The organism is Streptomyces sp. NPDC005878 (assembly GCF_040629815.1).
Lineage (GTDB): Bacteria > Actinomycetota > Actinomycetes > Streptomycetales > Streptomycetaceae > Streptomyces.
On record NZ_JBEXWK010000001.1, the window covers coordinates 672,931 to 725,429 of the forward strand.

47 protein-coding genes and 1 pseudogene (1 of these 48 running past the window's edge) are annotated in these 52,499 nt (G+C 74.2%); 25 read left to right on the plus strand and 23 right to left on the minus strand.

Features of this window, described 5'->3' with window-relative positions:
- Positions 1-369: the 3' portion of an Lrp/AsnC family transcriptional regulator gene (locus ABZ404_RS03245; protein WP_358837092.1), read on the plus strand. The gene continues 78 nt to the left of window position 1, outside the view; the window shows 369 of its 447 coding nt (coding positions 79-447); its start codon lies off the left edge, out of view; its stop codon occupies positions 367-369.
- 22 nt (positions 370-391) lie between these two features.
- Here ABZ404_RS03245 and ABZ404_RS03250 read toward each other — a convergent pair whose 3' ends face one another.
- From ABZ404_RS03250 to ABZ404_RS03260, 3 genes are all read right to left on the minus strand, one after another.
- Positions 392-3,406: an SMC family ATPase gene (locus ABZ404_RS03250; protein WP_358990065.1), complete on the minus strand. Its 3,015-nt coding sequence runs from the start codon at positions 3,404-3,406 to the stop codon at positions 392-394.
- The gene (locus ABZ404_RS03255; protein WP_358836560.1) at positions 3,403-4,584 is read right to left on the minus strand and encodes an exonuclease SbcCD subunit D; all 1,182 of its coding nucleotides are present in this window, start codon (positions 4,582-4,584) and stop codon (positions 3,403-3,405) included. Before ABZ404_RS03255 ends, ABZ404_RS03250 begins: the two co-directional genes overlap by 4 nt.
- 70 nt (positions 4,585-4,654) lie before the next feature.
- Positions 4,655-5,281, minus strand: coding sequence for a YigZ family protein (locus ABZ404_RS03260; protein ID WP_358836559.1), 627 nt, complete (start codon positions 5,279-5,281; stop codon positions 4,655-4,657).
- Positions 5,282-5,591: 310 nt separating this feature from the next.
- Between ABZ404_RS03260 and ABZ404_RS03265 the strand changes: the two genes are divergently transcribed.
- The 11 genes from ABZ404_RS03265 (at position 5,592) to ABZ404_RS03315 (ending at position 16,248) form a co-directional block, all read left to right on the plus strand.
- Positions 5,592-6,242 carry a hypothetical protein gene (locus ABZ404_RS03265; RefSeq protein ID WP_358836558.1) on the plus strand — a complete coding sequence of 217 codons (651 nt, stop codon included), beginning with the start codon at positions 5,592-5,594 and terminating at the stop codon, positions 6,240-6,242.
- Positions 6,229-7,947: a GH3 auxin-responsive promoter family protein gene (locus tag ABZ404_RS03270; protein ID WP_358836557.1), complete on the plus strand. Its 1,719-nt coding sequence runs from the start codon at positions 6,229-6,231 to the stop codon at positions 7,945-7,947. The genes ABZ404_RS03265 and ABZ404_RS03270 overlap by 14 nt, the downstream gene beginning before the upstream one ends.
- Positions 7,948-8,017: 70 nt before the next feature.
- Positions 8,018-8,875 (plus strand): SAM-dependent methyltransferase, encoded by an 858-nt coding sequence (locus ABZ404_RS03275; protein WP_358836556.1) that lies wholly within the window; start codon positions 8,018-8,020, stop codon positions 8,873-8,875.
- Positions 8,875-10,299: a hypothetical protein gene (locus tag ABZ404_RS03280; protein WP_358836555.1), complete on the plus strand. Its 1,425-nt coding sequence runs from the start codon at positions 8,875-8,877 to the stop codon at positions 10,297-10,299. Before ABZ404_RS03275 ends, ABZ404_RS03280 begins: the two co-directional genes overlap by 1 nt.
- 46 nt (positions 10,300-10,345) lie before the next feature.
- A complete protein-coding gene (locus ABZ404_RS03285) occupies positions 10,346-11,506 on the plus strand; it encodes a hypothetical protein (RefSeq protein ID WP_358990068.1) in 1,161 nt (386 codons plus the stop codon).
- A complete protein-coding gene (locus ABZ404_RS03290; RefSeq protein ID WP_358990071.1) occupies positions 11,497-12,345 on the plus strand; it encodes a DUF6182 family protein in 849 nt (282 codons plus the stop codon). Before ABZ404_RS03285 ends, ABZ404_RS03290 begins: the two co-directional genes overlap by 10 nt.
- Positions 12,338-13,003 (plus strand): LysR substrate-binding domain-containing protein, encoded by a 666-nt coding sequence (locus tag ABZ404_RS03295; RefSeq protein ID WP_358836940.1) that lies wholly within the window; start codon positions 12,338-12,340, stop codon positions 13,001-13,003. The genes ABZ404_RS03290 and ABZ404_RS03295 overlap by 8 nt, the downstream gene beginning before the upstream one ends.
- The gene (locus ABZ404_RS03300) at positions 13,000-13,800 is read left to right on the plus strand and encodes an alpha/beta hydrolase (protein WP_358836939.1); all 801 of its coding nucleotides are present in this window, start codon (positions 13,000-13,002) and stop codon (positions 13,798-13,800) included. The genes ABZ404_RS03295 and ABZ404_RS03300 overlap by 4 nt, the downstream gene beginning before the upstream one ends.
- Positions 13,800-14,756: a methyltransferase domain-containing protein gene (locus ABZ404_RS03305; protein WP_358836938.1), complete on the plus strand. Its 957-nt coding sequence runs from the start codon at positions 13,800-13,802 to the stop codon at positions 14,754-14,756. The genes ABZ404_RS03300 and ABZ404_RS03305 overlap by 1 nt, the downstream gene beginning before the upstream one ends.
- A gap of 28 nt (positions 14,757-14,784) precedes the next feature.
- A complete protein-coding gene (locus ABZ404_RS03310; protein WP_358836937.1) occupies positions 14,785-15,192 on the plus strand; it encodes a CoA-binding protein in 408 nt (135 codons plus the stop codon).
- 192 nt (positions 15,193-15,384) lie between these two features.
- Positions 15,385-16,248: an alpha/beta fold hydrolase gene (locus ABZ404_RS03315; protein ID WP_358836936.1), complete on the plus strand. Its 864-nt coding sequence runs from the start codon at positions 15,385-15,387 to the stop codon at positions 16,246-16,248.
- 381 nt (positions 16,249-16,629) lie between these two features.
- On the opposite strand, the gene fxsT is transcribed toward ABZ404_RS03315, so the two are convergent.
- The 6 genes from fxsT to ABZ404_RS03345 all read right to left on the minus strand — a co-directional run bounded on the left by fxsT (position 16,630) and on the right by ABZ404_RS03345 (position 27,032).
- Positions 16,630-20,592, minus strand: coding sequence for an FxSxx-COOH system tetratricopeptide repeat protein (gene fxsT, locus ABZ404_RS03320; protein ID WP_358990074.1), 3,963 nt, complete (start codon positions 20,590-20,592; stop codon positions 16,630-16,632).
- A complete protein-coding gene (locus ABZ404_RS03325) occupies positions 20,576-21,940 on the minus strand; it encodes a TIR-like protein FxsC (protein WP_358837607.1) in 1,365 nt (454 codons plus the stop codon). Before ABZ404_RS03325 ends, fxsT begins: the two co-directional genes overlap by 17 nt.
- A gap of 94 nt (positions 21,941-22,034) precedes the next feature.
- Positions 22,035-24,500, minus strand: a complete 2,466-nt coding sequence (locus ABZ404_RS03330) for an FxsB family cyclophane-forming radical SAM/SPASM peptide maturase (RefSeq protein WP_358990076.1) — start codon at positions 24,498-24,500, stop codon at positions 22,035-22,037.
- 422 nt (positions 24,501-24,922) lie between these two features.
- A complete protein-coding gene (locus ABZ404_RS03335) occupies positions 24,923-25,495 on the minus strand; it encodes an XRE family transcriptional regulator (RefSeq protein WP_358837722.1) in 573 nt (190 codons plus the stop codon).
- A 181-nt stretch (positions 25,496-25,676) separates the two neighbouring features.
- Positions 25,677-26,420 (minus strand): acyltransferase, encoded by a 744-nt coding sequence (locus tag ABZ404_RS03340; protein ID WP_358990079.1) that lies wholly within the window; start codon positions 26,418-26,420, stop codon positions 25,677-25,679.
- A gap of 81 nt (positions 26,421-26,501) precedes the next feature.
- Positions 26,502-27,032 (minus strand): gamma carbonic anhydrase family protein, encoded by a 531-nt coding sequence (locus ABZ404_RS03345; protein ID WP_358836546.1) that lies wholly within the window; start codon positions 27,030-27,032, stop codon positions 26,502-26,504.
- 95 nt (positions 27,033-27,127) lie between these two features.
- On the opposite strand from ABZ404_RS03345, the gene ABZ404_RS03350 reads away from it, so the two are divergent.
- The gene (locus ABZ404_RS03350; protein ID WP_358836547.1) at positions 27,128-27,571 is read left to right on the plus strand and encodes an SRPBCC family protein; all 444 of its coding nucleotides are present in this window, start codon (positions 27,128-27,130) and stop codon (positions 27,569-27,571) included.
- 50 nt (positions 27,572-27,621) lie between these two features.
- Here the strand turns inward: ABZ404_RS03350 and ABZ404_RS03355 are convergent, their stop codons facing one another.
- Both ABZ404_RS03355 and ABZ404_RS03360 read right to left on the minus strand, forming a co-directional pair.
- Positions 27,622-28,278, minus strand: a complete 657-nt coding sequence (locus tag ABZ404_RS03355) for a DedA family protein (RefSeq protein WP_358836548.1) — start codon at positions 28,276-28,278, stop codon at positions 27,622-27,624.
- Between the two features lie 158 nt (positions 28,279-28,436).
- Complete coding sequence (locus ABZ404_RS03360; RefSeq protein WP_358836553.1) at positions 28,437-28,874, minus strand: DUF4442 domain-containing protein; 438 nt, start codon at positions 28,872-28,874, stop codon at positions 28,437-28,439.
- Positions 28,875-28,984: 110 nt separating this feature from the next.
- On the opposite strand from ABZ404_RS03360, the gene ABZ404_RS03365 reads away from it, so the two are divergent.
- Entirely contained in the window at positions 28,985-30,043 is a 1,059-nt protein-coding gene (locus tag ABZ404_RS03365; protein ID WP_358836549.1) for a hypothetical protein, read from the plus strand.
- A 92-nt stretch (positions 30,044-30,135) separates the two neighbouring features.
- Positions 30,136-31,455 (plus strand): MFS transporter, encoded by a 1,320-nt coding sequence (locus tag ABZ404_RS03370; RefSeq protein WP_358836550.1) that lies wholly within the window; start codon positions 30,136-30,138, stop codon positions 31,453-31,455.
- Here ABZ404_RS03370 and ABZ404_RS03375 read toward each other — a convergent pair.
- The 3 genes and pseudogenes from ABZ404_RS03375 to tuf form a co-directional block, all read right to left on the minus strand.
- Positions 31,417-32,262, minus strand: a complete 846-nt coding sequence (locus ABZ404_RS03375; protein WP_358836551.1) for a fused MFS/spermidine synthase — start codon at positions 32,260-32,262, stop codon at positions 31,417-31,419. The genes ABZ404_RS03370 and ABZ404_RS03375 overlap by 39 nt on opposite strands.
- A 34-nt stretch (positions 32,263-32,296) precedes the next feature.
- Positions 32,297-33,139 (minus strand): patatin-like phospholipase family protein, encoded by an 843-nt coding sequence (locus ABZ404_RS03380; protein WP_358836552.1) that lies wholly within the window; start codon positions 33,137-33,139, stop codon positions 32,297-32,299.
- Between the two features lie 75 nt (positions 33,140-33,214).
- Positions 33,215-34,383 (minus strand): annotated as a pseudogene (gene tuf, locus ABZ404_RS03385) (elongation factor Tu).
- 538 nt (positions 34,384-34,921) lie between these two features.
- On the opposite strand from tuf, the gene ABZ404_RS03390 reads away from it, so the two are divergent.
- Positions 34,922-35,689 (plus strand): TVP38/TMEM64 family protein, encoded by a 768-nt coding sequence (locus ABZ404_RS03390; protein ID WP_358990082.1) that lies wholly within the window; start codon positions 34,922-34,924, stop codon positions 35,687-35,689.
- Positions 35,690-35,810: 121 nt separating this feature from the next.
- Entirely contained in the window at positions 35,811-36,689 is an 879-nt protein-coding gene (locus ABZ404_RS03395; protein WP_358837775.1) for an undecaprenyl-diphosphate phosphatase, read from the plus strand.
- A 15-nt stretch (positions 36,690-36,704) separates the two neighbouring features.
- On the opposite strand, the gene ABZ404_RS03400 is transcribed toward ABZ404_RS03395, so the two are convergent.
- Positions 36,705-37,493 (minus strand): crotonase/enoyl-CoA hydratase family protein, encoded by a 789-nt coding sequence (locus ABZ404_RS03400; protein ID WP_358990085.1) that lies wholly within the window; start codon positions 37,491-37,493, stop codon positions 36,705-36,707.
- Between the two features lie 109 nt (positions 37,494-37,602).
- On the opposite strand from ABZ404_RS03400, the gene ABZ404_RS03405 reads away from it, so the two are divergent.
- On the plus strand, positions 37,603-38,088 hold the full coding sequence (locus tag ABZ404_RS03405; protein ID WP_358834985.1) for a nuclear transport factor 2 family protein: 486 nt from the start codon (positions 37,603-37,605) through the stop codon (positions 38,086-38,088).
- A 150-nt stretch (positions 38,089-38,238) separates the two neighbouring features.
- The gene (gene lnt, locus ABZ404_RS03410; RefSeq protein WP_358834984.1) at positions 38,239-39,843 is read left to right on the plus strand and encodes an apolipoprotein N-acyltransferase; all 1,605 of its coding nucleotides are present in this window, start codon (positions 38,239-38,241) and stop codon (positions 39,841-39,843) included.
- On the opposite strand, the gene ABZ404_RS03415 is transcribed toward lnt, so the two are convergent.
- A complete protein-coding gene (locus tag ABZ404_RS03415; RefSeq protein ID WP_358834983.1) occupies positions 39,767-40,672 on the minus strand; it encodes a Gfo/Idh/MocA family oxidoreductase in 906 nt (301 codons plus the stop codon). The genes lnt and ABZ404_RS03415 overlap by 77 nt on opposite strands.
- 143 nt (positions 40,673-40,815) lie before the next feature.
- Between ABZ404_RS03415 and ABZ404_RS03420 the strand changes: the two genes are divergently transcribed.
- The 3 genes from ABZ404_RS03420 to ABZ404_RS03430 all read left to right on the plus strand — a co-directional run bounded on the left by ABZ404_RS03420 (position 40,816) and on the right by ABZ404_RS03430 (position 42,473).
- On the plus strand, positions 40,816-41,337 hold the full coding sequence (locus tag ABZ404_RS03420; RefSeq protein ID WP_358834982.1) for a DinB family protein: 522 nt from the start codon (positions 40,816-40,818) through the stop codon (positions 41,335-41,337).
- A gap of 108 nt (positions 41,338-41,445) precedes the next feature.
- A complete protein-coding gene (locus ABZ404_RS03425; protein WP_358834981.1) occupies positions 41,446-41,898 on the plus strand; it encodes a hypothetical protein in 453 nt (150 codons plus the stop codon).
- A gap of 101 nt (positions 41,899-41,999) precedes the next feature.
- Entirely contained in the window at positions 42,000-42,473 is a 474-nt protein-coding gene (locus ABZ404_RS03430; RefSeq protein ID WP_358834980.1) for a hypothetical protein, read from the plus strand.
- 54 nt (positions 42,474-42,527) lie between these two features.
- Here the strand turns inward: ABZ404_RS03430 and ABZ404_RS03435 are convergent, their stop codons facing one another.
- The 6 genes from ABZ404_RS03435 to ABZ404_RS03460 all read right to left on the minus strand — a co-directional run bounded on the left by ABZ404_RS03435 (position 42,528) and on the right by ABZ404_RS03460 (position 48,143).
- Entirely contained in the window at positions 42,528-43,211 is a 684-nt protein-coding gene (locus ABZ404_RS03435; protein WP_358834979.1) for a uracil-DNA glycosylase, read from the minus strand.
- Positions 43,212-43,319: 108 nt separating this feature from the next.
- Positions 43,320-44,864: an ABC transporter substrate-binding protein gene (locus ABZ404_RS03440; protein ID WP_358834987.1), complete on the minus strand. Its 1,545-nt coding sequence runs from the start codon at positions 44,862-44,864 to the stop codon at positions 43,320-43,322.
- A gap of 268 nt (positions 44,865-45,132) precedes the next feature.
- Complete coding sequence (locus ABZ404_RS03445) at positions 45,133-45,900, minus strand: SDR family oxidoreductase (RefSeq protein WP_358834978.1); 768 nt, start codon at positions 45,898-45,900, stop codon at positions 45,133-45,135.
- Between the two features lie 17 nt (positions 45,901-45,917).
- Positions 45,918-46,679, minus strand: coding sequence for a 3-oxoacyl-ACP reductase FabG (fabG, locus tag ABZ404_RS03450; protein ID WP_358834977.1), 762 nt, complete (start codon positions 46,677-46,679; stop codon positions 45,918-45,920).
- A 214-nt stretch (positions 46,680-46,893) separates the two neighbouring features.
- On the minus strand, positions 46,894-47,277 hold the full coding sequence (locus tag ABZ404_RS03455) for a DUF3037 domain-containing protein (RefSeq protein WP_358834976.1): 384 nt from the start codon (positions 47,275-47,277) through the stop codon (positions 46,894-46,896).
- Positions 47,274-48,143, minus strand: coding sequence for a HipA family kinase (locus tag ABZ404_RS03460; RefSeq protein ID WP_358834975.1), 870 nt, complete (start codon positions 48,141-48,143; stop codon positions 47,274-47,276). Before ABZ404_RS03460 ends, ABZ404_RS03455 begins: the two co-directional genes overlap by 4 nt.
- Before the next feature lie 69 nt (positions 48,144-48,212).
- On the opposite strand from ABZ404_RS03460, the gene ABZ404_RS03465 reads away from it, so the two are divergent.
- Positions 48,213-50,327 carry a prolyl oligopeptidase family serine peptidase gene (locus tag ABZ404_RS03465; protein ID WP_358834986.1) on the plus strand — a complete coding sequence of 705 codons (2,115 nt, stop codon included), beginning with the start codon at positions 48,213-48,215 and terminating at the stop codon, positions 50,325-50,327.
- 67 nt (positions 50,328-50,394) lie between these two features.
- Entirely contained in the window at positions 50,395-50,868 is a 474-nt protein-coding gene (locus ABZ404_RS03470; protein WP_358834974.1) for a Rieske (2Fe-2S) protein, read from the plus strand.
- A gap of 34 nt (positions 50,869-50,902) precedes the next feature.
- Here ABZ404_RS03470 and ABZ404_RS03475 read toward each other — a convergent pair whose 3' ends face one another.
- Positions 50,903-51,574: an isochorismatase family protein gene (locus tag ABZ404_RS03475; RefSeq protein ID WP_358834973.1), complete on the minus strand. Its 672-nt coding sequence runs from the start codon at positions 51,572-51,574 to the stop codon at positions 50,903-50,905.
- A 106-nt stretch (positions 51,575-51,680) separates the two neighbouring features.
- Here ABZ404_RS03475 and ABZ404_RS03480 point away from each other — a divergent pair, with 106 nt between their 5' ends.
- Complete coding sequence (locus ABZ404_RS03480) at positions 51,681-52,163, plus strand: pyridoxamine 5'-phosphate oxidase family protein (RefSeq protein ID WP_358834972.1); 483 nt, start codon at positions 51,681-51,683, stop codon at positions 52,161-52,163.
- Positions 52,164-52,499 lie beyond the last annotated feature (336 nt).

Consider the following 52,499-nt stretch of genomic DNA (forward strand, 5'->3'; position numbering starts at 1 on the left):
GAGCTGGCCCGCGCCGTCGCCATGTCCCCGAGCGCCGTGACGGAACGCGTGCGGCGTCTGGAGGAGGCAGGGGTGATCTCGGGCTACACGGCGGTCGTCGACCAGGAGCGGCTCGGCCGCGGCATCCTCGCCTTCGTACGGCTGCGGTACCCGAATGGCAACTACAAGCCGTTCCACGACCTGCTGGAGGCGACGTCGGAGATCATGGAAGCGCACCACGTCACGGGCGACGACTGCTTCGTGATCAAGGTGGGCGCGCGGTCGATGAGCCACCTGGAGGAGATCTCCGGGAAGATCGGCGCCCTGGGGTCGGTGACGACCAGTGTCGTCTACTCCTCGCCCCTGCCCCGCCGTGCGATAGGCCGCTGAGCGTCGCGCGCGCCGGGGTCCCTCAGTCCCCGGATCCCGCCGTCCGGTGCCGCACCCGCGACCCGTCGCGCTCCTTGACGACCTCCAGCTGGGTGGGGATGCGGCGGCGCAGATCGCCGACATGGCTGACGATGCCGACGCTGCGGTCCCGTTCGCGCAGCGAGTCCAGGACGTCCAGGACCTCGTCCAGGGCCTGGTCGTCGAGGCTGCCGAAGCCCTCGTCGATGAAGAGCGTGTCCAGCCGTACGCCCCCGGCCTCGTCGGTGACCACGTCGGCCAGGCCCAGGGCAAGCGCGAGCGACGCGAAGAACGTCTCGCCGCCCGAGAGCGTGGCGGTGTCGCGCTCCCGGCCGGTCCAGGCGTCGACCACATGCAGCCCCAGCCCGGAACGGCCGCGTCCGCCCCGCGCGTCGGAGTGCACCAGCGTGTAGCGGCCGCCGGACATACGTCCCAGCCGGGCCGTGGCGGCGGCCGCGACCTGCTCCAGGCGCGCGGCCAGTACGTACGACTCCAGGCGCATCTTGCGTTCGTTGTCGGCGGAGGTTCCGGCGGTGAGCCCGGCGAGGCGGGCCACCCGGTCGTACTCCTCGCGCAGCGGGCCGATCCGGCGCGTCTCGGCCGCGGCCTCGCGCCCGAGCCTGGCGAGTTCGGCGCAGCGCGCGCGGGCGGCGGCGAGCACCGAGGCGGCCTCGCGCAGCGCGCGCTCCACGCGCGCGTGGACGGCCTCGGCCTCCTCGGTGCTCGCGGCCGGACGGGCGCCGGCCGCGACTGTGCCGGGGTCGGCGAGCCGGTCCGCGACGGCCGCCTCCTCGCGCTGCCACGCGTCGAGCCGGTGCTGGAGCTCACTCTGCCCGCGGTCGTCGAGGAAGGCGTCCGCCGCCGCCCGCGGGGTGTCGAACCCGGCCCGGAAGGCCGCTTCGGAGAGCCGCCCGTCGGCGTCCTTGAGCCGCTGGGCGCTCACCTCGACCTCGCGGACGGCCTCGGCCGCCCGGGCGAGCAGCCCGGCCCGGTGGTCGAGGAGCGCCGCCTGCTCGGCGACGCTGCGGGCCTCGCCCCTGGCCACCGCCAGCTCCCTTTCCAGGGCGGCCTGTTCCCGGTCGATCTCCTCGCGCCGCGCGGTACGGGCCGAGACGCGCCGGTCCGCCTCGCGCTGCTCCTGAAGGCGCCGCGCGTGCTCGCGCTCGGCGCTCTCGAAGGCCTCGCGTGCCGCGTGCAGCCCGGCGGCGAGCGCACGGCTCTCGCCGTACTCGGCCTCCCACGCGCGCACCTGGCCGTCGAGTACCGCGAGCGGTTCGGTGCCCGCCTCCGCGCTCGCCGCCGCGTACCGCTCGCGTACGGAGGCGAGGGCGCGCTCGGCCTCGGCGCGGGCCTCCTCCGCCTGCCGGTACGCCTCGTGGGCGGCCTCTTCCGTCGTACGGTCCACATGGCCGGTGGTGGCGCGCGCGGGGTCGGGGTGCTCGGGCGAGCCGCAGACGGCGCACGCCTCCCCCTCGCGCAGGCCCGCCGCGAGTTCGGCGGCGATGCCGCGCAGCCGCTCCTCGCGCAGCGCCAGCCAGTGCTCATGGGCGGTGTTGGCCTTCTCCCGGGCGGCGCCCTGCCGCTCCTCGGCCGCGGCCACGCGCACCTGGAGCGCGTCGCGCTCGCGGGCCGCCGCCAGCCTGCGCCGGGCCGGCTCCAGCCGTCCCGCCAGCTGTTCGGTGCGGGTGGCGGCCTGGTGGGCGGCGTCGACGCGCTCCTGGTGGCGTCGGCGCTCGCCCTCCCAGGCGGCGAGCCAGCCGGCCGCGTCGAGGAGCAGTTGCTCGTCGGCCCTGGCCTGGCGGTCGAGCTCGGCGCGCTCGGCGGTGATCTCGGCGCTGCGGGCCTCGGCCCGGCGGGCGGCGTCGAGCGCGCCCAGCTCCTGGCGCATCTGCCGCTCCAGCGCGCCCAGGTGCTCCGCCCCGGCCTCCGCCAGGTCCGCGGGCAGCGACGCGCGCGAGCGCTCACGGGCCGTGGCCGCCGTCTCGTGTTCGCGCTCGGCCTCCGCGCGCAGCGCGAGGGCGGGGGCGACCAGGTCGGCCTTGCGGGCCCGCGCCAGCCGCTCCCGTACGGCCGCGCGCTGGGGCTCGGCGGCGGCCAGTTCGTCGGCGCGGCGGCGGGCGTCCGCGTACCGGCGCTGGAGCTCGGCGAGGCGGCGCTCGTCGTCGAGCGCGACGCGGGCGGCGGCCTGACGGCTCTCGGCCGCGGTGAGGGCGCACTCCGCGACGGCGAGGCGCTCGCGGGCCCCGGCGCGCGCGACGGCGGCCCACTCCAGGACCCCTTCGGCGAGCCCCGGCTCCCCGGGGCGGTGGCCGGGCAGCGGCCAGTCGCGCGCGTCCGGGCCGTCCCCGGCGGCCTGCGCCATCCGCTGGGCGAGGTTGAGCAGACGCTCGTCACCAGCCTTGACCTGCTGTTCGGCGGCGCGGCGCAGCTCGGCCAGGCGCTCCTCGACGGCGGCGAAGCGGCCGGTGTCGAAGAGCCGGCCGAGCAGCTTGCCGCGTGCTTCGGCGTCGGAGCGCAGGAACTTGGCGAAGTCCCCCTGTGGCAACAGCACGACCTGGCAGAACTGCTCGCGGCTCATACCGACGAGCTGACCGATCTCCTCCCCCACCTCCTGGTGGGAGCGGCTGAGCGCCTGCCACGCGCCCGCGCCCGGGTCGTACTCGCGCAGCCACGTCTGCGCCTTCTCGGTGGTGAAGCCGGTGCCGCGCTTCTTGGGCCGGTTCTGCTGGGGCCTGCGGGTGATCTCCAGCCGCCGTCCGCCGACGGTCAGGTCGAGCAGGACCTCGGTGACCGTGTCGGGCGCGGCATGGTCGCTGCGGAGCACGGCGCCGGGGCTCTGGCGGGCGCCGGGCACCGCTCCGTACAGCGCGTAGCAGACGGCGTCCAGGACGGAGGTCTTGCCCGCCCCGGTCACGCCGTGCAGCAGGAAGAGTCCCCCGGCCGAGAGCGCGTCGAAGTCGACTTCCTGGGTGTCGCCGAAGGGGCCGAACGCGGTGACGCGCAGCCGGTGCAGCCTCATCGGGCCCCCTCGCGCGCGTGGTCCCGGACGAGCTCCGACTCCACCCGTACGTCGTCGAAGGCGGCGCGCAGCACGGTGCGCTCCCGCTCGTCGGGACCGCTGCCGCCGCGCACATGGGCCACGAAGTCCTCCGCGATCTCCTGGTCGGTGCGGCCCTCCAGACGTCGCGCGTACGAGGCGAGCGGGTCCTCGGGGGCGCGGTCCGGGTCGAAGACCAGGCTCAGGGTGTGCGGGAAGCGGGTGGCGAGACGGGCCATCGCGTCGTCGGGGCGGACCGGGTCGGTGAGCGTCGCCTCGACCCACGCGTCCTCGTGGGGCTCCAGCGCGGGATCCTCCAGCAGCTCGTCGAGCCGGCCCCGGACCCGGGCGAGCGGGCGCGGGACCGGGCAGTCGACGCGCTCGGCGCCGACGGATCCGTCGGCGGCCAGGTCGACGAGCCACATGGTCTTGCGGTGGGTGGTCTCGGAGAACGAGTACGCCAGCGGGGAGCCCGAGTAGCGCACGCGGTCCGAGAGGGTCTGGCAGCCGTGCAGATGGCCGAGCGCCACATAGTCGACGCCGTCGAAGACCCCCGCGGGGACGGCGGCGACCCCGCCGACCGTGATGTCGCGCTCGCTCTCGCTCGGCTCGCCCCCGGCGACGAACGCGTGGGCGAGCACGACGGAGCGGGTGCCGCGCGCGCGTGCCGCGAGATCGGCGCGGACACGCTCCATGGCCGCGCCCAGCACCTGCTCGTGCCCGGCCCTCGCGGTCTTGAACTCCTCACGGACCAGCGCCGGTTCGAGGTAGGGCAGTCCGTAGAAGGCGACCTCGCCGTGGGCGTCGGACAGCAGCACGGGGGTGTCGCAGGCGGCCGGGTCGGTGCGCAGATGGATGCCCGCCCGCTCGATGAGGCCCGCGCCGACGCCGAGCCGCCGGGCCGAGTCGTGGTTCCCGGAGATCATCACCGTGGGCACGCCCTCGTCGGCGAGCCGGTGGATGGCGCGGTCGAAGAGCTCCACGGCCGCCAGCGGCGGGACCGCCCGGTCGTAGACGTCGCCCGCCACCAGGACCGCGTCCACGTCGCGCTCGCGCACCGTCGCCACCAGGTGGTCGAGGAACGCGGCCTGGGCGTCGAGCAGGGCGACCCGGTGGAACGACCGTCCCAGGTGCCAGTCCGACGTATGCAGGAGTCTCATGATCCCCGAGGGTATCGGTGGGGTCGGACATCCCGGGCGGCAACTGCCTTACCGGTACGGCTCACAGCTGTCACGCGTCCCCGTACGCCTCGCCGCCGAGCTCCAGCGTCGCGGTGCCCGCCGTGACATCCGCGAGCCAGCGGCGCAGGGACTCCACGTCGGCCTCGGGGATGGCGATCCTGATGGTGACGGCCTCGGCGTAGCGCACCTCGCGCACGGCGCGCCCGGTGGCCCGCAGGTCGTTCTCCAGCTTGCCCGCGCGCTGGTGGTCGACGGTGACGGTGGCGAGGCGGTACCTCCGGCGCACCACCGTGCCCAGCGCGTCCAGGGCCTCGCCGACCGCTCCGCCGTAGGCGCGGATCAGGCCGCCCGCGCCGAGCTTCACGCCGCCGTAGTAGCGGGTGACGACGGCGACGGCGTACCGCACCTCGCGGCGGGTCAGCATCTGGAGCATCGGGAGCCCGGCGGTGCCGCCCGGCTCGCCGTCGTCACTCGCCTTCTGTACGGAGGCGTCGGCCCCGATGACGTACGCGAAGCAGTTGTGGGTCGCCGTGGGGTGCTCCGCGCGGACGCGCGCGACGAAGTCCTGCGCCTCCCGCTCGGTCGCGGCGGGCGCGAGCGCGCAGATGAACCGCGATCGATTGACCTCGGTCTCGTGCACACCCTCGCGGGCGATCGTCCGGTACTGCTCCTGCATGCGGCCACCCTATGCGGTGCCGCGCCCGTGACCTGCGGACCGTCGCGGGCCCCGGCGGCGGGGGCGGGGAACGCCGGGGGTCGCGGGGGCAGGGGGTGACCGATGTCACCGGGGCCGGGGCGCGCCCGGGCGAGGCCGACGGGCTCACCCGGTGACACACCGGCCCGGCAACGCCCCCATGGATACCAGGTGAACCCTCGCTCGCCCCTCCCCCTTGATCCTCAACTCTCCCTATAGGCGGCTCACGCAGGCTGCGCGGAGGAGTCGTGCCACAGCAGAGAGTGCGCCGGTCCGTAAGGAGCAACCCGATATGTCAGAAAACCTCCCGTTATTCTCCGTCCTTCTGGGAGGCGATTACGCGGGCAAGTCCTCAGCGGTCTCCCGACTCGTGGAAGGCCCCGACCCCGTCCGGGTCGTCTCCGTCGACGACCGCTTCCTCGCGGAGCGGCACGCGCTGATCGGCCGGCTGCGGCGCGAAGTGGTGAAGGACGTCGCCGCCCCGGATGGTGCCTACTCGCCGGAGTTCATGGCCAGCATGCTCCAGACCGCGGTGGTGCACCTGCGCGACCAGCTCCTGACCGCCGCCGGATCGCCCGACGGACGGCCGCTCCTCGTCGACTCGTACTACTACAAGATCCTCGCGAAGTGCCGTCTGGCGGGGGTGAGCGAGAACCCCATGTACGACTGGTGGCGCTCGTTCCCCCAGCCGCGCCACGTGGTGTACCTCCGGGTCGCGCCCCAGGAGGCCTGGCGCCGCAGTCGGCGCGGCAGCCGGCTCAACTCCCTCGAACACTACGGCGAGCGGCCGAACCGGGCGGCGTTCGAGCGGTACCAGACGGACCTGGAGAAGCTGATGTGGGACGAGATCCGCGGCCTTCCGGTCACGGTCGTGGAGCAGCAGGGCTCCCCCGGTCGGACCGCCGAGGCCGTGCGGGAGGTGGTCTGCCATGACTACGTCTGAGGCCCGCCAGGCCCCTCGGGACGGCCTGACCTGGACGGATCCGGGGCGGATGGAGCGGTACCGGTCGCGGGTGTCCGCCGAACGGGACCGGTTGCGGGCGGCCTTCGCGGACCCCGCCGGACACCAGCGGCGGGTCCTGGAGGACCTGCTCGCTTTCAACGCCGGCACCGCCTACGGACGCGCGCACGGCTTCGCGCGCGTACGCACCCTGGACGACTGGCGCGCGGCCGTGCCCGTGCAGGACTACAGCGGGCTCGCCCCCTGGATCGAGCGGGCCGCCGCGGGCGAGGAGAACGTCCTGACGGCCGACCGGCCCGCCGTGTTCTTCACCAGCAGCGGCAGCACCGGCGCCCACAAGAAGATCCCGGTCACCCCCCGGTTCATGCGCACCACGTTCTTCCCGTTCTACTACGCCGCCTGGGCGCCGCTCATCGAGCACTTCCCCGATGTCCTGGCCCGCCCGGACGCCGTCCTCAACCTGAAGCACGACCCCATCGCCGCTCCCCCCACCACGGCCTCCGGCCGGCCCCATGTCGGCGCGAGCCAGGTCGACTTCGGCGCACGGTTCGGCGAGCCGCTGTCGGCCGAGCCCGGTACGGCCGCCCCCTGGGGGACCCTGCCCATCGAGGTGGACGCGGGCGCGCACCTCGACAAGATGTACCTGCGGCTGCGGCTGGCCGTCGAGAGCGACGTCCGCTGTGTCATCGGGATCAACCCGGCGATGGTCGCGGCCCTGCCCCACCAGCTGAACCTCTGGTGGGAGCGCATCGTCCGGGAGGTACGCGACGGCACGCTCGGCGGTCATCCCCACTGCCAGCCCAACCCCGGCCGCGCCCGTGAACTGGAGCGGCTCGCGGAGCGCTTCGGGCGGATCAGGCCCGCCCACGTCTGGCCGCGGATGCGCGCCCTCTTCTGCTGGACTACGGGCGTCGCCTCGCTCTACCTCCCCCGTCTGCGTGAGGAGTTCGGGCCGGGCGTCACCGTCCTGCCCGCCCCGGTGGCCGCCTCCGAGGGGCCCACCGGTGTCGCCCTGGACCGCCACCCGAGCGCGGGAAGCCTCGTCGTCACCGCCTCCGTGTACGAGTTCGCCGACGCCGACCGGGACCTCACCCCCGACGTCGCCACGCTCCGGCCCCACGAACTCGAGGTCGGCCGCGACTACCACACCGTCTTCAGCCATGTGGGCGGTCTCTACCGCTACGCGGTCGGTGACGTCGTCCGGGTCGTGGACCGCGAGGGCGGTGTGCCGCGTCTGGAATACACCGGCCGCAGCACCCTCTCCGACGCGGCCGGGGAACGTCTGCGCGACGCCCAGGTCCTGCGCGCTCTCACCACCGCGCTCGCCGCGGGCGGACTCGAACTGCGCAACGTCGCCTGCCGTGTCACCCCCGACCTCCATGGCCCCCATAACCTCCCCGCCTACCAGTTCGCCCTCGCGTCAGCCATCCCCTGGAGCACAGCCGAGACCGACACGTTCCTGACGCGCCTCGACCGCGCCCTCGCTCTGGAATCCCCCGGCTATCGCCACGCCCGCACCCACCTCCGTCTCGGCGCTCCCACCGCCCTGCCGCTGCACCCCGACGCCTTCCTCGACGACTGGCACGCCACCGTCGCCTCCGGCGTACGCCCCACCCAGGTCAAAGACCGGCTCTTCCGCCAGGACCCGGCGCAATGGCAACGACTCACCGACGGGAACGGTTCCTGACCCTCCAGTCGCGGCCCCTCCCCCACCGAGGCCGCACTCCACCCGTCCGACCGAAGGAGACGAGAACCCCGTGACCGAGTTGCTCGACGCCGTCGAACGCACCGCCCTGCTCACCGCCGCCCTGCGTGCCGCGGAGACGCGCCGGCCCGACCGCATCTACCAGGATCCCTACGCGCGGACGCTCTGCGGGGAGATCGGCCCGGAGTTGCTCGCGGAGATCCGGCGGGCGACGTTCCCCGCCGACACCTCGCGTACGCTCCCCAGCACTCCCGACTACAACGCCATCCGCACCCGGTTCTTCGACGACCACCTCCAGGAAGCGGCCCGTGAGCCCGGGATGCGGCAGATCGTGCTGGCTCCGGCCGGGATGGACTCGCGCGCGTACCGGCTGGACTGGCCCGAGGGGCTGCGCTACTTCGAGGTCGACCGGCCCGCGGTGCTCGCGTACAAACGGGACCGGCTGAAGGGCGTGACGCCGCGCACCGACCACCGTACGGTCGCCGTGGACCTCACCGCGCCCGACTGGGAGGACGACCTGCTCCGGGCGGGCTACGACCCCGCCCTGCCGTCCACCTGGCTGCTGGAGGGGCTGCTCTACTACATCCCCGAGCAGGACACCCACCGCATCCTGAGCCGGGTGGCCGCCTTCTCGGCGCCCGGCAGCCGGATCGCCGCCGACCTGGTCAACTCCGTCGCCCTGACGCTGCCCCACATGCGGGGCCTGCTCGACATCTTCGCGGGCTGGGGCTGCCCCTGGCTGTTCGGGACCGACGAGCCCGAGGCGCTCTTCGACCGCCACGGGTTCTCGGTGGAGGCGGTGCAGCCGGGCGAGCCGGGGGCGGACTTCGGACGCTGGCCGGATCCGGTGCCGCCGCGGCACGAGACGGACGTGCGCCGGGTGTTCTTCATCCACGGCCGGCGGCGCTGATGTCCAAGGCTCTGGTCGTAGGAGGCAGTGTCGCGGGGCTGGCCACCGCTCTCGCGCTCGCCGGGTCCGGGCGCCGGGTGACGGTCCTGGAGCGCTCCGCCCCGCCGCCCCGGGGCGCGATGGCCGATCTGCACAGCCGCTGGCAGCGCCCCACCGTGCCGCAGGCCCAGCATTCCCACACGCTGACCTCGCTCGGCGTACGCACTCTGCGCACCCGCGCGCCCGAGGTGCTGGAGCGGCTGATGGCCGCCGGGGCGCCGCTGTTCGACCTCACGCGCGCGATACCGCCGGGTGCGACCGACCGCGCGCGCGAGGTGGGCGACGACCTGCTCGTCGCCCTCGGCTGCCGCCGCACCACGCTCGAACTCGTCCTGTACCGGACGGTCGAGGCCCTGCCACAGGTGGAGATCCGGCACGGCACGACCGTGCGCGGGCTGAGGCTGAGCTCCGACCGGCAGTCGGTGCGCGGCGTGGTGACCACGGACGGCGCCCATCTGTCCGCCGAGGTGGTCGTGGACGCCACCGGGCGCCGCGCGGCCGCCCGCGGCTGGCTCACCGACGCGGGGGTCCCGGTCGCGGGGGACCTGACCAGCCCGGGCGGACTGCGCGGCTTCACGCGCTTCTACCGGCTCAGAAGCGGCTCCCTGCCCGGAACGCTGAACCGCGGCCATGCCGCCGGTGACATCTGGGACCACTACGCGGGCGTGCTGCACCCCGGCGACGCGGGCACCTTCGCGATCGCCCTGGGCACCCTGCCCGGCGACACGGAGCTGGACCGGCTGCGGCACGCCGACGCCTTCACCGCCGTCGCGCGCGCCACTCCCGGCCTCACCGCCTGGCTCGACGACGCGGTCAGCGCCCCCATCTCCGGGGTCCAGGTGATCGGCGGCCCGGCCAACGCCCTGCGCGCCACCGCCGTGCGGCCGCCCGTGGCGGGGCTGTTCCCGGTCGGGGACGCCGCCTGTGTCACCAACCCGCTCTACGGACGCGGGATGTCGCTGGCGCTCGCGCACGCCTTCGGCCTGGCCGACAAACTGGCGTCCCACCCCGCCCGGCAGCGGGGCGAGGCCGCCGCCGAATTCACCGACGTGCTGCTGCGGCCGTGGTACGAGCACGCGGCCAGCACCGACCGGGAGCGGATCGGGCGCTGGAGCGCCGTCGTGCACGGCCGCTCCCTGCCGCCCGTCTACGCCGGCTGCCCCAACACCTCCATCCGGTCGGCTGCCGCGCGGGACGGCACGGTGTGGCGCGGCCTGACGCGGGTCCTGATGGGGCTGAGCACTCCGGACGAGGTGTTCGGCGACGAGAAGTTCCGGCACCGGGTCGCCCAGGCGCCCCGTGGACCGCTCCCGGCGGACACCGGGCCCCTGCCCCGCGCGCAGCTCCTGAACGTCCTCACGGCGGCGGAAGGAGCCTCCTCGTGACGCCCCTGTGCGGCCGCGCCGCGCCCGCGCCGGACGGAGGGTGTCCGTGACCGCCCCCGCCGTCCTCGACGCGCCCCGCCCCGCGACGGCGGCGCGCCGCCGGGTGCTGCTCGCCCCGGTCACGATCACCCCCTCCAAACCGCTCATGCCGTCCCACCTCAAGGGACTTTTCTGGACGGACGTGATGTACCGGGCCACCGCGTGCCTGGCGGAGGTCGACTACCGCTTCAGCCACTCCACGTACCACCTGACCGAACAGACCCTGGCCTTCTGGGAGTTCCTCGACCGGACGCAGGGGGACACGGGCTACGCGGAGTTGACCGAGGACGACATCGGTTCGCTGTACGTACGCCACCGGGCGGCCGAGGACCGGGTGCCGGCCGCCGCGCTGCGCCCGTACGCCGACGCCGTCGAGCACCACGAGTGGGTGCACCCGGCCGCCACCCGCGTCCTCGAACTGTGGCGGAGCCACTACGCGCGGCTGGGCCTGTACGACCCCGGTCTCCTCGACCACCAGCCGCCCGGCCTCGACCTGGAGGAGGCACTGGAGCATCTGCGCGCGCGTGGGCTGTGCCTGGACCACCGGGCGGTGGGCGGCCCGGTCTACCTCGACCTCACACGGCACGGCCTGCCGCTGCGCCAGATCGTCACCGCCGACGGCCGGCCCAACTACCTCGCCTGCGCCCTGCGGGAACTCCTGCCGCTCGCCCCGCACTACGACGAGCTGGTGTTCCTCTACGACCGCGAGCTCGACCCGGACTACCAGCTCCTCGCGCGCGTACTCGGGCCGCTGGGTCCCGATGTGCACCGGGTCACCGTGGGGCGGGTGCCGGTCGACGGCCGGATCCGTTCGGCCCGGGCGGGCGGCTGGCAGGGCCTGGACGCCGCCGCGCTCCTCGACGCGGCCCGCGCCGACCACGGTGAGGCGGCGATCCGGCTCGGCATGCGGCTGTACTTCATCGCCACTCTGGGGCCGGGCCAGGCCCAGTCGCACCGGCCCGACCTGCTGCGCCAGTGCCTCGGGCGCGCCGAGCGCCTGCTGGCGGGCGCGCCCGACACCGCCGAACCGGCCCTGCCCGCGCGGCTGGGCGTCCACCGCCGCGACCACACCTATGTGGATCCCTACCGGCTCACCACCAGTCTGCTCGGCCGGCGCCGTCCCGCGCCCGCGCGGGATCTGCTGAGGGAGGTGTTCCTGTGCCCCTGACCGGAGAACGGGCCTGCCCGCGCACGGCTCCCGCCCCGCTGACGCAGCGGCGGCTCCACGCCGAGGCGTTGCGGCGGCTGCGCGCGGCGCGGCCCGAACTGGTGCCCGCCGAGGGCGAGTCGGACGCGGCCGCGCTGCGGGCGGTGCGCGCCCGGGTCACCGAGCTGCCGGACGCGGGCGCCGTCCAGGCGGTGGCGGTCGTGCGCCACTTCGACCCGGCTGCCTGGGTCCGTGACGCCTCGGCCTTCGCACTCGGCCTGGCACCCGGGGCCGCGGCGGCCTGGCGCCGGTCATTCACCCGAACGGTGTACCTGGCCGGGAACCCCGAGAACCTGCTCGGCCGTTACTCCTTCGACCACTTGGCCGAGGACAGGTCGGTCGGCTGGTGCGGCCCGGCACCGGCCGCGAGCAGTGCGGAGCTGCGCCGCCTGCTCAAGCTGTTCCTGTCCACAGCCGCGTTCCCGGTGGGCCCGCCGAGAACGGTCACGGTCCCGGCCCCGACCGCCACTCGGGGCGGCTCCGGGACGCCGCGGCAGCACCCGGCGCGATCGGCCGCGCCGGGTTCCGGTCCCTGGCCGAGGGCCGGAATCCACCGCGACCTCTATCTGGCCGTCTCGGGCGTCCGGGTGCCCGAGGCGCTCGTCCACCTCAACCACCTGGTGGCCGAGGCCGTCCTGGACGGCCTGATCGTGCCGGGCGACCGGTTGACCCTGCGCTCCGTCCCGAGCCTGACCGGCGCGAGCGCGGCCTTCGCCGCGCTCCGCGTCGACGCCGACCCCACCCACCCCGACCGCCTTCGCGCCTTTGCCGCACTGACCGAGGAGACTCCCGATGACTGACTCCACCGTTCTGCCCGCCGACCGCCTCCCCGGCACGCCCGCGGGCACCCCGCCGGTCCGCCTGGGCATCCACGGCTCGCCCGACCTTGCCACCGCGATCATCCGCGCGGCGGGCCGCGACGCGAGCGAGGTCGAGCTGGTCGGATACGAGGTGGGCGATCCGTTCCGTGGACTGCGGGCCGGGGAACTGGACGTCATGATCGTCAAGTACGGGCTGGAGGAGCCCGATCTGGCGGTGAGCCGGCCCGTGGCCCTCGACCCGCGTGCCGTGATCGTCGGCGCCCACCACCCGCTCGCCACGCACACGTCCGTGTCGGTGGAGGAGCTGGCCGCGTACGAGGGGTTCCGCTGCCCGGGCGCGTTCCCCGAGTACGTGTGGGACGAGGTGGTGCCGCCCCGCACCCCCAAGGGCCGCAGGATCCGGCGGGCGTACGAGATGGGCACGGTGAAGGGCCTGGTGGGGACGCTCTCCGGGACGGACGCGGTGCATCTGACGTTCCAGTCCCTGGAGACGATCGCGCCGGCCCGGATGAAGGTGATCCCGATCGTCGACCTGCCGCCCGCGCCCGTCTCCCTCGCCTGGCTGCGCGACCCCGCACCGGCCGCGCACACGGCCCGGTTCATCGCGGACGCCGAGAAGGGGAGCACCGCGCGATGACGGCGGCCGACGGCCGGGCGCCGGTGGTGCTGCTGCACGCGCTCGCCCTCGACTCCTCCATGTGGGACGCGCAGCGCGAGGCCCTGGAGCGGCGCGGCCACCGCGTCATCGCTTTCGACCAGCGGGGTTTCGGGGGAACCGCGCTCGGTGACGGTCCGCCCTCGCTGGACGCGGTCGCCGACGACCTGGCCCGCGAGCTGGACCGGCGCGGGATCGCGCGCGCGGTGCTGGCCGGGGTGTCGATGGGCGGCTACGTGGCGATGGCGTTCCTGCGCCGGCATCCCGGGCGGACGCGGGCGCTCGCGCTGCTGTCCACCCGGGCGCAGGCGGACGACGGGGCCGCGCGTGCGGCCCGGGAGGGGTTCGCCGCCCTCATGGAGGACCCGGTGCGGGGCCCGGCGGCCGTCGAGGCCACCGCTCCGCGACTGGTCGGCGCCACCACCCGGGCCGAGCGCCCCCGGGTGCTGGCCCACGTCCGCGCTGTCGCGGCGAGGTCCGCCCCCGCGTCCCTGGCCTGGGCCCAGCGGGCGATCACCGCGCGCGAGGACGCCCTGGACGTCCTGCGGGACGCCGACATCCCGGCCGTGGTGATCATCGGGGAGGAGGACGAGCTGGTGACCGAGGCGGACGCGCGCGCGATGGCGGACGCCCTGCCCCGGGGGCGCCTCGTCGTCGTCCCGCGCGCGGGTCATCTGCCGCCCCTGGAGGCACCGGAGGCGACTCAAAAGGAGCTGGACACGCTGCTCGACGAGCTGGAGGCGCTGGAAGCACGCACCGGTGCAGGGGAAGCGCGCTGATGCCGGGCGAAGACCACCGGGCCTGGGGGTTCACGGGCCACAAGGGGCGCGGTGAACGGCGCGGCCGCGAAGACCACCGGGCCTGGGGGTTCACCTCCTCCACCGGCCTGGGATTCACCCATCACACCATCGTCGACGCCCACTTCGAGGCGTGCCGCGACGCCTACCTCGCCCTGCTGGGGCAGGCGGGCATCCGGCCCGGCGCGCACGTCCTGGACGCGGGCTGTGGCGGCGGGGACTTCCTGCCGTGGCTGGCGGATCTGGTCGGGCCGCGGGGGCGGGTCTCGGCGGTGGACCTGGCCGGGGAGAACGCCGCGCTGGCCCGGGAACGGCTGGATCGCTGGGCCCCCCTCTGCCCGGTGGAGGTGCGCCGCGCCGATCTGCTGGAGCTGCCCTTCGCGGATGCCACCTTCGACGCCGTGTGGTGCGCCAACACCGTGCAGTACCTGAGCGACGGCGAACTGGCCCTCGTCCTGCGGGAGCTGCGCCGGGTGGTGCGGCCTGGCGGCACGATAGCGGTGAAGGACCTGGACGCCCATCTGATCACCGCCCGGCCGGCCGATCCGTATCTTTTCGCGGACTTCTTCCGCGCGGCCGGCCGCACTCCCGGGTACGCCGCCCAGCTCCTGCGCACCCGGGACCTCTACCGCCATCTGAAGGCCGCGGGCCTGACCGATGTGCGGCAACAGACCGTCCTGATCGAGCACTTCGCCCCGCTCTCCCCGCAGGTCAGAGCGTTCTATGCGCCGACCTGTGCCCGGCTCGCCGAACAGGCGGCGGCGCTCGGGCTGAGCGAGGAGTGGCGCCGGTTCGCGGACCCGGACGCGGCGGACCACCCGCTGGACGCGGCCGACGGATACATCAGCGAGGGCAATGTGCTGGCCGTCGCCACCGTGCCCGGCGAGCGGGAATTCCGGGAGCCCGCCGCTCGTTCTGCGGGAGAGAAGCACAGCTGACGGGCCTCTGGTCCGCGGGAGGCGAGACGTGAGCAGCGAGCAGGAGACCATCCGCAGGATCCTGACCGGGACCGGGGACACCTGGGCGGTCGTGGGTCTGTCGTCCAACGAGCGCCGCGCGGCGTACGGAGTGGCGGCGGTGCTCCAGCGGTACGGGAAGCGGATCGTGCCCGTCCATCCGAAGGCCGAGACAGTCCACGGCGAGCAGGGGTATCCGTCGCTGGACGCGATCCCGTTCGACGTCGACGTCGTGGACGTGTTCGTGAACAGCGAGCAGGCCGGAGGGATAGCCGACCAGGCCGTGGCCGCGGGGGCCAAGGCGGTCTGGTTCCAGCTCGGGGTGATCGACGAGGCGGCGTACGAGCGGACGCGGGCCGCGGGGCTCGACATGGTCATGGACCGGTGCCCGGCGATCGAGCTGCCCCGGCTGGGCTGAGCCCGCCCGGGGCCGACGGCACCCTGGGGCCGACCCCGCCCCGGGCCTGGCCGCCCGGGGGGCCGCGCCCGCGCCCTCCTGGCGCCCCGCGTCCCCGTCCCGCCTCCCGCTGTCCGCTGTACCGGTCGTCCCGGCGCGCTCATACTGGCGCCATCCCCAGCAGTCCCCGAACGGACCCATGGGAGGCGCGCCTTGCCGACGTTCATCCGCACCCCGGACGGCCGGAAGCTGGCCGTGGAGAGCCGGGGCGACCCGCTGGGCAGGCCGGTGTTCCTGCTGCACGGCACTCCCGGCAGCAGACACGGCCCGGCTCCCCGCAGCACCGTGCTGTACCGGATGGGCATCCGCCTCATCACCTTCGACCGGCCGGGGTACGGCGACTCGGACCGGCGGCCCGGGCGGCGGGTCGCACACGCGGCGGACGACGTGGCGGCGATAGCCGACGCCCTGGGCCTGGACGGGTTCGCCGTGGTGGGGCGCTCGGGCGGCGCGCCGCACGCGCTGTCGTGTGCCGCGCGCCTCGGGGGGCGTACGGCCAGGGTGGTGGCGCTCGTACCGCTCGCGCCGCGTGACGCGGAGGGCCTCGACTGGTTCGACGGGATGACCGAGGACAACATCCGGGCGTACACCATCGCGGCGGACGGCCCGCGGGCAGTGACCGCCGCCTTCGAGGGGCGGGCGGCGGAGATACGGGCGGACCCGAGGGCGACGGTCACCGCGATGCACGCGATGGTGCCGGGGCCGGACCGGGAGGTGCTGGCCGACGCCGCGGTCCGGGCGCTGCTGGTGCGCAACTTCGCGGAGGGGCTGCGCTGTTCGGCCGACGGGTGGGTCGACGACATCCTGGCGCTGAGCTCGCCCTGGCAGTTCCGGCCGGAGGACATCCGTACGCCGGTGCTGCTGTGGCACGGGGCCCAGGACGTGTTCGCACCCGCCCGGCACACCCGCTGGCTGGCCGAGCGGATCCCGGGCGCCCGACTGGAGGTGCCGCCGGACGCGGCGCACTTCGGCGCGCTCGCGGTGTTCACCTGGGCGCTGCGGTGGGCGGTGGCGTGAACGGCCATGCGGTATACGGTCGTTCGGCGGCGGGCCCCCGTGACGTCCGGTGGGACCGACCAGAACGGGCATGCCGAATGCAGTCGTTCGACGGCAGGCGCCATGGCACCGGCGGGACCGGCCGGAACGGACGTGCGGAATGCGGTCTTCCGGCAGCGGGCCCCGTGGCATCCGGCGGGGCCGACCTCAACGGGCATGCGAAGTGCGTTCGTCCGGCGACGGTCACCGCGGCATCCGACGGGTCCGACCTGAACGGACATGGGGAATGCAGTCGTTCGGCGGCGGGCCTCGTGGCATCCCCTGGGGCGCCGGTCGGGCGCGGCCGGTCGCCCCCGGCCCCCGCCCGGCGGCCGGGACCGGGCCGCTCTCCCCTCCTTCCGGTCACACCGGCTGGATCTCGATGTCCCGGTCCAGTCGTCGCCAGGAGCGGGCCGCCTCCGCGATCGGGTGGTCCACGCCCAGGCGTTCCGCGGCGGGTCCGATCACCGCCGCCCGCATTCCGGCCGCCTCGTCCCCCCGGCCCGCGGCCCGCAGGGAGACCGCCAGGTTCGACCGGCAGACCAGGACGTCCGGGTGCCAGGCGCCGAGCTTGTCGAGCAGTCCCTCCAGCGCGACGTACTCCCACCGCTCGGCGAGGTCCGCCCGGCCCAGGTCGCCGTACACGTTGGCCAGGTTGACGGCCGCGCAGAGGGTGAACGGGTGCTGGGGGCCGAGCGCCCGCTCCAGCCGTTCCCGGACCTCCTCGGCGTCCTCGACCGCCTCCTCGGCGCCTCCGGTCTCCCGCAGATGGACGACCACGTTCGCCCGGCACGCCAGGCTGTAGGGATGGGACTCCCCCAGCGTCCCCCGGTACCCGTGCAGCATCCGCCGGGCGAGGTCCAGGGCGCGCCCCGGTGCGCCGGTGGCCGCGAGGTCGGCGGCGAGGCTCACCCCGCAGGCGAGGGTGTCGGGCGAGTCCGGTCCGTACCGGTCGTGGAAGCGCTCGTACGCCTCGGTCGTGAGCCGCATGGCCTCGTGCGGGTGTCCGGCCCTGCGCAGGGAGACGGCGAGGCTCTTGGCGGCGCGCAGCACCTCGGGGGCGTGCGGGTCCAGGACGCGCCGCAGTCCCTCGACGACCTCGCGCAGGACCTCGCCCGACACCGCGTACTCGCCGGTCTCGCGCAGGTCCTGGGCCAGGTTCGCCTTGGTGACCAGGGTGTAGGGATGGTCGTCGCCCAGCAGCATGCCGCGGCGCTCCACGGTCCGCTCGTCCAGGCGCCGCGCGGCCTCGCTGTCCCCGGTGAGCCGGTAGTCGATGGCGAGGTTGTGCGCGGCGGTCAGGGTGCGGCGGTGGGTCTCCCCGAAGAGGCCCCGCATGCCCCGGTAGACCCACAGGTCCCGCTCCAGGGCCTCGGTGAACCGGCCGACGGCGCGCAGGTCGGCGGCGAGGCTGCCGGTGACGACCAGCACGGTGGGGTGGTCGTCGGCGGGGTGGAAGAGGCGCTGCTGGCGGGCGAGGATGTCCTCGTCCAGGGCCAGGGCTTCCTGGTAGCGGCCCTGCGCGCGGAGCGCGTTGGCCAGCTCGAAGCGGATGTTGAGGGTCTGGAGCGCGTCCTCGCCGAGCCGGCGGGTCCAGACGCGGTCCAGTTCCGCGCCGAAGGAGCGGGCGCTCTCCAGCTCGCCTCGGCGCAGCAGATAGCGGATCCGGTCGATCATCAGCTCACGGGCCCTGGGGTCGTCGCTGTCGGCGACGCCGGACGCGTTCAGATGCGGCCAGATCAGCTCGAAGGCGGGCCAGCTCTTGGGGTCGTTGACGGGGTCGTCCCGGTCGACGCCCTCGGTCGGCCGCGCCTGGGCCAGGATGCGGTGGACGACCCGCTTGGCCTCGGTCTGCTCCTCGGCGCTCAGCTCGTCGCGCACGGCCGCCTGGACGAGGCGGTGCACCTGGATGCTGCTGTCCGCCGGGTCCACCTTGGCCAGGGCGAACCGGTTCAGGGTCTGGATGACCCGGCCGAGCATGTACCGTTCGCGCAGATCGGCGTCGTACGGGAGCAGCGCGTCGAACATCGCGTCGCTGCCGATGAGCCGCATCGAGACGGGTTCGGCGGAGAAGAACGAGCAGATCTCCAGCAGCCGCACGGCGGCCCGGGACTCCTCGCGCAGCCTGCTGATGGAGATGGCCCAGGTGGCGCCGAACCGCAGCCCGTACGCCTGGGGCGTGCCGAGCGAGAGGACCGAGGTGCTCTGCTCCGCGAGCTGGCGCAAATAGGCGTCGACCGGTGTGGCCGTCTCGGCGAGCCAGGCCGCCGCCACCTCCACGGCCAGCGGCAGGTCGCCCACCGCGTCGGCGACCCGGTCGGCGTCCTCGGCCGGCAGGCCCGCCACCCGCCAGGTCAGGTGCTCCACGCTCTCGAACCGGTCGAAGACCTCGACCTGGGTGCTCTCCACCTTCGGGGTGGCCGGTTTGTTGCGGCAGGTGGCGAGCAGATGCCCGTAGACCGAGGCGGGGAGCGGTCCGATGGCGTCGGGCAGCCGGCGCAGCGCGGCGTCCGGGTCCTCGACGTTGTCGAAGATCAGCAGCCAGCGCGGATAGCGCTCGCCGCGCCACAGCTCCTTCAGGGCCGCCATGGCCGCCTCGGCCACCACGTCCCCCGCCCGCAGGTCCATCTCGGCGGCGAGCTGCGCCAGGGAGGCCACCACCAGGTCGGGGCGTTCCGCCTCGATCCACCACACCAGGTCGTAGTCGGCGCGGAAGCGGTGCGCGTACTCCAGCGCCACCTGGGTCTTGCCGACGCCGCCGAGCCCGTAGAGGACCTGGGGCAGGCGCTGGGCGGAGCGGCTGTCGCCGCGCAGTTGGTCGCGCACCCGGTCGAGCAGGTCGGTGCGGCCGGTGAACCAGGTGTTGCGCGGCCGTACGTTCCACACGCGGGGCGCGTTCCCGGGGAAGCGGGGCCGGTCGGGGGCGCACGGGAGCGCGGCGGCGGCCTCCGCCCGGCCGAGGGCGCCGAGCAGCGCGGCCGCCGCCTCGGCCTCGTCGACGCGGACCAGGTCCACCGCGCGAAGACCGCCCGGCGGCGGCGTGAGCCGTACGTCGCCGACGCGCACGGGCAGCACCTGGCGGCGGCCGCCCGCCCGGTCCGGGGCGGGCCCGCTGTCCCACAGGCCGCGTCCGGCCCGGGACTTGAGGTAGGGCGGGGAGGCGATGTGCAGCACGCGGTGGGCCTCCTCGCCGGGTTCCTCCCGGGAGCGCCCGGCGTGCGGGGAGCGCACGTCGACGGGGAAGGTGCGGAAGCCGGCCGTGCCGAGGACGGCGGTCAGCCACTCCACCCACATCCGGTCCTCGGACACGTGGTTGAGCACGATGTTCGCGGGCGAGGCGGGCCGGCGCCGGGTGAAGGCGGCGACATGGGCGTTGCGCAGGGCCTCGTCGATCGGCGGGAGTCCGGTGACCTGTCCGTCGGTGAGCACCGAGGTGAGCCGTTCGCAGGCGGCCAGCAGCGAACTGCCGAGACCCGGCGGGTCGCCGAAGGTCGCCAGGACCTCCTCGTAGGCGTAGAAGGGCCGGTACGGGATCTCCACCGTGCCCCAGTAGACGTCGGCGGCCTCGCCCCGCAGTCCGCTGGGGAAGCCCTCGAAGCACTCCCGGGCGAGCGCCCGCCCGGCGTCGGCCTTCTCCTTCTCGCCCTCGTCGATCCTGGTCGGCACGGGCAGGATGCGGATGCCCCGCTCGTGGTAGCGCTCCTCGATGTAGCGGGCGACGGCCGAGGCGCCGTCGATGCTCTGGTCGCTCAGGGTGAAGCAGACGACGAGCACCTGGGGCATCTGGACCGTGCAGATGTCGGCGATGTCGCTGAGCCCGGTGCGGCTGTCGATCAGGGTGTAGTCGTAGTGGTGGCGCATGTCGTCGCCCATGGCGTCGAAGAATTGGCCGCCGCCGGAGTGCTCGTAGAAGTGGTCCCAGTCCATCCGGCCGACGACCGAGGAGTAGTCGCGGTTGCGGCGGCCGGCCGAGAGGAAGTCCAGGCTGCCGCCGCTGGGGAAGGACCAGTCGAGGGTGACGGCGTGCGGACGCACGCGCGCGTAGGCGCGGTGCCAGTCCGGGGCGCGCTCACCGGTGCGCCGGGCCTCCTCCTGGTACTCGGTGATCAGGTTGATCAGGCCCGGGGTGGCCTCCAGGTCGCGCAGGTTGAGGAAGGGGTGGAAGAACCGGTGCAGGCCCGGCGCCTCCAGGTCCCAGTCCACGGCGAGCACCCGGTAGCCGTTGGCCGCCAGGATCCAGGCGCAGTTGGCGAGCGCCATCGTGCGTCCGGTGCCGCCCTTGTACGAGTAGAACGTGATGACGGTCCCGTCACGGTTCTCGGCCATTTGGAGGGCCCTCCACCCGCTCGGCCTGGCTGTTCCCGGTGGCGCGCTGTTCCGGCTGGTCCCCGGTGCGGCCGCGGGCCGTCCGGCCGAGCCCGACCCCGCCCGGCAGGACGTGGGGCAGCGGGCTGCCGGGCCCGGCCGGCGGGCCCGTGCGGGCGGCGCTCTCGTAGTGCCTGACCGCCGACCGGACCGCCCTGGGGAGCTCCTGGCTGAATGCTTCCAGAGTAGGCAGACCGCCGCCCTGCGTCAGGTGGCCGGGGCTCTGCCGCAGTCTCGTGCCGAGGACTTCGTCGGCCACGTGGCGCAACTCGGCCTCACGCGGGCGTGATTCGGGGTCCGCGCGGTTCCACGGGACCATCACGCTGAGCCAGGGCCGCGGCTCGGCGCAGAGCAGCCGCACCAGTTCGCGGTGGCGCGGGGACTGGAGCGCCCAGCGGTCGAGCAGCAGCAGCCCGGGGGCCTCGGGCGGTCCCGGGCGCAGCAGGCGGTCGGCGCGGTCCTCGAACTCGGCCAGGTGGACGGAGTAGTTGAGGTTGACCACGAGGTCGGCGGTGTGGCGGGCCAGCGGCCGGGCGGAGAGCGGATGGTAGGGGTTCCAGTCGCTGGGCCGGGGGCCGTAGCAGTCGGGGCCGCGTCCGTGCGGCAGGCCGTCGCGGGAGCAGGCGAGGACGGTCACTTCCAGGTCGCGGCCGGGCCCGGGTGCGGGGCCGAAGGCGGAGGTGAGGGTCGCGTAGTCCTGGTACGGGTCGCCGTCGGCCACCAGGGTGCGCTCGGCGACGCTCACGATCCGCTTGGCGAGCCGGTAGACGGCGTGTTCGTAGTGGTCGCGGAGGTAGGTGAGCTTGATCATCCCGTAGAAGCCCTCGTCGGCGTACTCCTCGCCGAAGTCCGCGTGGTCGAACCGCAGTCTGCGCGCGGCCTCGGGGAGTTGGTGCGGCAGCACGGGCAGCCACAGCGCGGGCACGATCGCGGGAGGCGCGCGGTGCTCGCTGCGCGACTGGTGGAGGGTCTCGCGCCCGGCGAAGGCGAACCACTCCCGGCCGCACTGCTCGCTGAGGAAGTAGCGCGGCGAGTAGAGCGGGACGAAGACACGGCAGTGCGCCAGCGCCTCGGTGATCGGCCCCTGCCAGTCCTCGCCCGGGCGCACGTGCTGGTCCATGAACCCGGCGGGCACCCCGGCCGGGAGCGCGGTCAGTTGCATCACGTGCGCGGACAGGTCGCGGAAGAAGCGCCGTACCCAGAGGTCGGGGTCCTTGTCCCGGGGATCGTTCTTCGGCGTGTGCGCGTAACTCAGGAAGAAGTACGGCCTCGGCTCGTGCCCCCCGCCCCGCGCGGCTGCGTGCAGCACCGCTCCCTCCCGGTCCGAGTGGGTGGGTCCTCAGTGTAGAAAGCGAGCGATCCGCGGCGGAACCGCCTGTACGCGCCGTTTCGGGGGCGGCCTGTCACCCGCGCGGCGCGTTGCGCGCCCGCCAGGCGTCCCGGTGGCGCCGGGCGGAGTCGGCGGCGGCGGCGAGCGCCTCGGGTGCCACCCGCTCCTCCCGCCAGGCCGCGGCTCTCTCCCCCATCCCGGCGACGAAGCGCTTGCCGGGGCCGGTGAGCGCGCCGCAGCGGGCCAGGGTGTCGATGGCCTCCGTCGTCTGCCGTCGCCGGCGCGCGAACTCGCTCTCCGCCCGCGCGCGCCCCGCCGCGCTCTCGGCGGCCGTGCGCCGCGCCCGCCAGAAGTCGGTGACCGCCAGATGCGCGTACGCCCCTTGCAGCAGGGCGCCGAGCGGCCGGGGGTCGTCGCGCCAGGGCGCGTAGTAGCGGTCGGTGTCCTGCGGGTCGTACAGGTCGCAGCTGTCCAGCACCGCGCCCAGCTTCACGTGCTGGAACTCATGGACGATCAGGAGGGCGAGGAGGGCGGGGGCGGCGGGGCGGGCCGCGCCCACGGCCCCGAAGGCGTCCCGGCAGGTGGCGCTGGTGTCGCTGCCCGCCCGGGGGCTCAGCGGGGTGATGGAGCGCAGCCCGGCGGATATCCCCGGCGCGTACGCCGGCAGATGACGCTGGATGAGCGCCCAGGTGCCCGCGAGCGCGTCGGCCCAGGCGCGCGCCCCCGAGGCGGGCAACCGCTCCTCCGGGGGCCAGGGGTAGCGGTCGCGCAGCGGGTCGGTGTCCTCCAGGGCGACGGTCCAGCCGCCCGCCTCGAAGAGCCGTACGGGCTGCCAGTGCGGGGTGCGGCCGTCCAGGCCCTCGCTCCAGCCCATCCGGATCCGCCGGCCCCCGGCCCGTACGGTGAACCCGTAGGCCTGGGCGGTCAGTTCGGCCTCCTCGGCACCCCCCGGGAGCAGGGCCCTGCCGATGCCGGGCAACCGCAGGGTGCCGTCGCGCAGCGGTACGACGACGGTGTCGGCGCGCCGGGCCCGCAGCGCCGCCGACGCCGCCAGCTCCGCGAGACCGCCCGCGAGCGCGGCGGGTTCCCGGCCGCCGAGCACGCCGAGCGCCCACGGCCGGAAGTAGGGGTGGGCGAGGGCGGCCTCCAGCGCGTGCGGCGCCGCCGTGTCCAGATCGAGCAGCAGCTCCCAGGCGGCGCCCGCCCGGCGGTCCCCCGGGTCCACCCGGCCACCGAGGGCGGCCAGCAGACCCCGGTTGAGGTCGAGCTGGGCGACGGCGAGCCGGGAGACGACTCCGGCGCCTCCGAAGCCGGCGGCCAGCTCGTCGAAGTCGGCCGCCTCCAGCGTCTGTTCGGGTTCGGGCCGGGTGGCCTGGCCGGTGGGGGCGGGCTCGTCGGCCCGGGCGTGCGCCGGGGGCTCGGGGAGCGACTCGTGCCTGCGGATGTTCATGATCAACGCCATCAGGTCGGGGCAGAACACGGACGGGTTGTCGAAGCCGGTTCCGGTCCGGTAGCGGTGGGCGTAGAGGCCGCCGCCGCAGGACGCCACCACGGGACACGCGGTGCACCGCGCGCACAGCGCCTCGATCCCCTTCTGGCGGGCCAGCATCCCGGGGTGGGTGAGCACGTCGTCGAGGCTGTGCTCGAAGACGTTCATGCCGGTGGCGGGGGCGCCGTCGTAGGACGTCTTGAGGCTGTCGGCCTGTTCGAAGGTGCCGTCGGTCTCGACGACGACCAGGTCGGCCGGGGTGAGCCCGAGGGACTCGGTGAGGCTGTCGCCGCCGCGCAGGGTGCGCCGGACGGACTCGAAGAGGCGTACGGGGACCGGCCGCCCCTGCTCGTCCCACCGCCGGTAGACGGCGTCGAGCCAGTCCGCGTACGGCGTGGGCGTGTGCGCGGGGCGCGGCGGCGGGTGGTCCCAGGTCGCGTGCGGCAGCAGGAAGTCGACGCGGGGAGGGCGCAGGGCGGCCAGCGCGTCGTAGACCGCGACCGGGTCGTTCTCCAGGTCGATGGTGCACAGCAGTCCGGCGAACAGCTCCCGGTAGCGGGGGCGGCTCAGCAGGGCGACCGCCTCGACGACGCGGGCGTGGCTGCTGCGGCCGTCGGCGTAGCGGCGGTGGCGGTCGTTGGCCGCGCGGTCGCCGTCGAGCGAGACGCCGACGTGGACGCCGAGTTCCCGGAAGAGTTCGCAGAACTCCTCGTCGAGCAGGACCCCGTTGGTGTGGATGCGCAGGTCGAGGGTGCTGACGCCGCGCAGGGCGCGTCCGAGCTCCTCGGCCGCGTGTCTCAGCAGGGCGGGTCCGGCCAGCAGGGGTTCGCCGCCGTGCAGGACCACATGGACGGCGGGGAGCCGGTGGCTTTGGGCGTGGGCGGCGATCCGGGCCGCCGTGGCGGCCAGGATCTCGTGCGAGACGGCCCTGGGCCGGCCGCGCCAGCTGGTGTCGGCGTGTTCGTACACATAGCAGTGGTCACACGCCAGGTCGCACCGGCTGTGCATCTTCAGGACGACCTGCGACACCACCGGAGGTGACCGGTCCATGGCCGGGCCTCCGGCTAGAGCGCCGACTGGAAGGCGGCTACCGGAACCGTCGAGGCGTTCTCGGCGGCGATCAGGCGCTGGATCGCGACGGGGAGGTCCCCGCCGCGTGCCCGGGCGGCCTGTGTGTGCAGTGATGGCCTTTCACGGCCCTGACGGTCGGGCGCCGGACAAGGTCGTTCGGCGGCCGTGACGAGATGTCCCATGAATCCCCCCACCGGCGGGCGTGCCTGGTTGCGGGAGGGTGCTCACCCTCTCCGCACTTGTCTTCCCCGCATCGGCCACTCTCGCACAGGACCGCGCCGATCGGTCCGACTCCCGCGCATGGATGGCCGGTTCGCGCCATCCGGCGGGTCTCGCGGTACGTGACGGGAGTCCCGCGGGCACCACGGGCACCGCCGGGGCTGTCAGCGGGGTCGGCGCTGTCAGCGCTCGATGGGCACGGAGATCGCCATGGTCATCTCCACCGGCTCGGTGCCGTCGTTGCGGTAGGTGTGGCTCGTGGCGGCCTCGAAGGAGACGGAGTGGCCCGCCGGGACGGCGTGTTCGACGCCGTCCACGACGAGGGTGAGGGTGCCCTCCCCGACATGGATCAGCTCGAAGGTGCCCGCCGGGTGCGGGTCGGAGGCGCTGCCCTCGCCGGGCATCAGGTGCCACCGCCACATCTCCAGCGGGCCGGGCGCCTCGGCGCCCGCGAGCAGGGTGCTGGAGCTGCCCCCTTCGGTGGACCAGAGCCGGACGGCCTGGTCCGGCGGGACGATCCGCACGCTGGGCCCGCTCTCGTAGTCGAGCAGGGTCGTGATGCTCACCCCTAGCGCGTCGGCGATCTTCACCACGGTGCCGACGCTGGGGTTGGTCCGGGCCTGCTCGATCTGGATGAGCATGCCGCGGCTGACTCCGGCGCGGGTGGCCAGCGCGTCCAGGGTGAGGCCGCGCTCGGCGCGCCGGCGCTTGACGTTGCGGGCCAGTGACTGGGTCAGCAGATCGAGGTCCGACACATTCCGTCCATCATGGGGGGCCACCCCAGGGCGACCGGCTACTATTTTGAATGACACGTTCAGTGTAGTGAACTACGGTCCGCTGCACCGAGCCGTTCACCGCACTGTACTGCGAGGGAGGGCGCGAGGCGGGGTCCGCGCTCGCCTTCGTGAGGCCGGCCGATGTGGCCGCCGACGGCCCCTAGGCCTCGTCGGCCGCCAACTCCGCGACCGCGAGCAGCTGCTGCGGGGTGACCCCCTCGGGGATCGGCACCGGGGCGGGGGTGCGCAGCGGTGGCTGCCAGCCGTTCTCCCGGTCCCACGTCCGCACGACCCGGGCGGGCGCCCCGGCCACCACCGCGTGGTCGGGCACCTCGCCCCGGACCACCGCGCCCGCCGCGACGACCACGTTGCGGCCGAGCCGGGCGCCCGGCAGCACCACGGCGCCGGTGCCCAGCCAGCAGCCCGGCCCGATCTCCACGGGCTCCATCCGGGGCCACTGCTTGCCGACGGGCTGGTGGGGGTCGTCGTAGCTGTGGTTGGTGGAGGTGATGTAGACGTACGGGCCGCAGTACGTGTTCGAGCCGATGGTCACCGTCGTGTCCGCGATGACATGGCTGCCGCGGCCCAGCACCACGCCGTCCCCGAGGGTGAGGATCGGTTCGGCGCCGAGGTCGAGGCCCGGCATCATCCCGGCCGTCAGCGTGACCTGTTCGCCGATGATGCAGTGGTCGCCCAGCTCGATCCAGGGTTCGCCGAAGACGGTGCCCTGCGGGAAGGCGAGCCGGGTGCCGGCGCCGATCCGGCGGAACCGCAGCCGCCCGGGGTGCTCGGCGGTGACCGCTCCGGCCTGCTGCACCCACTGCCACCCGCGCTGGACCGCGCCCGCGGCCAGCCGGCGCCGCCAGGCGGTCAGCGAGGAGAACGTGTTTCTGTTCTTCGGCACCCGCACACGGTACTCACCGCCGACCGCGCCGGTCAGCGCCGGGACCTGTGATCTTCCGCTCAGGCCGGGCGGCGCGGGCGGTCAGCCGCCGTGCGCCTCGCGGTGGTCCCGGGCCAGACCCACGTACATCAGCGCGTTGACCTTGAGGCCCTCGCGCTCCTCGTCGGTGAGTTCGCGCCTGACCCGGGCGGGCACGCCCGCGACCAGCGAACCGGGCGGCACGACCATGCCCTGGGGCACCAGCGCCTGCGCGGCGACCAGCGAACCGGCGCCGATCACGGCCCCGTTGAGGACGGTCGCCCCCATGCCGACGAGCACGTCGTCCTCGACCGTGCAGCCGTGCAGGACCGCGTTGTGCCCGACCGAGACGCGTTCGCCGACCGTCACGGGGAAGCCGGGGTCGACGTGGACCGTGCAGTTGTCCTGGATGTTGCTGTCGGCGCCGACCGTGATGGGGCCGCAGTCGGCCCGCAGCACCGTGTGGTACCAGACGCTCGCCCCCGCGGCCAGGGTCACCTCGCCGAGCACCACCGAGGTGGGCGCCGTGAACGCCGCCGGATCGACCCGTGGCTTCTTCCCGCCCACCGCCGCGACCAACGCCTGCTCCGCCATGCGCCACTCCTTCGTACGGATCTCGTCGCACCCAGGGGGCACGGTAGGCGACGGGTCGCCGGGACGTGCGCCCGGGTCGCCCGTAGGCTCGCCGGATGGCACTCTTCCGGATCGAGCGGTGTACGGAGGCGGGCCCCGTCGAGGTGTGGCGGCGGCTCACCGACTGGCCGCGGCACTCGGGCAGCGTCCCGCTGACCCGGATCACCGTCGTCACGCCCGGTCCCACCGGCGTCGGCACGGTCTTCGTGGCGCGCACGGGCGCGGGGCGCCTGGCGTTCGAGGACCCGATGGAGGTCGTGGTGTGGGAGCCGCCCGAGGCGGGGCGGCCGGGTCGCTGCCGGCTGGAGAAGCGCGGGCGGGTGGTCACCGGCTGGGCCGAGATCGAGGTGCGTCCCGGCCGTCCGGGATCCGCGGGGGCGCTGCTGGTGTGGCGCGAGGACCTGCGGGTGCGGGGGCTGCCGCGCGCGCTCGACGCGCTGACCGCCCGGACGGGGCGGCTGGTCTTCGGCCGCGCGCTGACCAGGATCCTCGCGCGCTGACGCAGGATCCGCGCGCGCCGGCCGGTCCGCTCACCCGGTGGGCGGCCGGGTCACTCCGCGGCGGGCACGTTCTCGGCCGGGGCGGCGGCCGTCTCCAGCTCGGCCGAGGCCTTCTTCGCGCGGTTCTTGACGACCAGCATCGAGACCACGCCCAGCACGGCCGCGAGGCCCAGGCCCACGTACGAGAAGTTCTTCAGCCAGGACTCGGCGACCACACCGATGTAGTAGATCGCGGCCGTGGTCCCGCCCGCCCAGCAGATGCCGCCGAGGACGTTGGCGATGAGGAACTTCCAGTACGGCATGTGCAGTACACCGGCCAGCGGGCCCGCGAAGATGCGCAGCAGCGCGATGAAGCGGCCGAAGAAGACCGCCCACATGCCCCACTTCTTGAAGGACTTCTCGGCCATGGCGACATGGCCCTCGCTGAAGTGCCGCGGGAACCTGGCGCCGAGCCAGGCGAGCAGCGGCCGGCCGCCCTTGCGGCCGATCGCGTAGCCGATCGAGTCGCCGATGACCGCGCCGGCCACGGCGGCGGCGCCGAGGATCACCGGGTTGATGTGACCCTCCTGGGACGCCAGCAGCGCGGAGCTGACCAGGACGATCTCGCCCGGCAGCGGAATGCCGAGGCTCTCCAAGCCGATGACCAGCCCCACCAGGAGGTAGACACTGACGGCGGGGATGTTCTCCAGCCACTCCTGGATGTGCAACGCCCGTTCCTCCCGATCGCGACGGGCCGACGCCCGGCGTGCGCCCCCCTTGGCGCACCCCGGGCAGCCTACCTGCTCGCCCCGGGCCGACGGCGTGCCGGAACCGGCCCCGGCGGGCGGCACCCGCACGTTCCCCCGGCGCGCGGGCGGGGCGTGGATCAGGCGTTGGGGCGCAGGGTCCAGACGACGGTCATCTCGCCGGTGACGGCGCCGTCCTCGCGGGTGATCTCGATGGCGACCGGGAACTCGGGGCGCTGCCCGGCGTCCAGCTCCGCGACGACGTCCGCGATCGGGCGGCCCAGGGTGGCGGTGGCGGTGACCACGCCCATGGCGAGCTTCTTGTAGCCGATCTCGGCCTTGACGGCGAGCGGCACGGCGCGGTTCATCTGGTCGCCGAAGGCGGCGATCACGATGGCGCCGCTGGCGGACTCGGCGAGCGTGAACATCGCGCCGGCGTGCGGTCCGCCCACATGGTTGTGGTACGCGGCCCGGTCGGGCAGCCGGACCACGGCCCGCTCGGGCGTGGTCTCCAGGAACTCCAGCTCAAGGGTCCTGGCCATGGGAACGGTCGCGGCGAGCATCTCGCCGACGGACATCTGATCAGCGCTCATGCCATCGGATGTTACCCGTGAGTAGTAGACCTTGACCATCCCCTCACAGGGGCGGACGTCGAACGGGCCCCTCGGCCCCTCTATGGTTACTCGCCATGTGGCAAGGACAGCAGCCGCCCGGGGGCGAGCAGAATCCGCAGGACCCTAACCAGAACCCGTACCAGCAGCCGGGGTACCAGGCACCCAACCCGTACCAGCAGCCGACGCAGCCCGCGCAGCCCGCGGTCGGCGGCTACCAGCAGCCGGGATACGGCTATCCGCAGCAGCCCAACCCTTACCAGCAGCCGACCGTGCCGCAGTACCCGGTGGGTGCGCCGCCCGGACCGCCGATGCCGCCGCAGAACGGCGACGGCGACAAGAAGAAGACGACCTTGATCGCCATCGTCGCGGCGACCGCGGTCGTGGTCGCGGCCGTCGTCACCGGCGTCGTGGTGATGAAGGACGACGGCAAGAAGGACGACAAGGCCGACAGCAAGCCTTCGCACGGCGCCTCGGCTCCCCCGCAGGCCTCCTCGCCCGCCCCGAACCCGCGCGGCGGCTCCACGGAGGAGATGAAGCCGACGATCGAGGGCTGGAAGGTCATCGTGAACCCCAAGTGGGGCACGGCCTTCGACGTCCCGTCGGACTGGGAGTTCAAGGGCCCGTCGTGGGCCGGCGGGTTCGAGGACCACGCCAACCCGACCGGGAAGCCGATCATCATGCAGTCGGCGCCCGCGTACTACAAGCCCAAGTGGTGCACCGAGGACTCCAACCACGACGGCAACACCGAGGACACCGAGCTCGCGGGCACCGGCACCAAGGGCGCCGACGGCGCCAAGAACACCGACGAGGTGGCCGGGAACCAGGTGCCGTGGTGGGTGTACGGCGCGTACACGCAGCCGGACAAGAACATCATCAAGACCACCAAGCCCGTCCCGTACACCACCAAGGCGGGCATCGTGGGCAGCGTCGCCCGCGCGTCGGCGACCGGGGTCAAGAAGACCGGCAAGTGCGACACCGACGGCCAGGCGATCACCTTCGGGTTCAAGAACGCCAAGGGCGACTTCGTGGCGTGGAGCCTCTACGCGGCCACCGGCGTCAGCGGCGCGGTCGACGAGGCGACCATCCAGAAGATCCTCAGCACGGTCCGCCTCGCCGGGGCGCCCACCGGCTGACCTCCCGTCGTGACGCGGTGACACCCCCGGCACCGCGCACGGCACCGCCGGACGGTTTGGCACATCGAGGCGGCGGCGGCGATAGTCCACAGGTGACATCTGCCGCCGCCGCTTCCCGCTTCCGCCGCCCCGCCTGGGCGGGCCGCAACTACTCCCTGCTGACCGCCGCCGCGATCGTGACCAACCTGGGCAGCCAGGGCGCGCTCATCGCCTCGGCGTTCGCGGTGCTCCAGTCCGGCGGCGACAGCGGCGACGTGGGTCTGGTGGCGGCGGCCCGTACCGTGCCGCTCGTCCTCTTCCTGCTCGTCGGCGGCGCGTTGGCGGACCGGATACCCCGGCACCACGTGATGGTGGCCGCCAACACCCTCAACTTCCTCTCCCAGGGCGCCTTCGCGCTCCTCGTCCTGACCGGCACGCCGGCGCTCTGGCAGATGCTGGCGCTCAGCGCGCTCGGCGGTGTGGGCCAGGCGTTCTTCGGCCCGGCCTCCGAGGGCATGCTGATGTCCAGCGTGGAGGGCGAGGAGGCCGGACGGGCCTTCGCGCTGTACCGGATGGCCATGCAGGGCGCGGGCATCGGCGGCGCCGCGCTCGGCGGGGCGCTGATCGCCGCCGTCGGCCCCGGCTGGGTGCTCGCGATCGACGCGGCCGCCTTCGCCGTGGCGGGCGCGCTGCGCGCCTTCATCGACGTGCGCCACCTCCCGCGGCGCGCGCCCGGCGGCGGGATGCTGGCCGATCTGCGCGACGGCTGGCGCGAGTTCACCGGGCGCCCCTGGCTGTGGGCGATCGTGGCGCAGTTCTCGGTCGTCAACGCCGTGGTGGTGGCGGCCGACGCGGTGTACGGGCCGCTGGTCGCCCGGGACCATCTGGGCGGGCCGGGGCCGTGGGGCCTGGCGCTCGCCGCGTTCGGCGCGGGCACGGTCGGCGGCGCCTTGGTGATGACGCGCTGGAAGCCGCGCCGGCTGCTCTTCGCGGGCTCGCTCTGCGTCTTCCCCCTCGCACTGCCCTCCGCCGCGCTCGCCGTGCCGGTGCCGATCGGGGTGCTGGTCGCGGTGATGTTCGTGACCGGTGTGTCGATCGAGGTGTTCGGCGTCTCCTGGATGACCGCGATGCACCAGGAGATACCGGAGGAGAAGCTGTCGCGGGTCTCGGCGTACGACTGGCTGGGCTCGCTCGCCGTGGTGCCGCTGGCCACCGCGCTCGCGGGCCCCGCCGAGAGCTCCTTCGGCCGGACCTCGGCGCTGTGGGGCTGCGCGGCGGTGATCGTGGTCCTGACCGCCGCGGTGCTCACGGTCCCGGACGTCCGCAACCTCACGCGCCGCACCACGCCGGTGGCGGCCGGGCCGCAGGAGCCGCAGGCGGCGGTCGCCGCCGTCTCAGCCGATGCCGAACGTCCCGTCGGGGGGCTCGGGTGACGGCTTCGCCTCGCTGTCCGGTACGGGCGCCGCGCCCCTGGTGAACCGCCGCAGCGCCTCGCCGTGCTCGACCCGGGCCGGGAAGGCGTCCCCGGCGGTGAGCCGGGCGAGCGGGGCCAGCGGCAGCGGGACGTGCGAGGCCAGCAGCACCACGTTGCCGAACCGCCGCCCGCGCAGCACCGAGGGCTCCGCGATCAGTGCGACGTGCTCGAACACCGCCCGGAAGGTGGCCAGTTGGGGGCGGAGGAAGTCGAAGGGGCGGCCGTCGGCGAGGTTGGCCGCGTAGAGCCCGCCGGGCCGCAGCACCCGCTCGGCGACGCGCGCGTACTCGACCGAGGTGAGGTGCGCGGGCACCCGGGAGCCGCCGAACACGTCCGCGAGGAGCAGATCGGCGGAGTCCGCGGGGGCGGCCTCGGCCCAGGCGCGGGCGTCGGCCGCGTGCACCCGGATCCCGCTGCCGCCGGGCACCGGCAGATGCTCGGTGACCAGGGCGAGCAGCCCCCGGTCGGCCTCCACCACGTCCTGGCGTGAGCCCGGCCGGGTCGCCGCCAGATAGCGGGGCAGGGTGAGCGCGCCGCCGCCGAGGTGGAGCGCGTCGAGCGGCGCGCCCGGCTCCGCCGCGCAGTCGACGACATGGGCGAGCCTGCGGGCGTACTCGAACTCGATGTACGTCGGGTCGTCGAGGTCGACGTAGGACTGCGGCGCCCCGTCCACGGTGAGCAGCCAGGCGCGCTCCCGGTCCACGTCGGGCATCAGCTTGGCGGTGCCCCAGTCCACTGTCCGGCTGACCGATATCGGCTCGTTCACCGTCCCATTGTGCGCCGACGGCGGCCGGGCGCCGCTACGCCCAGAGCTCGGCCACGGCCTTCGCGTGGGCGGCCGCCTGGGCGCGGCCCGCGCGGGCGGCCGGGGCGCGCCGGGCGGGTTCGAGGGAGTTGCGGCCGAAGGCGCGGCGGGCGGCGGAGCCGGGCGTGATGAGCTCCACGCGCGCGCCCGCGCCGATCAGCCTGGCCACCTGGGTGCGCGGCGAGTCCAGCGGGCCGCCGCCGAGCGCCAGCGGGGCGAGGACCAGCACCCGGTCGTAGCCCGCGGCGAGCTGGGCGTTGGCCGGGGAGTGCGCCCCGCCGTTGATCCAGCGGCGGCCCTCGATGGTGACGGCGGGCCACACCCCGGGCACCGCGCAGCTGGCGGCGACCGCGTCCACCAGCCCCACTCCGCTCTCCCGGTCGAAGACCCGCAGTTCGCCGCTGTCGGCCGCGACCGCGGTGATCTTCAGCCGCCGGTCCGGCGGCCACGTGTGGGAGACCAGCCGGCCGGCGATCACCTTGCGCCGGGCCGCCTCCGCACCCGTGCTCCGGGCGAGCGCCACCCGGCCCAGCTTCCTGCCGTACTCCTCGGGCGTACGGGAGGTCAGCGCCGCGCGGGCGAAGCGGAGGAGGGCGGCCGGGCCCAGCTGCGCCGGGATCTCACCGTCGGGCGGGGCGAGCTGACGCTCGTACAGCCGGGGCAGTCCGATCCGTCCCGAGGTGATCTGCGCGGCGACCACCGAGCCCGCCGAGCTGCCGACCACCAGGTCGGCGCCGCTCACGTCGACACCCGCCTCGGCGAGCCCGTACAGCATGCCGATCTCCCAGCCCACGCCGGTGATACCGCCCGAGCCGAGCACCAGTGCCGTGTCCGTCATGCCGGAAGCATGACGGAACGCCGGCGGCCCGTCTCCCCCGGGGGCCCGGAGGAGACGGGTCCGGATGGCCGCCGCTCACAGGAGACCGGTGACCGTCCCGGCGCCGACCGTGCGCCCGCCCTCGCGGACCGCGAAGCCGAGCCCAGGCTCCAGCGGCAGGCCCCGGCCCAGCTCGACGGTCATGGTGACCGTGTCGCCGGGGCACGCCACCGCTCTCTCGCCGAGGTCGACGGTCCCGGTGACGTCGGCGGTACGGAGGTGGAACTGCGGCCGGTAGCCGGTGGCGATGGGGGTGGTGCGGCCGCCCTCGCGCGCCGACAGGACGTGCACCCGCGCGGTGAAGCGGCGGCTCGGGGTGAGGGTGCCGGGCGCCGCGACCACCTGGCCGCGCCGCACCGCGTCGCGCGGCACCCCGCGCAGCAGCAGCGCCACGCTGTCGCCCGCCTCGGCGGACTCCATCGGCCTGCCGAAGGTCTCCAGACCGGTGACGACGCCCTCCACCCCGGCGCCGGGCACCTCCACCCGGTCGCCGACGCGGACGGTGCCGCGCTCGACGGCGCCGGTGACGACCGTGCCGCGGCCGGTGAGGGTCAGCACCCTCTCCACGGGCAGCAGGAACGGCGCGTCCGTGCGGCGCTCCGGCAACGGCACATAGGTGTCGACCGCGTCCAGCAGGGCCTCGATCGACGCCGTCCAGCGCGGCTGGCCCGCCAGCGCTCCGCGTCCCGAGACGCGGACGACGGGCACCGAGTCACCGCCGTATCCGTGTGCCGAGAGCAGGTCGCGCACCTCCAGCTCGACCAGGTCGGTCGGCTCGTCGTCGGCGGCGTCCGCCTTGGTGAGGGCGACCACGATGTGGTCCACGCCCACCTGGCGGGCGAGCAGCACGTGCTCGGCGGTCTGCGGCCCGACCCCGTCGAGCGCGGAGACGACGAGGACCGCCCCGTCGAGCTGGGCTGCCCCGGTGACCATGTTCTTGACGTAGTCGGCGTGCCCGGGCATGTCCACGTGCGCGTAGTGGCGGGTGTCGGTCTCGTACTCGATGTGCGCGAGGGTGATGGTGATGCCCCGCGCGGCCTCCTCCGGCGCCCGGTCGATCCGGTCGGGGGGATGAACGTGCCGGTGCCGCGTTCGGCGAGGACCTTGGTGAGGGCGGCGGTCAACGTGGTCTTGCCGTGGTCGACATGGCCCATCGTGCCGATGTTGAGGTGGGGCTTGGTGCGGACGTACGGCGTCTTGGGCATGGCTGTGTCCCTGGGTGTCCCTGCGCGGAAAGGGGACCCCTGAGTCCGGCCGACCCTCCCCCCGCGGGGTCCGCCGGTGTCTCCGGGAAGGGTCAGCTTCGGGCGCCGCAGAAGGGCGCCGCGACGACGAACGCCCCCCTCACGAGGACAGCCTCCGGCGCGTCCGCGACGGCGGACGGCGCTGCGGGGGAGGCGGGCCGGCACATGCCGCCGATGGTGCCCCGGCGCCGGTCGGGAGTCGAATGGTTTTCGGCCGCGCGGGCGAGCGGGGACGGGCGATCGGCCGGGCGCCTTCCGGCGGGCCCCGGGCGCGGTGGCCGGCCTTCCGCCGCGCCGAGCCCGGCCGGCCGGCCGTGCAACGCGCCGAGCGACCGGGGCCGCTAGGCGGCCGGCCGCGGTCGGCGCCTTCGCCGCACCGGCCGCAGAAGCGGGCAACCAGGGGCGGGGCCCGCCGCACGAGGGCGCGACGGCTCGCGTACGGGCCGTCGCGCGAGGCCCGTTACGGCGATCACATGCCCGCGTCGGTTAGTCTCCCCGGATGCTCGACGACGCCGTCCGCCCGTCCGCCGGGCTCGCCGTACGCTGCGCCAGGGCCCTGCTGTCGCCCTGGTCGCGCCTCGCCCTGCTGGTGCTGGTGCTCGCGGCGGCCGCCACGACCGTACTGCTCCTGGAGCCGCAGCGGCTGCTCGCCGACGGCCTGCCGCACCGGATCGGGGGCGGCGCCGCGGTCGTCCTGTTCGGGGTGGCGTACGGCCTGTGCACCGCCGCGTTCGTACCGCGCCCGCTGCTCAACCTGGCCGCGGGCGCGATCTTCGGCTCGCAGGCGGGGCTGCCGTCCGCGCTCGCCGGGACGGTGCTCGGGGCCGGCATCTCCTTCGGGCTCGGCCGGATGCTCGGCCAGGACGCCCTCCGCCCGCTCCTGCGGGGCCGCTGGCTGAAGGCGGTGGACGGCCAGCTCAGCCGGCACGGCTTCCGCTCGATGCTGGCGATCCGCCTCTTCCCCGGGGTGCCGTTCGCCGCGGCCAACTACTGCGCGGCCGTCTCCCGGATGGGCTGGCTGCCCTTCCTGCTGGCGACGGGGCTCGGCTCGGTGCCCAACACGGCGGCGTACGTGGTCGCGGGCAGCCGGGCGGCGTCCCCGACCTCGCCGGTGTTCCTGGTCGCGATGGCGTTCATCGGGGTGTCGGGGCTGGGCGCGGCCGCGGTGGCGTGGCGCAAGCGGCACCGGCTGGGCGGACGGGCGGCGGCGCCGCGGGGGCGGACGGCCGAGGGCGCCGGGCAGCCGGCGCCCGACAGGACCGCATAACTCCCGGTTCATCTGCGGCCTGTACGCTGCCCTGCGACCGGCCGCCGATCACATGGTCATACCGGCTGTTCGGATCGTCGTGCCCGCAACCGTCTTCAGCATCCGGGATGGCCCTCGCCCCATGTCTTGGTTCGAATCGTTCATCCTCGGGCTCGTCCAGGGGCTGACGGAGTTCCTGCCGATCTCCTCCAGCGCGCACCTCCGCCTCACTGCGGCCTTCGCCGACTGGCAGGACCCGGGACCCGCGTTCACCGCGATCACGCAGATCGGCACCGAGACGGCCGTCCTCATCTACTTCCGCAAGGACATCGTCCGGATCATCGGGGCCTGGTTCCGCTCGCTCACCGACCGGCGGATGCGCTCCGACCAGGACGCCCGGATGGGCTGGCTGGTCATCGTGGGCTCGATCCCGATCGGGGTGCTCGGCATCGTCCTCAAGGACCAGATCGACACCACCTTCCGCGATCTGCGGGTCATCGCCACGACGCTGGTCGTGATGGGCGTCGTCCTCGGCATCGCCGACCGCCGCGCCGCCCGCGACGAGGCGGGCGGCCGCCACCGCGCGGTCAAGGAGCGCAAGTCGCTCCGGGACCTGAGCGTCAAGGACGGCCTGGTCTACGGAATGTGCCAGGCCATGGCCCTGATCCCGGGCGTCTCCCGCTCGGGCGCCACCATCAGCGGCGGTCTGCTGATGGGCTATACCCGCGAGTCCGCGGCCCGCTACTCCTTCCTGCTCGCCATCCCGGCGGTGCTGGCGTCCGGAGTCTTCGAGCTGAAGGACGCGGGCGGCGAGGGGCAGGCCCCGATGGCCGAGACCCTCTTCGCCACGGTGGTCGCCTTCGGTGTCGGATATGTCGTCATCGCCTGGTTCATGAAGTTCATCTCCAGCAAGAGCTTCATGCCGTTCGTCGTCTACCGGATCCTGCTCGGCCTCGCCCTCTTCGCCCTGGTCGCCGCGGGCACCCTCAGCCCGCACGCGGGCGAGATCGCGGGCGGCTGACCGGGGCCGGGGCCCTCACGTCCCGAAGGACCCGTGCCGTCCCGCGCCCCGCGCGAACCGGGCCGCCCCCTCGGCCGCCCGCTCCAGCGACCGCAGGCCGTGCGCGAGTTCGCCCCGCAGCGCCTCCGGCTCGGACAGGCCTTCCTGTTCGAGCAGCGAGAGGCGGTCCTCGCGCAGGCACAGCCGGGGGAACGCGGCGATCCGCGCCGCCAGCTCCTCGGCCGCGGCGCGGGCCGTCCCGGTCGGCACCACCCGGTCGGCCAGCCCCATCGCGAGCGCCTCGGCCGCGTCGACCGGGCGCCCGGTCAGGACCAGGTCCATGGCCCGGCCCGCGCCGATCAGCCGGGGCAGCCGCACCGTACCGCCGTCGATCAGCGGCACGCCCCAGCGGCGGCAGAAGACGCCGAAGACCGCGTCCTGTTCGGCCACCCGCAGATCGCACCAGAGCGCGAGCTCGAGTCCGCCCGCCACGGCGTGCCCCGCGACGGCCGCGATCACCGGCTTGGTCAGCCGCATCCGGGTGGGGCCCATCGGGCCGTCGCCGTCCTCGCTCACCGTGTTGCCGCTGGGGGTGCCGATCGCCTTGAGGTCGGCGCCGGCGCAGAAGGTGCCGCCCTCGCCCCACAGCACCGCGACCGCCGCCTCGTCGTCGGCCTCGAACGCCCGGAAGGCGTCGGCGAGGGCGCGGGCGGTCGGCCCGTCGACCGCGTTGCGCGCCCGCGGGCGGGAGAGCACCACGGTGGTGACAGGTCCCGCGCGCTCACTGCGGACGGCGGGACCGGCGGTTTCGCTGGGTACGGTCATGGCGCCCACGGGTAGCACGCGGCGCCGCGCGCCCACAAGAGCGGGCCCGGCCGGACCGGCGGCCGCCGGGGCTCTTGGCCCCTCGCGCCGACTGCCCGACACTGTGGCGATGACCCAGCGTGTGGAACTCGCGACCGTGATGGACCGGCTCGCCATCGATGAGATCGTCACCGGCTACGCGGCCGCCGTCGACGACGCCGACTGGTCCGCGTACGGGGAGCTGTTCACCCCGGACGGGCGCGCCGACTACCGCGCCGCGGGCGGCACGGAGGGGCCTGCGGCGCAGGTCGCGGCCTGGCTCGCGGAGACGATGCGGCTCTTCCCCGTCCGCCAGCATCTGATCGTCAACCGGCTGCTCACCCTCCAGGACCTCGGCGGCTACCCCGGCGACCGGGCCCGGGTGCGGGCCGACTACCTCAACCCGATGCGGTTCGGCGCCGGGGAGAACGGCGGCGCGGGCCCGGTGGAGCCCAACTTCTTCTCCGGCGGCCGGTACGACTTCGCGCTGCTGCGCACCGACGCGGGCTGGCGGCTGCGCGAGGTGACCGTGCACGAGAAGTGGCGGCATGTGTCGGGGGCGCTCGCCGGCCGGTGAGCGGGCGTACCGCGGCGCGGCGGGGGCAGACTCGCCGCGTGCGGGACCCCGGTGGGCGCGACCGCCCATGTGCCGCACACTGAAGGACGCACACCAGGACAGGCGCCCGGCGGGAACCACCGCGCACGGGCGGGGCGAGGAGAGCGCTGCATGCGAGTACCGGCCGGACTGCGACACCGTCTCACGGGGCCGCGCCACCTGCTGACGGTGTCGCGGTGGTGGCGGGGCGCGGCGGCGGTGCTCGCCGGGGCGCTCCCGGCGCTGGCGTTCCCGGCGCCGGGCCTGTGGTGGTTCGCGTACGTGGCGCTCGTTCCGTGGCTGCTGCTGATCCGGTCGGCGCGCGACGGACGGCGGGCCGCGCTCGACGGCTGGCTGGGCGGCACCGGCTTCATGCTGGCGGTGCACCACTGGCTGATGCCGAGCCTGACGGTCTTCATCGTCGTCCTGGCGGCCCTCCTCGGGCTGCTGTGGGCGCCGTGGGGGTTCCTCGTGCGCTCCCTGCTCGGCGGCCCCGGCGCGGGCGCGCCCTCCCCGCGGCGCGCCACGGCCGCGCTCGCCGTGCTCCCCTCCGGCTGGCTGATGGTCGAACTGGTCCGCTCCTGGCAGGGGTTGGGCGGCCCGTGGGGCGTGCTCGGCTCCAGCCAGTGGCAGGTGCCGATGGGTCTGCGCCTCGCCTCGGTCGGCGGGGTGTGGCTGGTGAGCCTGGTGGTGGTCGCCGTCAACGTCGCGGTGACGGTGCTGCTCGTCTCCCGGCCGGCCCGTACGCCGGTGGTGGCCGCGGTCCTCGCGGGGGCCGTCGCCGTCGGGGCCCTATGGGCCTGGGCGCCCCGCCCGGAGAAGGCGGGCCGGGCGCGGATCGCGGTCGTGCAGCCGGGTGTCGTCGAAGGCCCCGACGCCCGCTTCGCCCGCAGCGAGGCCCTGACCCGGTCGCTGGCCGGGCGGGACGTGGACCTGGTGGTGTGGGGCGAGAGCAGCGTCGGTTCGGACCTGACGGCCCGGCCGGACCTCGCGGCCAGGATCGCCTCGCTCTCGCGGGCGGTGGGCGCGGACATCCTGGTCAACGTGGACGCCCGCCGCGCCGACCGCCCCGGCATCTTCAAGAGCTCGGTCCTGGTCGGCCCGGACGGCCCGACCGGCGACCGCTACGACAAGATGCGGCTGGTGCCGTTCGGCGAGTACATCCCGGCGCGTTCGCTGCTCGGCTGGGCCACCTCCGTCGGCAAGGCCGCGGGCGAGGACCGGCGCCGGGGGACGACGCCGGTGGTGATGACGCTCCCGGACGGACTGCGGATCGGCCCGCTGGTCTGCTTCGAGTCGGCGTTCCCCGACATGAGCCGCCATCTGGTGCGCGAGGGCGCCCGGCTGGTCGTCGCCCAGTCCTCGACCTCCTCGTTCCAGCACAGCTGGGCGCCCGCGCAGCACGCCTCCCTGGCCGCGCTGCGCGCCGCCGAGACGGGCCGCCCGGCCGTGCACGCCACGCTCACCGGGATCAGCGCGGTGTACGGCCCGGACGGCGAGCGGATCGGCCACTGGCTCGGCACCGACCGCAGCACGGCCGCCGTCTACGACGTGCCGCTCGCCGAGGGCAGCACCCTCTACCTGCGGTTCGGCGACTGGGCGGTGTACGCGGCGCTGCTCGTCGTCGCCGCGTACTGCGCCCTCGTCGGGCGGCGCTCGTTCAGGAGGCCTGCTCCAGAGCCTCCCGTACCACCCGCTCGCACAGCTCGTGCGTCGCAAGAGCGTCCCGTGCACTGAGGAGCTTGCCGGCCCGGACGGCGTCGAGGAAGGAGTGCACGGCCTGCTCGATGCCGCGCTGGCGGGCCACCGGCACCCAGTCGCCGCGCCGGCGCACGGTCGGCTGGCCCTTGTGGTCGACGACGTCGGCCAGGTTCAGCACCTGCCGCTTGGTGTCCTGTCCGGAGACCTCCAGGATCTCCTCGGTGGACCCGTTCAGCCGGTTCATGGTGCCGATGGCGGTGAAGCCGTCGCCGGAGAGCTGGAGGACGACGTGCTCCATCAGGCCGTCGCGGACCCGGGCGCGCACCACCGTGTGCTCGACGGGTCCCGGCGCCAGGAAGCGCAGGGTGTCCACGACGTGGATGAAGTCGTCCAGGACCAGGGTGCGCGGGTCCTCGGGGAGCCCGACGCGGTTCTTCTGCATCAGGATCAGTTCGCGCGGGTGCTCGGCGCACTGCGCGTAGCCGGGGGCGAGGCGCCGGTTGAAGCCGACGGCCAGGCTCACCCCGCGCTCCTCGGCGAGTTCCACGAGGCGCTGGGAGTCGGCGAGTTCGTACGCCAGCGGCTTGTCGACGTAGGTCGGTACGCCCGCTTCGAGCAGCCGGGTCACGATGGCCGGGTGCACGGCGGTCGGCGCGTGCACGAAGGCCGCGTCCAGGCCCTCGGCGAGGAGCGCGTCGAGCTCGGTGTGGCGCTGGGCGGGCGGGAGGTGGTGGGTGTCGGCGACCCGCGTCAGGGTGGCGGGGGTACGGGTCTGCAGATGCAGCTCCGTCCCCGGCAGAGAGGTCAGGACCGGCAGATAGGCCTTCTGCGCGATGTCCCCGAGTCCGATGCAGCCGACCTTCACGAAGTCTCCTGTCGCCGTCCGGCATCCTGCTTCCTTGCCTGGTCAGCATACGGGGGCCGGGCCACGGCCGACCGGCGGCGGCGGACGGGCCGGCGGGCGATAACCCGTGGCGGTCGCGGGCGTGATCCGTGAGGATGGCCGCCATGACGACGACCGAGACGCCCGAACGCCAGGAACCCGCCCTCGACGCCGACGAGCCGACGATGCTCGTGGGCTGGCTGGAGTACCACCGCGAGACGCTCGCCCTGAAGTGCGCGGGGCTCACCGACGAACAGCTGAGGTCCGCCTCCATGCCGCCCTCGGGGCTGACCCTGATGGGCCTGGTACGGCATATGGCGGAGGTCGAACAGCACTGGTTCACCAACGTGTTCGGCGGCGGGGAGGGCGCGCCGCACTACTTCACCGACGAGGACCCGGACGGCGACTTCCACGTCGGCCCCGAGGACACCTTCGAGGAGGCGCTCGCCACCTGGCAGGGCGAGATCGCCGCGTCCCGCGCCCGCGCCGAGGGCCACGGCCTCGACGAGCTGAGCGCCGGCACCTCCCGGGGCGGTCAGCACTTCAACCTGCGCTGGATCTACACCCACATGATCGAGGAGTACGCGCGCCACAACGGCCACGCCGACCTGCTGCGCGAGGGCGTCGACGGCACCACCGGCGACTGAGCCGGGCGCTCCGGCGCCCCTCGGCGTCACCCCGCGCCGTCACTCGTGCGGGCCAATCCCGGCCCGCACGCGCGCGCAAGGGACCTCGCACCCAGCAGAGTTGAGCGGGTGCACCGAACCCGTACCGCAGTGAGGCTCCTCGTCGGGGTGGCCGCCCTGGCCGTTTCCGGATGTGTCACCGTCGGGCACGGCCCCGCCCCGGGGCCGCCCCCGACGCCGGGCCGCCAGGCGACCGGGCAGGCCGACCGGAACGTGCGGCCCCAGGTCATCCAGGCCCCCGTCCGCGAGGCCCTGGAGGCGGCGCTGCCGCCGGACCCGGCGCCACGGACCCCCGCCGCGCACCCGGCCCCCGCGCCCGTCCCGCGTCCCCGCGCCCATCCGCCGGCGCCGCGTCCCCATCCGCACCCGCATCCGCGTCCCGCGCCGCATCCGGCGGTGCCCCGGGTGCCCGCTCCCCCGCCGATCATCGGGGACGACGTCTGCGACCTGGGCCGGTCGCTGGGCGGCTGGCGGCCGGACAGCCCGGAGGCACGCATCTGCGAGGGGACCTACGGCCGGTAGCGACAGGCCGGGGAGCCGCGCCGGAGCCTCAGCCCGATTGTCGGTGCGGGCGGTTAGCGTCGAGGCGATGGGATGCGTACGACAGGCTCGCGGAGGCCGGAGTGACGGAGCAGCAGGAGGCGTCGGAGGACGTCGTGATGACCCGGATCGGGCAGGCGCTGATGCTCCTGCACGGCGGCGACCGGGAGGAGGCGCGCAATCGCTTCGGTGTCATCTGGGCCGAGATCGGCGAGCACGGCGACCCGCTGCACCGCTGCACGCTGGCGCACTACATGGCGGACGCGCAGGACGACGTGGGCGACGAACTCGCCTGGGACCTGCGGGCGTTGGCGGCGGCCGACGCGCTGGGCCAGGACCGGCTCGGCGCGCACCACGCCTCGCTCGCGGTCCGCGCCTTCTACCCCTCGCTCCATCTGAACCTGGCGGCGGACTATGTGAGGCTGCACCGCCCGGACGCCGCCCGCGTCCATCTGGACCGGGCGCACACCGCCCTGGACGCGCTGGCGGACGACGCGCACGGCAACGGGATCCGCGCCGCCCTCGACCGGCTGGAGCGGCGGCTCGAAGGCGCCTGACCCCCTGGAAGCCGGGCGCCCGCGAGGTCCGTCGCGCGGGCGCCCCGGGCGGGGTCAGCCCAGGTCCGGGATGCGCCAGTCGATCGCCTCGTGGCCCTGCGCGGCGACCGCCTCGTTGATCTGGGTGAAGGGGCGCGAGCCGAAGAACCGCTTGGCCGACAGCGGCGAGGGGTGGGCGCCCTTCACCACGATGTGCCGCTCCTCGTCGATGAGGGGGAGCTTCTTCTGCGCGTAATTCCCCCAGAGCACGAAGACCGCCGGGTCCGGGCGGGCGGCGACCGCGCGGATCACCGCGTCGGTGAACTTCTCCCAGCCCTTGGCCTTGTGGGAGTTGGCCTCGCCCTCGCGGACGGTCAGCACCGCGTTGAGCAGCAGGACGCCCTGCTCGGCCCAGGGCATCAGATAGCCGTTGTCCGGCACCGGGTGGCCGAGCTCCTCGTGCATCTCCTTGTAGATGTTCCGCAGCGACGGCGGCGTCCGCACGCCCGGCCGCACCGAGAAGCACAGCCCGTGGCCCTGGCCCGGGCCGTGGTACGGGTCCTGGCCGAGGACCAGGACCTTCACCTTGTCGTACGGAGTCGCGTCGAGGGCGGCGAAGACCTCCTCGCGCGGCGGGTAGACGGGACCCTTCGCCCGCTCCTCCTCGATGAAGTCGGTGAGCTCCTTGAAGTACGGCTTCTGGAGCTCCTCGCCGAGGACGCCGCGCCAGGACTCGGGCAGCATGGCGATGTCGGTCACGTCAACAACCTCCGTGGAATGTCCGGCCCCGCACCCTGCGGTGCGAGATACCGAAAAACCTACCGGCCGCCACTGACAACGCCTGCCGCGCCCGCCCTGCCAGGTCTTCTACCAGCTGGTCTTGCGGTGCAGCTCCCACATGCACATGACCGTCTGGGGGTCGATGGCGCGCTCGCCGCCCGCGATCTCGTCGCTGGCCGCCACATAGAGCTTGCCCTGCCACAGCGGCAGCAGCCGCACGTCGTCGGAGAGCACGTCCTGGGCCCGCTCGAACTTCTTGCTGACCGCGCCCCGGTCGGAGACCTCGCGCGTCTGCGGGATCAGCTGGTCGACGATCTCCTGGGGCTCGTACGGGGTGCCGACCGCGTTCCCCTTGCCGACGAAGGGCGCGATGAAGTTGTCCGGGTCCGGGAAGTCCGGGAACCAGCCGCGCCCGAAGACGGGGTACTCCCCGTCCTGCATCCCCTGCGTGTACGCCTTCCAGGGGCGGTTCTGGAGGGTGACCCGGAACAGTCCGGAGGCCTCCAGCTGCCGCTTGATCTCGGCGAACTCCAGGGCCGTGGAGGACCCGTAGCGGTCGGTGGTGTACCACAGGCTCAGCGGCACCGGGTCGGTGATCCCGGCGCGCCGCAGGATGCCCTTGGCCTTGGGGACGCTGGGGGCGCCGAAGGAGTCGAAGAAGCTCACCGTGTGCCCGGCCACGCCCTTGGGCACCATCGAGTACAGCGGCTCTGCCGTGCCCTTGTAGACCTTGGCCACCAGTGCGTCCCGGTCGACGAGCTGGGCGACGGCCCGGCGGACGGCCGGGTTGGCGGCGAGCGGGTCCTTGGGGTTGAAGACCAGGAAGCGGATCTCGGTGCCGACCGTCTCGACCAGCTGGAGCGGCTTGCCCGCGGCCTTCTCGTTCTGGACGTCCACGACCTCGTCGGCGGTCAGGCCCCGGTAGGTGACGTCGATCTGCTTCTTCTTGAGGGAGTCCACCATGGCGGCGGAGTCCTTGAAGTAACGGATCGAGACCGCGTCGTTCTTGAGCTGGGCGAACCCCGCGTAGTGAGGGTTCTTCTTCAGCTCGGCCCGGTCGCCCGCGTGGTAGGACTCCAGCGTGTACGGGCCGGAGCCGGTGAGCCCGCCGTCGTCGCGCAGCTCGTTCGCCGGGTAGGTCTTGGGGTCCACGATGGACATGGCCGGCGCGCCCAGCACGAAGGGGAACGTGGCGTCCGGCTTGTTCAGGTGGAAGGTCACGGTCCGCTCGTCGTCGGCGGTGACCCGGTCCAGGCTGGTGAGCAGCCCCTTGGGGCCCGCCTTCACGTTGATCTTCACAATGCGGTCGATCGAGTACTTCACCGCCGCCGCGTCGATCTTGTCCCCGTTGGAGAAGACCAGGCCCCTGCGGAGCGTGCACTGGTACGTACGGCTGCCGGCGCCCTTGAAGCGGCAGCTCTCCGCCGCGTCCGGCTGGGGCGCGTTGCTGCCGGTCGGGAACGACAGGAGCGTCTGGAAGACGTTGCGGAAGAGCTCCCAGGAACCGTCCCAGGAGGCGGCCGGATCGAGGGTGCTGGGCTCGCTCACCGTGCCGACCTTGATCGTCTGCTCGGTCTCCGAACCGCTGCCGGAGAGCAGCCCGCAGCCGCTCAGCAGGGCCAACGACGACATGGACGCAAGGGCCGCGGTGGTGCGCAGGCATATGGTCCGGTTGAACACGTGCACGCTCCTCGTTCAGCCATGGGTCGGCAGACCATACCGCAGCGCCCCGCCCGGTCAACTGGGGGACCGAGCGGGGCACTTGGAACAAGGAGGGGCAAACCGGAACGCTACTCACCGGTATGAAGATCACATTACTCCGGGCACGCGCGCGTGGGCGCCGGTACGCGCGTGCGCGGGGCCCCGTGCGCGCGGGGCGTCAGTGCACGCCCGCGCCGAGTCAGTGCACGCCCGCGCCGAGGAAGAGCCCGCCGTCGACCACCAGCGTCTGACCGGTCACCCAGGCGGACTGCTCGGAGGTGAGGAACGCCACCGCTCCCCCGATGTCCGAGGGCACCCCGAGGCGCTTGAGGGGGTAGGCCGCGGCCGCCTCCTCCTCGCGGCCCTCGTAGAGCGCCTGGGCGAACTTGGTCTTGATCACCGCGGGGGCGATCGCGTTGACCCGCACGTCCGGCGCGAACTCGTGCGCCAGCTGGAGGGTCAGGTTGACCATGGCCGCCTTGCTCATCCCGTACGCGCCGATGAAGGGCGAGGGGGCGAGGCCGGCGACGGAGGCGATGTTCACGATCGCGCCGCCGTTCTCCTTCTGCCAGGCCTTCCAGGTCTGCTGGGCGAAACCGAGCGCGGAGATCACATTGGTCTCGAAGACCTTGCGCGCCACGTTCAGGTCGAGCTCGGCCATCGGCGAGTAGACCGGGTTGGTGCCCGCGTTGTTGACGAGGAAGTCGATCCGGCCGAAGGCCTCCATGGCGCGCTCCACCGCGACGGCCTGGTGGGCCTCGTCGTGGGCCTTGCCGGCGACGGCGACGACCCGGTCCGCGCCGAGGCGCTCGACGGCCTCCTTGAGGGCGTCCTCGCCCCGGCCGGTGATGCAGACGCGGTCGCCGCGGGCGACGAGCGCCTCGGCGACGCCGTAGCCGATGCCCCGGCTCGCGCCGGTGACCAGGGCGACCCGTCCGGAGAGCTCCGGGAGCTGGGTGTTCGTCATGATGTGCTCTCCCGGCTTCAGTTGAGGGGTCCGCCGGCCACGTACAGCACCTGGCCGGAGACGAAGCCGGCGTCGTCGCCGGCGAAGAAGGCGATGGCGTTGGCGATGTCCTCGGGCCGGCCGACGCGCTGCACGGGGATCTGGGTGGCGGCCGCGGCCTGGAAGTCCTCGAAGCCCATGCCGACCCGGGCGGCGGTCTGCGCGGTCATCTCGGTGACGATGAAGCCGGGGGCGACGGCGTTGGCGGTGACGCCGAACTTGCCGAGCTCCTTGGCCAGGGTCTTGGTGAAGCCCTGGAGGCCCGCCTTGACGGCGGAGTAGTTGGCCTGGCCGCGGTTGCCGAGCGCGGAGGACGAGGAGAGCGAGACGATACGGCCCCAGCCGGCGTCGACCATGTGCTTCTGGACAGCCTTGGCCATCAGGAACGCGCCCTTGAGGTGCACGTTCATCACGGTGTCCCAGTCGGACTCGCTCATCTTGAAGAGCAGGTTGTCCCGGAGCACGCCCGCGTTGTTGACGAGGATGGTGGGCGCCCCGAGCTCGGCGGCGACGCGCGCCACGGCGGCCTCGACCTGGGCGCTGTCGGAGACATCGCAGCCGACGGCGATCGCCTTGCCGCCCGCCGCCGTGATCTTCTCGACGGTGTCCTTGCAGGCCGCCTCGTCGAGGTCGAGTACGGCGACCGCGCGGCCCTCGGCCGCGAGCCGGACGGCGGTCGCGGCGCCAATGCCCCGGGCCGCCCCGGTCACGATGGCGACACGCTGCTCGGTGGTGGACATGCTGTTCTCCTCGCCCTGGGGATCCGCGGCTCCTCGTCCCTGAGCAACCGCTTAGTAGCTTCAGCAGACGAGACGCTAGAAGCCCTGGCACCCGGTGTCAACGGCACACGGATCCCCCGGCGAAGGTCACACCCACGCGGCCCGCCCGATCGGCCCTGGCACAGGGTTCGAAAGGACCACCCCGCGGCGTGCGGCACCGCTGCCGCACCAGCCCCTAGCGCACCAGCAGGTCGAGCAGCCGCTCGGTCTCCGCCGCCGGGTCCGCGGTGAGCCCGGTGTGCACCGGGCCGGGCTGTACGACCGTCGAGCGCGGCGCGATCAGCCAGCGGAAGCGCCTGCCCGCGTCGTCGCCCGCCGCCTGCCCGGCCGCCTCGCCGCCGCCGCAGACCCCCTCGACCGCCCGCAGCGCCGCGCGCACCCCGACGACGTCCGCGTGCGGGTCGAGCGCCCTCAGCTTGGCCTCGTCCAGATGCGTACGGGCCGCGACGAAGGACCTGGCCCGGCAGTACACCAGCACCCCCGCGTTGAAGCACTCCCCGCGCTCGACGCGCGGCACCACGCGCAGCAGCGCGTACTCGAAGACATCGCGGTCGCTCACTTGCCGTCCTTCTCGCCGGCCTGGCCGGTCTTGCCGTGCTTGGTGGGGTGCGGCCAGGGCTTGAGGTGGTCGGTGAGCCAGCCGGGTGCCTGCGACGGGGCGGCCTTGGCGGGCGCGTCCAGCGTGATCCGCTCGTGGATGTCGGCGGCGCGCGCCAGCAGCGGCTCCGCGTACGCCCGGCGCAGCGCGTCCGTCGCCTCGAACCCGGGCTCGTCCACCAGCCACTCGTCGGGCACCAGCGCGGTGACCTCGGCCAGCAGCCCCTCGGTCACCAGCGGCGCCAACTCCGCGGCGGCCGAGGCCACATCGGGGCCGAACGGGGCGAGGGCGTGGTCCGAGGCGTTGTACGGCTTGGCGGCCGAGGCCCGCGCGCCCGGCCAGTTGTGGTGCCAGATCATCGTGGCGCCGTGGTCGATGAGCCAGAGATCACCGTGCCACACCAGCATGTTAGGGTTCCGCCACGAACGGTCGACGTTGTTGATCAACGCGTCGAACCAGACGACCCGGCCCGCCTCGGCGGGACTCACCTGATAGGCGAGCGGGTCGAACCCGAGCGAACCGGGCAAGTAGTCCATTCCGAGATTCAGCCCGCCGCTCGCCTTCAGCAGCTCCTGCACCTCCTGGTCCGGCTCCGAGAGCCCGATCACGGGGTCGAGCTGGATGGCGACCAGTTCGGGTACGCGCAGGGCCAGCCGTCGGGCCAGCTCTCCGCAGATCACCTCCGCCACCAGGGTCTTGCGGCCCTGTCCGGCACCGGTGAACTTCATGACGTACGTACCGAGATCGTCGGCCTCGACGATCCCCGGGAGCGAGCCGCCCTCACGCAAGGGCGTGACATAGCGGGTCGCTGTCACTTCACTGAGCATCCGGCCAGGCTACTGGCGCGGATGCGACTGTTCGATCACCCAGCCCCGAAGGGACGCTTCGCCATGCCCATGGAAGAGAACACCCGTGAGAAGACCGCCCGGGAGAAGACCGCCCGGCCGCGGACCGCCGAGGACTTTCCCCTCCAGTTCGCCCGCACCAGGCGCTTCTCCCTCGGCGTGCCCAAGAACTTCACCGTCTCCCCCGACGGCGAGCGGGTGCTGTTCGTCCGTACCGCCGACGGGCGTTCGCCGCTCGGTTCGCTGTGGCTGTTCGAGGACGGCGAGGAGCGCGTCCTGGTCGACCCGCGGGGGCTCGGCGAGCCGGACGAGGTGCCGCGGGCGGAGCTGGCCCGCCGCGAGCGGGCGCGCGAGAGCGGCGGCGGGATCGTCTCCTACGCCACCGACGCGGCCGTCCGCACCGTCGTCTTCGCCCTCTCCGGCGCGCTCTGGCTGGCCGGGACGGACGGGAGCGCGCCGCGCCCCCTCCCGACCGCCGGCCCGGCCGTCGACCCGCGGCTCTCCCCCGACGGCACGCTCGTCTCGTACGTGACCGGGCGCGCCCTGCATGTCGTACGGACCGACGGCACCGGCGACCGGCGGCTGCTCGCCCCCGAGGGCCCGGAGATCTCCTACGGGCTCACCGACCACGTGTCCGCCGAGTCCATCGGCCGCGCCCGCAGCTCCTGGTGGTCCCCGGACGGCTCGGCGCTCCTGGTCGTCCGGGTGGACGAGTCGCCCGTGCGGCACTGGTATCTGAGCGATCCCGCCCACCCGGACAAGGCACCGCGGGTACTGGCGTATCCGGCGGCGGGCACGGCCAACGCGGTGGTGTCCCTGGTCGTCGTCCGCGTCGACGGCGAGCGGGTCGCGGTGCGGCTGCCCCGCTCGGCGGACCCGGCCACGCACCCGTCGGGCACGTGGACCGACCCGGCCTTCGAGTACCTGGTGGAGGGCGGCTGGGACGCCGAGGGCCCGTACGCCACCGTCCAGACCCGGGACCAGCGCACCGCCTACGACCTCGCCGTCGACCCGGTGAGCGGGGCGACCGAGGTGACGGGCCGTCACCATGACGACCACTGGCTGGAGTTCACGCCGGGCGCCACGGCATCGACCCGCTCCGGGGCCTGCCCGGGGGACGGGCTTCCGCCCGGACCGGAGGTGCGCGCGATCCTCGGCTCGGCGGGCGACACGGTCTACTTCACGGCGAGCGACGAGCCGACCGAGACCCACGTGTGGGCGTACACCCCCGGCTCCGGCCGCACCCGCCTCACTCAGGAGCCCGGGGTGCACACGGCGGCCGTCGGCGGCGGCACCCTCGTCCTGGACAGCCGCACCCCGCACGACCACACCGTCACCGTCCTGCGCGACGGCCGGCCCGCGGGACGGATCGGCGTGCTGAGCGAACGGCCGCTGGTGACACCGGCGCCGCTCTTCCTCTCCCTGGGCGAACGCGAGCTGCGCACCGCCCTCTATCTGCCGTCCTGGCACCGCGAGGGCGCGGCCCGGCTGCCCGTGGTGGTCCATTCGTACGGCGGTCCGGGCATGCAGACCGTCGTACGGACCGGCGCCTGGCACCACGCGGTGAACCAGTGGTTCGCCGAGCAGGGCTTCGCGGTCCTGTCCGTCGACGGACGCGGCACCCCGGGGCGCGGCGAGGCGTGGCGCACCAGCATCCACGGCGACCAGCTCACCCCCGTCCTGGAGGACCAGATCGACGCGCTGCGGGCGGCCGCCGAGCGCTTCCCCGACCTCGACACCGGGCGGGTGGGCATCCGGGGCTGGTCGTTCGGCGGATACCTGGCCGCGGCGGCCGTGCTGCACCGGCCGGACGTGTTCCACGCGGCCGTGGCGGGCGCGGCCCCGACCGACCTCGCGCTCTACGACACCCACTGGAAGGAGCGGTATCTCGGCCACCCGGACGTCCAGCCGGAGAATTACGAGCGCTGCTCGCTGGTCGCCCACGCCCACAAGCTGACCCGGCCGCTGCAACTCGTCCACGGAATGGCGGACGACAATGTGGTGCCCGCACACATGCTGCGGTTCTCGCAGGCCCTCCTCGCGGCGGGCAGGCCGCACAGTGTGCTTCCGCTGGCGGGCCAGAGCCATATGGTCACCGCCGAGGGTGTGGCCGACACCCTGCTGTGGCTGGATCTCGCGTTCCTGAAGAATTCTCTGGGCGCCTGAACAGCCGGCGGCGCAGGACCGTATCCCTTCACGCAGTCCCCTGGAGCAAGGTGAAGGGAAAGCCAGTATGAGCACCCAAGCGCTTCCGTCCGAGCCGGGCCCGGCCCGCCGTACCGTCGTGGCGGCGGTCGGCGGTGTCGGCCTCGCCGCCGCACTCGCCGCCTGCGGCGACTCGGACTCGTCCGACAGCGCCAAGACCTCCGGTGACGGGGGGACGGGCGGCGCGGCCGGGAGCGGCGCCGGGGCGGCCGGCGGCGGGGTGCTGGCGAAGACCGCCGACATCCCGCAGGGCGGCGGCAAGGTCTTCGCCGATCAAGGGGTGGTGGTGACCCAGCCGACGGCGGGCACCTTCAAGGCGTTCTCCGCCACCTGCACCCACCAGGGCTGCATGGTGAAGGACGTCGCCGACGGCACCATCAACTGCCCCTGCCACGGCAGCAAGTACGACCCGGCGACCGGCGGCGTGACCGCCGGTCCGGCGCCGCGGCCGCTGCCCGCGAAGACGATCAAGGTGGAGGGTGACTCGATCAAGCTGGCGTGAGTCCGTCCTCGTCGCGGGCCGGCCCCGGTGGTGCTCAGGACCGCCGGGGCCGGCGCGGCGTTCTGAGGCAGCCCAGGATGTCGTCGGTGGTGGCGACCGTGGCGACCAGGGCGAGCGTGTTGCGGACCATCACGGGGGTGTACTCGGCGGGCACCCCGGCGATCGCGTCCACCGGCACCACGGCGGTGTAGCCGAGGTTGACCGCGTCGAACACGGCGTTGGGAATCGCCACGTTCGCCGAGACACCGCTGATGATCAAAGTACGGCAGCCGAGGTTGCGCAGCAGCGGGTCGACGTCCGTCCCCGCGATCGGCGAGAGACCGTGCAGCCGGCGGACCACGAGGTCCTCGTCCGCCACGTCGATGCCCTCGACGATCCGTACCGCCGTCGAGCCCGCGTACTGCTGCACGGGCAGGCGCTCGGCGGCCCGGAAGAGCCGAGCGTTGCGGGAGGCGCCGCGTCCGTCCGGTCTGCGCTCGGCCACGGCGTGCACGACCTGCACGCCCGTCTCGTGCGCGGCGGCGACGAGCCGGGCGATGTTGTGGAGGGCGCCGGAGGAGCGGGCCTCCTTGGCGAGTTCGGGCAGCGCGCTGTCGGGGCCGACGACGCCCTGCTGGCACTCCACGGTCATCAGCACGGTCGAGGCGGGGTCCAACTCCGCCGCCAGCCGTTCCCTCCGCCCGTCCGCTCGCTCGTTCGTCGCCATGGCGCCGGAGGCTAACGGCCATTGCGCGCGGGGGGAAGGGCACGCCATGATTCCTGACACTCAGTCAGCTCGGAGGGCTGGGCCCACTCGCGGGAGGAGCCGCCCGATGACCACCGCACAGCGCCGGGGCCGCCGGATCATGATGACGGACGCGGAACGCGACGCGTTCCTCGCCGAGCAGCGCACCTGCCGGGTCGCCACGGTGGCCCCCGACGGCGGACCGCACGTCGGGGCGCTCTGGTACGTCTGGGACGGGAGGGCGCTGTGGCTGTACTCGATCACCCGCAGCCTGCGCTGGGCGCAGCTGCGCCAGGACCCCAGGATCGCGGTGGTGGTGGACGCCGGCGAGGCGTACGGGGAGCTGCGCGGGGTCGAGCTGCGGGGCACGGCGGTGCCGGTGGGAGAGACACCCCGGACGGGCGAGCCGTGCCCCGAACTGGACGGGCCGGAACGGGAGTTCGCGCGCAAGAACTTCGGCCTGGAGGAGATGGTCCACGACGGACGGCACGCCTGGCTCCGGCTGACACCGGAGACGATCGTGTCGTGGGACTTCCGGAAGCTGGGGCTGCCGGGGTCGGCGGGGGCATGAGGCTGCCGGGGAGTGGGACTCCCGGACACGCGAAGCCGGGCACGCCCCCGGGCGCGTGCAGCCGGGCACGCGCGACCCCCGGCGCGCGCGTGAGCCGGGGACGCGAACCCCTCGGCGCGTGAGGCCGGGCACGCGAGACCCCTCGGCTCGTGAGGCCGGGCGCGTAAAGCCCCTCGGCGCGTGGGGCCCGGCACTTCGTAAGGCCGGACACGCGAGACCCCTGGCTCGTGAGGCCAGGCACGTAAAGCCCCTCGGCGCGTGGGGCCCGGCACTTCGTAAGGCCGGACACGCGAGACCCCTGGCTCGTGAGGCCAGGCACGTAAAGCCCCTCGGCGA

Coding starts and splice junctions, on each gene's coding strand:
- ABZ404_RS03250 (WP_358990065.1), bottom strand. CDS start 3,406: ATGAGGCTGCACCGGCTGCGCGTCACCGCGTTCGGCCCCTTCGGCGAC.
- ABZ404_RS03255 (WP_358836560.1), bottom strand. CDS start 4,584: ATGAGACTCCTGCATACGTCGGACTGGCACCTGGGACGGTCGTTCCAC.
- ABZ404_RS03260 (WP_358836559.1), bottom strand. CDS start 5,281: ATGCAGGAGCAGTACCGGACGATCGCCCGCGAGGGTGTGCACGAGACC.
- ABZ404_RS03265 (WP_358836558.1), top strand. CDS start 5,592: ATGTCAGAAAACCTCCCGTTATTCTCCGTCCTTCTGGGAGGCGATTAC.
- ABZ404_RS03270 (WP_358836557.1), top strand. CDS start 6,229: ATGACTACGTCTGAGGCCCGCCAGGCCCCTCGGGACGGCCTGACCTGG.
- ABZ404_RS03280 (WP_358836555.1), top strand. CDS start 8,875: ATGTCCAAGGCTCTGGTCGTAGGAGGCAGTGTCGCGGGGCTGGCCACC.
- ABZ404_RS03295 (WP_358836940.1), top strand. CDS start 12,338: ATGACTGACTCCACCGTTCTGCCCGCCGACCGCCTCCCCGGCACGCCC.
- ABZ404_RS03300 (WP_358836939.1), top strand. CDS start 13,000: ATGACGGCGGCCGACGGCCGGGCGCCGGTGGTGCTGCTGCACGCGCTC.
- ABZ404_RS03305 (WP_358836938.1), top strand. CDS start 13,800: ATGCCGGGCGAAGACCACCGGGCCTGGGGGTTCACGGGCCACAAGGGG.
- fxsT (WP_358990074.1), bottom strand. CDS start 20,592: ATGGCCGAGAACCGTGACGGGACCGTCATCACGTTCTACTCGTACAAG.
- ABZ404_RS03330 (WP_358990076.1), bottom strand. CDS start 24,500: ATGGACCGGTCACCTCCGGTGGTGTCGCAGGTCGTCCTGAAGATGCAC.
- ABZ404_RS03345 (WP_358836546.1), bottom strand. CDS start 27,032: ATGGCGGAGCAGGCGTTGGTCGCGGCGGTGGGCGGGAAGAAGCCACGG.
- ABZ404_RS03350 (WP_358836547.1), top strand. CDS start 27,128: ATGGCACTCTTCCGGATCGAGCGGTGTACGGAGGCGGGCCCCGTCGAG.
- ABZ404_RS03360 (WP_358836553.1), bottom strand. CDS start 28,874: ATGTCCGTCGGCGAGATGCTCGCCGCGACCGTTCCCATGGCCAGGACC.
- ABZ404_RS03365 (WP_358836549.1), top strand. CDS start 28,985: ATGTGGCAAGGACAGCAGCCGCCCGGGGGCGAGCAGAATCCGCAGGAC.
- ABZ404_RS03380 (WP_358836552.1), bottom strand. CDS start 33,139: ATGACGGACACGGCACTGGTGCTCGGCTCGGGCGGTATCACCGGCGTG.
- ABZ404_RS03390 (WP_358990082.1), top strand. CDS start 34,922: ATGCTCGACGACGCCGTCCGCCCGTCCGCCGGGCTCGCCGTACGCTGC.
- ABZ404_RS03395 (WP_358837775.1), top strand. CDS start 35,811: ATGTCTTGGTTCGAATCGTTCATCCTCGGGCTCGTCCAGGGGCTGACG.
- ABZ404_RS03400 (WP_358990085.1), bottom strand. CDS start 37,493: ATGACCGTACCCAGCGAAACCGCCGGTCCCGCCGTCCGCAGTGAGCGC.
- ABZ404_RS03405 (WP_358834985.1), top strand. CDS start 37,603: ATGACCCAGCGTGTGGAACTCGCGACCGTGATGGACCGGCTCGCCATC.
- lnt (WP_358834984.1), top strand. CDS start 38,239: ATGCGAGTACCGGCCGGACTGCGACACCGTCTCACGGGGCCGCGCCAC.
- ABZ404_RS03420 (WP_358834982.1), top strand. CDS start 40,816: ATGACGACGACCGAGACGCCCGAACGCCAGGAACCCGCCCTCGACGCC.
- ABZ404_RS03440 (WP_358834987.1), bottom strand. CDS start 44,864: ATGTCGTCGTTGGCCCTGCTGAGCGGCTGCGGGCTGCTCTCCGGCAGC.
- ABZ404_RS03445 (WP_358834978.1), bottom strand. CDS start 45,900: ATGACGAACACCCAGCTCCCGGAGCTCTCCGGACGGGTCGCCCTGGTC.
- fabG (WP_358834977.1), bottom strand. CDS start 46,679: ATGTCCACCACCGAGCAGCGTGTCGCCATCGTGACCGGGGCGGCCCGG.
- ABZ404_RS03460 (WP_358834975.1), bottom strand. CDS start 48,143: ATGCTCAGTGAAGTGACAGCGACCCGCTATGTCACGCCCTTGCGTGAG.
- ABZ404_RS03465 (WP_358834986.1), top strand. CDS start 48,213: ATGGAAGAGAACACCCGTGAGAAGACCGCCCGGGAGAAGACCGCCCGG.
- ABZ404_RS03470 (WP_358834974.1), top strand. CDS start 50,395: ATGAGCACCCAAGCGCTTCCGTCCGAGCCGGGCCCGGCCCGCCGTACC.
- ABZ404_RS03475 (WP_358834973.1), bottom strand. CDS start 51,574: ATGGCGACGAACGAGCGAGCGGACGGGCGGAGGGAACGGCTGGCGGCG.
- ABZ404_RS03480 (WP_358834972.1), top strand. CDS start 51,681: ATGACCACCGCACAGCGCCGGGGCCGCCGGATCATGATGACGGACGCG.